This is a genomic window from Cytobacillus oceanisediminis (assembly GCF_007830235.1).
Classification (GTDB): domain Bacteria; phylum Bacillota; class Bacilli; order Bacillales; family Cytobacillaceae; genus Cytobacillus; species Cytobacillus oceanisediminis.
Genome location: NZ_VLKI01000027.1, coordinates 1 through 49,886 on the forward strand (window position 1 = coordinate 1; position 49,886 = coordinate 49,886).

Consider the following 49,886-nt stretch of genomic DNA (forward strand, 5'->3'; position numbering starts at 1 on the left):
CGATCGAGGACTTAACCAAAAACGAAAAGCGGAGGCGGCTTGATCAGCCCCGACAAGCATAAGACAAGCGCTGCAGGAAGGTGAATTTCCTTCAGGAAGTGATTGGCTTATGACCTCGAGGGGCTAGCCGCCGGAGCTGGACAACGCATTGGTGAATACTCGGCAACACTTCTTCATGCATTATCTAGTTTTGAAGGAATGAATTTTCTTCAAACCAAATAGTCTGGTGGCGATAGCGAGAAGGTCACACCCGTTCCCATACCGAACACGGAAGTTAAGCTTCTCAGCGCCGATGGTAGTTGGGGGCTGTCCCCCTGTGAGAGTAGGACGCTGCCGGGCAAATGAAAGAGCACCTGATAGGTGCTTTTTTTTGTGTTTTTATCTATTTTTCAGCTATAAATATCGCTTATTTCTCTTAAAGAAACTTTTTAAAGAGACATTTTTGGTCACTCACCTTTGTTTTAAGCAAATATCGTTCACTTTCATAAATTTAACGATCAAAATTTCAATTTATCGGTGATTTTTTCGATATATCGGTCAGTTGGCTCTATGGCGCCTTTTTATAGCTACAACCATCTATTGAATAAAAATCCGCGTCCACGCTGCCCCAGCAGAAAAATTTAAAGTTGGGTCAGATGTTAAGTGAATATAAAATATTCCTAGTTAAATAACCAAGATGCTGAAAAACATCAAAAAGCAAGTCTCTATACAGGGTGCAGAGCCCTTCACAAAACAAATCTCCATTTAATGCCTCCTATCTTCAAAAAATCCCAAAATTTGTCCCTCAATCTCCGACTCCGTGATTATACTTCTAAAAATACATCCAAATTACATCCTCCACCCAAGCACTAACATACCTATTCTAAAATATATTGTTATCGACATTAACTCCCTTTTTCAGGTTTGAGAAGTCAAAAAATGGGGGAAAATTATTAACACCCGCCGATTGCAAGAAATTACATAAATCATGTATAATTAAAGTCAAATATAGTCAAAGTCAGATAGGGGGAGGCTTGGTGAGAAATATATCCGACATAATTGAGAATTATCTAAAACAGGTTTTAGAAAAGAGTGATAGGGAAATTGTGGAAATAAAAAGAAGTGAGATTGCTGATAAATTTCAATGCGTTCCCTCTCAGATCAATTATGTTATCAACACCCGTTTTACGATTGAAAAAGGCTATGTCGTGGAGAGTAAGCGGGGCGGCGGAGGCTATATCAGGATTATGAAAGTCCAGTCCTATGACCACGCTGATTTAATCAACCAGTTGATTTCATTAGTGCAAAGCCGAATCGCCCAAAGCAGTGCTGAAAATGTAATCTATCGCCTGGTTGAAGAAGAAATTATTACACATAGGGAAGCTAAAATAATGCTCAGTGTAATTGACCGTTCTGTACTATATATCGATCTGCCATATCGGGATGAGCTGCGGGCACGGATGTTGAAGGCGATGTTAACTACTTTGAAATATAAATAAGTTTTAGCGAGCTGGAGAGGTGAAGACATGATTTGTCAGGAGTGTAATCAAAGGCCGGCCACGCTGCATTTTACGAAGGTAGTAAATGGTGAGAAAGCAGAGTTTCATCTTTGCGAGAAGTGTGCGCAGGAAAAAGGTGAAATGTTCATGCTTGGCAGCGGTTCCGGTTTTTCAATAAATAATTTGCTGGCAGGCCTGCTGAATATTGAACCTGCGTTTCAGGGATCAAAACAGGATCCTTTCCAGCAGGAAAAGGTTCTGCAATGTGAACAATGTTCTATGACCTTTCAGCAGTTTATTAAAGTAGGGCGATTTGGATGCGCTCATTGCTATGAGACCTTTAAAGACCATCTGAAGCCTATTCTTAGAAGGCTGCACAGCGGGAATTCTTCACATAACGGAAAAATTCCTGCAAGAATAGGCGGAACTATTCATTTGCGAAGGAATATTGACGAACTGAAACATAAGTTAAAAGAAATGATTGCCCAAGAAGAGTTTGAAAAAGCGGCAGAATTGAGAGACGAAATAAGGAAGCTGGAAAAACAGCTGAATGCCAATCATGAGGGAGGGGACTAAGCTTGTCGCTGGAACGTTTCATGAATCAAGCTATTAGCTCCTGGATGAGTGCAGAAGGCCCTGATTCCGATATTGTCTTAAGTTCACGAATCAGGCTCGCACGCAATATTAAACAATATAAATTTCCTACTTTATTTTCAAACGAAGAAGCAAAAGCGGTTATCCAAAAAGTGAAGGATAGGGTGGAGCATTCTTCTATTTCAAAACTTGGAGATTTGGAGCTCCTATTAATGGATGAACTTCAGCCTCTTCAAAAAAGAGTGCTAATGGAAAAGCACTTAATCAGTCCCCATCTTGCTGAGAATTCAACTCATGGTGCCTGCCTTCTTTCAGAAAATGAAGAGGTAAGCATTATGATTAATGAAGAAGACCATATACGGATTCAATGTTTGTTTCCGGGGTTTCAGCTTTTGGAAGCCTTAAGTATGGCAAATGAAATAGATGATTGGCTGGAGGAAGAGGCCGATTATGCTTTTAATGAAAATGTTGGCTTTTTAACAAGCTGCCCGACAAATGTGGGGACTGGTCTTAGAGCATCCGTTATGATGCACTTGCCAGGACTTGTGCTTACCCAGCAAATGAACCGGATTATTCCAGCGATTAATCAGCTTGGTCTAGTCGTTAGAGGAATTTACGGTGAAGGCAGCGAAGCATTAGGTAACATCTTTCAAGTTTCAAACCAGATCACACTCGGAAAATCAGAAGAGGATATCGTAGAGGATCTGAAAAGTGTTGTCAGCCAGCTAATTTCACAGGAAAGATCAGCAAGGGAAGCATTAGCAAAGACTTCTAACATACAATTAGAAGACAGAGTCTTCCGCTCTTATGGCGTTTTATCAAATTGCAGAATTATTGAATCGAAGGAAGCCGCTCAATGCTTATCCGATGTTCGCCTGGGAATAGATATGCAATATATAAAAGACATATCAAAAAATATTTTAAATGAGCTGATGATCCTGACACAGCCCGGCTTTTTGCAGCAATATGCAGGCGGGCCGCTTAGGCCTCATGAACGCGATATCCGCAGGGCTTCATTAATCAGGGAAAGACTAAAAATGGAAGATCAAGAGTTGGGAGGATGAAATTATGATGTTCGGACGATTTACGGAAAGAGCTCAGAAGGTATTGGCTTTAGCACAGGAGGAAGCAATCCGTTTAGGCCACAATAACATCGGGACAGAGCATATCCTGCTTGGACTGGTACGCGAAGGAGAAGGAATAGCCGCAAAAGCCCTCTATGCATTGGGTCTCGGTTCTGAGAAGATCCAAAAAGAGGTTGAAAATCTAATAGGCAGGGGACAGGATGCTTCCCAGACTATCCATTATACACCGCGTGCTAAAAAGGTAATTGAACTTTCCATGGATGAAGCTAGAAAGCTTGGACACTCCTATGTTGGAACCGAGCATATCCTGCTGGGGCTTATCCGTGAAGGAGAAGGTGTTGCAGCAAGGGTCCTCAATAACCTTGGAGTCAGCCTCAATAAAGCGCGCCAGCAAGTGCTGCAGCTTTTGGGCAGCAATGAGTCTGGAGGCCATCAAGGTGGTTCTGCTGCTAATGCCAATACGCCAACTCTTGATGGATTAGCCCGAGATCTAACGGCTATTGCAAGGGAAGGAAGCTTGGATCCGGTAATCGGGCGCAGCAAAGAAATCCAGCGTGTCATTGAAGTATTAAGCCGCCGTACGAAAAACAACCCGGTTCTTATTGGTGAGCCAGGGGTTGGTAAAACAGCAATTGCAGAGGGATTGGCACAGCAAATCATTAACAATGAAGTGCCGGAAACTCTTCGTGATAAAAGGGTTATGACGCTTGATATGGGTACAGTGGTAGCAGGTACAAAATATCGCGGTGAATTTGAGGACCGCCTGAAAAAGGTGATGGATGAAATTAGGCAGGCGGGTAATATTATTTTATTCATTGATGAGCTTCATACTTTAATAGGTGCGGGCGGAGCTGAAGGTGCTATTGATGCGTCAAATATCTTAAAACCTTCTCTAGCTCGCGGTGAGCTTCAGTGTATTGGGGCAACTACACTTGATGAATATAGAAAATACATCGAAAAGGATGCGGCGCTAGAAAGACGTTTCCAGCCGATTACGGTTGATGAACCTACTGCAGAAGAATCCGTACAGATTTTGCAGGGACTGCGTGACCGCTATGAAGCCCACCATCGTGTAACCATTACAGATGCGGCAATTGCGGCAGCTGTAAAGCTTTCAGACCGCTATATCTCAGACCGATTCCTTCCGGATAAAGCGATTGATTTAATAGATGAAGCAGGTTCAAAGGTAAGGCTTCGCTCCTATACAACTCCGCCTAACTTAAAAGAGCTAGAAGTTAAGCTGGAGGACGTCAGAAAAGAAAAAGATGCTGCAGTTCAAAGCCAGGAGTTTGAAAAAGCTGCATCTTTAAGGGATACAGAGCAGCGCCTGCGCGAGCAGCTTGAAGAAACAAAGAAAACGTGGAAAGAAAAACAAGGCAAGGAGAACAGTGAAGTAACGGTTGAGGATATTGCCAATGTAGTATCCAGCTGGACTGGAATTCCTGTTTCCAAATTGGCACAAACAGAAACAGAAAAGCTTCTAAACCTGGAAGAAATCCTTCATTCCCGTGTAATTGGGCAGGAGGAAGCTGTAAAAGCCATTTCTAAGGCAGTCCGCCGTGCGCGTGCAGGACTTAAAGATCCTAAGCGCCCAATCGGTTCCTTTGTATTCCTGGGTCCAACAGGGGTTGGTAAAACGGAGTTAGCCCGTGCATTGGCAGAAGCGATGTTCGGTGATGAGGATGCCATGATTCGCATCGACATGTCCGAGTACATGGAGAAGCACTCAACATCCCGTTTGGTAGGATCGCCTCCAGGATATGTAGGCTATGAAGAAGGCGGACAGTTAACGGAAAAGGTTCGGAGAAAGCCATACTCCGTTGTTCTTTTGGATGAAATCGAAAAGGCACATCCTGATGTGTTCAATATCCTATTGCAGGTATTGGAAGACGGAAGATTAACAGATTCAAAAGGAAGAACAGTTGACTTCCGTAATACAGTTCTCATTATGACTTCCAATGTTGGTGCTGAGGCGCTTAAGCGGAACAAATATGTTGGCTTCAATATCCAGGATGGAGAACAGGATTATAAAGATATGAAAGGAAAAGTAATGGAAGAGATGAAGAAATCCTTCCGTCCGGAATTCCTTAACCGTATCGATGAAATTATTGTTTTCCATGCTTTGGAGAAAAAGCACCTTCAGGAAATTGTTACGCTTATGTCTGACACATTAACAAAGCGACTAAAAGAACAAGATATCACGCTGGAATTAACAGATGCAGCCAAAGAAAAAATTTCGGTTGAAGGCTATGATCCGGAGTATGGAGCACGTCCTCTCCGCAGAGCTATTCAAAAGCATATAGAGGACCGTTTATCCGAGGAACTGTTAAAGGGAACAGTCCTAACTGGTCAAAGCGTTGTAATAGATGTGAAGGATGGGGAATTTGTTGTTAAAACTGCTGAAGCCAGCGGAACGCCAAACCTTCAAAAATAAATATTTTACATCCAAAGACTGAACACAGCAAAAAGGTACACGTCCCTATATACGTGTACCTTTTTGTACTCTTTTAGGCAATATCATTAAAATGTGATATCGCAGTGTTCAAACAGGTTTATTTGGCAGATTTATGTTAATTTTAAAGGAGATAAAAAGGATTATTTTATAATTTCATCATGAAAGCATTTTAAGACGCATGAAAAAGGGAATAGGGAAGTAAACCGCACTTCTCTCATTACTGGTTTCTCCGCAAAAGTCCGGTGGGAACGTTTAAGATTTCCTTTATGGCGGCTGAAATTGATGTTCAGAGAGGGAGAAGAAGTATGGCTAAAAGAAAAACAAAATTTATGTGCCAGGAATGCGGCTATGAATCACCCAAATGGATGGGAAAATGCCCGGGCTGCGGCCAGTGGAATACAATGGTTGAAGAGGTGGAAAAGCCGGCATCAACCAGAAGAGGAGCTTTTGCCCATTCAGAGGGGTCGGCTATAATGGCGAAAGCAACGCCAATCACATCAATTGAAACTGTCAGCGAACCGCGTATTTATACGGACTTAAATGAATTGAACCGCGTATTGGGAGGCGGAATTGTCCGTGGTTCTTTAGTGTTAATTGGCGGAGACCCTGGTATCGGAAAATCAACGCTGCTACTTCAGGTTTCATCACAGCTGGCGAACAAGAAGCATTCAGTTTTATACATATCAGGTGAAGAATCGATGCGCCAGACAAAGCTGCGTGCTGACCGCTTAGGGGTTTCTTCGGAAAATTTGATGGTATATTCGGAAACAAGCCTTGATGAAATCAGCCGAACCATTGATAGTGTGAACCCTGATTTTGTTATTATCGATTCCATTCAAACGATCTTCCATCCGGAAGTCACATCTGCACCAGGAAGTGTTTCGCAGGTACGGGAATGTACAGCCGAGCTGATGAGGATCGGCAAAACAAAAGGAATCGCTATTTTTATCGTTGGGCATGTTACAAAGGAAGGATCAATCGCAGGTCCAAGGCTTTTAGAACATATGGTTGATACCGTATTATACTTTGAAGGCGAACGCCATCATACATACCGAATTTTACGGGCTGTAAAAAACAGGTTTGGATCAACAAACGAAATGGGCATTTTTGAAATGAAGGAAGTCGGTCTAGAGGAAGTCGCAAATCCATCGGAAATCTTCCTTGAAGAACGATCTCAGGGGGCTGCTGGTTCGACTGTCGTGGCCTCAATGGAGGGTACAAGGCCTGTACTGGTTGAAATTCAGGCACTGATTTCTCCAACAAGCTTTGGAAATCCAAGACGTATGGCTACGGGAATTGATCATAATCGTGTCCCGCTCCTTATGGCCGTCTTAGAAAAAAGAGTGGGAATGCTGCTGCAAAATCAGGATGCATACCTGAAAGTAGCAGGAGGAGTAAAGCTTGATGAACCGGCCATAGATTTGGCCATTGCCGTAAGCATCGCTTCAAGTTTTCGAGATAAACCAACAAAAGCGACAGATTGCATAATTGGAGAAGTAGGGCTGACAGGAGAGGTCAGAAGAGTCTCAAGAATTGAACAGAGAGTACAAGAAGCGGCAAAGCTGGGGTTTGAGAGAGTCATTTTGCCTGCGAATAATCTTGGAGGCTGGAGTGCGCCAAAAGGGATTGATTTAATCGGAGTAGGTTCTGTCAGTGAAGCACTAAAGGCTGCGTTAGGGGGATAAATATGGAGACAAAAAAATTGGGCGAAAAAACAATGAGCGAAATCCTTCAATTTATGGCTCCGGGTACGCCTATCAGAGAAGGGATTGATAATGTCCTTCGCGCCAATACTGGCGGCTTGATTGTCTTAGGATCAAAAGAAAAAATGAATAGTATTGTGGATGGGGGCTTTTTGATTAATTGTCCATTCACACCAAGTTATTTGTATGAGCTGGCTAAAATGGATGGAGCTATTATTTTGAATGAAGAAGGAAACAAAATCTTAATTGCCAACGCCCAGCTTGCTCCTGATCCAGGTGTTCCATCTACAGAAACAGGAATGCGGCACCGGACTGCTGAAAGGGTTGCCAGGCAGACGGGCGCATTAGTGATAGCCATTTCGCAAAGGCGAAATGTCATTACATTGTATAAGGGGCATTCACGTTATGCATTAAGGGATATTGGTGTCATTTTAACGAAGGCGAATGTTGCCGTGCAGACACTTGAAAAATATAAAGTGGTTCTTGAACAGAGTATAGGGAACCTGAGCATTCTGGAATTTGAGGAACTTGTTACATATAGTGATATCCTTCATGTTTTTCATAATATTGAAATGGTCCTGCGTATTAAAAATGAGCTTCTAACTTATTTAAGCGAACTGGGAACAGAGGGAAGGCTTATTCGGCTTCAGATGAATGAATTGTTAACAGAGCTTGAGAGAGAAGCAGAGTGGATTATCAGAGATTATGCCCACTCAAAAGATATTGATTCCAGAGATACGATTATCAAGCTTCAAGAACTTTCTAAAGGGGGAATGCTTGAAGACTCCGTAATCCTTAAGCTTTTAGGCTATAACGGATATATTCACACCGAGGAATTCAAATGTCCTCGCGGCTACCGGGTGCTAAATAAAGTCCCTCGCCTTCCACCTATTATTATTGAAAATCTAATAAATCGTTTCGAAGAGTTTCCAAATATTATTGCGGCATCAGTAGAGGATCTGGATGAAGTGGAAGGAATAGGAGAAGTAAGGGCCAGAAAAATTAAAGAAGGGCTTAAGCTTATAAAAGAGCAGGTTTTTGCGGACCGGCAGCTATAAGAGACCATTGAACTATGTAAATGGTTATGCTAAAATGGTAAGTTATTTATTTGACAGTTTATTACCAATGATGCTACCCTTAGGTTGTATCAGAGTATAAAATATACAACAAATGCACCTTCATTTTCGTGTAGGGTTAGTATCCTAAAATAACTTTTAATCAGAAAGATAAAAATCTCTGTATTTGAAGGTTTCAATTTTGGGAATTTGTTTATAATGAGTAAAAGGAGGTGAAGGAATGTTAAGACGTATTGTACAGGCATGCTTCCTTATTATCGGAGTAACGCTTGGTATATTTTTGATTCCTGACTTATTGAAATTAATTAATTTAAACGACATTCCTCTTTTAAATAATCCATATGTGTCCGCCATTTTAGGTGCTATTATTTTTTATCTTATAACTTTTTGGGCGGTTGATCATGTCGTCAATTTTGTGAGATGGGCAGAAGAATCACTCGTAAAAGTACCTATAACTGATATTATATTCGGAAGTGTCGGCCTTGTTTTTGGATTAGTCATTGCTTTTTTAATCGGATATGCGCTTAATGCAATTGAAGTTCCTATACTTAATACAGTAGCCCCGATTGTATTGACATTGCTGTTTGGCTATCTTGGTTTTCAGGTTGGCTTTAAAAAGCGTGATGAACTTTTAACCTTGTTTACAAGCAAGAAAAAGAAAACTGGTGAAGAAGACCCAGAACCGGAAACAGCAGCTAAAAACTCACTTAAAATCCTTGATACTAGCGTTATTATCGACGGGCGTATTGCTGACATCTGCCAAACTGGTTTCCTGGAGGGCACGATTGTTATTCCACAGTTTGTGCTGGAAGAGCTTCAGCATATTGCTGATTCATCCGATGTATTGAAGCGCAATCGCGGGCGAAGAGGACTGGATATTTTAAACAGAATCCAAAAAGAGCTTTCCATTAAAGTTGAGATTTATGAAGGTGACTTTGAAGAAATCCAAGAAGTAGACAGCAAGCTTGTAAAACTAGCGAAAATAACAAACGGTGTCGTTGTGACCAATGACTTTAATTTAAACAAAGTTTGTGAATTGCAAAAAGTGGCTGTCCTGAACATTAATGACCTGGCCAACGCAGTGAAGCCTGTTGTGCTTCCTGGTGAAGAAATGAAGGTACAGGTAATTAAGGATGGCAAGGAACAAAACCAGGGAATTGCTTACCTTGATGATGGCACTATGATCGTCGTTGAAGAGGGCAGAAACTATATTGGCAAACATATCGATGTTCTTGTCACAAGTGTTCTCCAAACATCAGCGGGAAGAATGATCTTTGCAAAACCCAAGCTTTTAGAGAAAGCTTTATAATGTACGCTCAAAAAAGTAGGACAAATTGTGCCGGGAATGATTTTCCCCCGCCTTTTTGCCCTACCTTTTTTAGGAGATTGGAGTATATTTTATGGATTACCAAGTTATCCTTCCAGCAGCTGGCCAGGGGAAAAGAATGGGAGCAGGAAAGAATAAGCTTCTGCTGGTGATTGGTGAGATACCTGTTTTTATACATACTTTAAGAGTCTTTGAGAATGATTCGGAGTGCACCGGTATTTATTTGGCAATAAATCCACAGGATGAGGAAGAAATGCGGGTTCTCTTAAAAGAGCACAATATTACAAAAGTAATTGAAATGGTTCCTGGCGGAGAGGAAAGGCAGCATAGTGTTTATAATGCTGTAAAAGCAGTAGCAGGTGAAGGAATTGTACTGGTTCATGACGCCGCCCGACCTTTTATTAGCCAGGATTTGCTGAGGCCACTTGTAAAAATGGCGGAAGAAAAGGGGGCTGCTGTTCTGGCTGTTCCGCTTAAAGACACGGTTAAAAAAGCAGATGGAAATTTGATCACAGAAACACTTGAACGTTCCTGCCTGTGGGCTGTTCAAACTCCACAGGCTTTTCGTATTCCAGTCTTGCTTGAAGCCCATCAGAAAGCGGAAGTGGAGCGATTTTTAGGCACCGATGATGCCAGCCTTGTAGAGCGGTTAGGCAAAGAAGTGGTGATTGTCGAAGGAAGTTACGATAATATTAAGCTGACAACCCCTGAAGATCTATATTTTGCTGAAGCGATTATTAAGAAAACGAAAAATCAGCAATAGCCTTTTTGCGATATTGCTCTTATTACTACATAGAAAAAGGGGATTAGATTATGTTTCGGATTGGACAAGGTTTTGATGTTCATCAATTCGCTGAAGGGCGCCCTTTAATCCTTGGCGGAATAGAGATACCATATGAAAAAGGGCTTCTCGGCCACTCGGATGCGGATGTATTACTGCATACTGTTGCCGACGCTTGTCTTGGTGCCATTGGTGAAGGTGATATTGGGCGGCATTTTCCTGATACAGATCCTGAATTTAAGGATTCGGATTCAGCAAAACTGCTTGAACATGTATGGGGAATTGTTAAAGAAAAAGGGTATGAGCTAGTGAATGCAGATTGCACGATTATTGCCCAAAAGCCAAAGATGGCTCCTTATATTGGTAAGATGCAGGAGCGGATTGCTCAGCTTCTGGAAACCGAAAAAGAAAATATCAATGTGAAAGCAACAACTACCGAGAAGCTAGGTTTTACGGGAAGAGAAGAAGGAATTGCTTCACAGGCTGTTGTTTTGCTGAAAAAGAAAGACTACTAGTAAAATTACCTTTCAGAAGAAAATCCAGAGTGTTAAAATATAGCTTATCGCAGACTAACGGGCAGTAAGACCTTGAGGATAAGCGGGGGGAAACTGCCCGTAAAGGCCCGATTGGTTCAACTAGCAATCAGTGGGGGAAGAAAGCAGACTTAAAAGCGCGATGTCATGCAACGTCTCATTAGCACGTCCTGCGCGTCGAAAACCCCCACTAATTGAGTTTCACTTTATTGAGATTTTGAGGAGGCTGTAATTATGTCAAATGAAATCCGCGTCCGCTACGCTCCGAGCCCAACTGGGCACTTACATATCGGAAATGCGAGAACCGCGCTATTCAACTATTTATTTGCAAGAAGCAAAGGCGGGAAATTCATTATCCGCATTGAAGATACAGATAAGAAACGGAATATTGAAGGCGGAGAGGAAAGCCAGCTTCATTATTTAAAATGGCTCGGCATTGATTGGGACGAGAGCATTGATCAAGAAGGCGAATACGGTCCATACCGCCAATCTGAAAGAAATCATATCTATGAAACATACTATAAGGAATTGCTCGAGAAAGGGCATGCCTATAAGTGCTATTGCACGGAAGAAGAGCTTGAGGCTGAGCGCGAAGCCCAGTCTGCTAAGGGTGATACACCTGCTTATTCAGGTAAATGCCGTCATTTGACAGCGGAAGAAAGAGCTGCTCTGGAAGCAGAAGGCAGAAAGCCGAGCATCCGCTTCTTAGTGCCAAAAGGCAAAGTGTTAAAATTCAATGATATGGTAAAAGGTGAGGTATCATTCGAATCCGATGGCTTTGGCGATTATGTAATCGTCAAAAAGGACGGCACTCCTACTTATAACTTTGCGGTAGCAGTGGATGACCACCTAATGAAAATCTCTCATGTTCTGCGCGGCGATGACCATATCTCCAATACGCCTAAGCAGCAGATGATTTATGAAGCATTGGGCTGGGAAATTCCTAAGTTTGGCCATATGACTTTGATTGTCAATGAAAGCCGGAAAAAACTGAGCAAGCGCGACGAGACGATTATTCAGTTCATTGAACAGTATGAAGAACTGGGCTATCTGCCGGAAGCTCTATTTAACTTTATTGCTTTGCTTGGATGGTCTCCTGCAGGCGAGGAAGAAATCTTCTCCAAAGAAGAATTTATTGATATCTTCGATGAGAATCGGCTTTCAAAATCTCCTGCCCTTTTCGATAAGCAAAAGCTTGAATGGATGAATAATCAGTACATGAAAAAGCTTGATCAGGATCGGTTAGTGTCCATTTCTGCCCCTCACCTGGTGAAGGCAGGGAAGATCAGTGAAAACTGGCAGCAGGAAAATGAAGAGTGGGTTCGCAGCTTAATCGCGCTTTTTCAGGAAAAAATGAGCTTTGGCGCTGAAATCGTAGAGCTGTCAGAACTTTTCTTTACAGAAGAAATGACAGTTGATGAAGAAGCGAAGGAAATTCTTGCTGAAGAGCAGGTTCCTGAAGTGCTGTCTGCATTCCTGCAGGTAATTGAAACACTTGCAGAATTCAAAGCGGAAGAAATTAAAGCGGCCATGAAAGCTGTGCAAAAATCAACAGGCCATAAAGGCAAAAAGCTCTTCATGCCAATCCGCTCTGCAACAACCGGACAAACGCATGGCCCTGATCTGCCTCAAGCAATCGAGCTTTTAGGAAAAGAAAAAGTAAAAAGCCGTTTGATGAGCATTATTGGTTAACATCTTGGAGAAAATGTAATATAGTATAAAGTAAATTCCATAAATGAAAGTGTTGAAGAGGAAAAGTAAGAAAAGGATGCTTTTTAGAGAGAACCATCACCGGCTGAAAGTGGTTTAAGCCTCTCTTTTTCCGAAGTGCGCCTCTGAGCCCCATATCGAACGGATGAAACGTCCTTCCGCGGAATAATATTTCTCGGATAGAAAAATGATTTCATGTTTCTCAAGTAGATTTGGGCGGAACTCCTTCCGTTAACAGGTTAAAGTTGAGACTTCTGAAGTCTAAACAGAGTGGAACCGCGCGTCAAAGCGTCTCTGTCCTATTGTGGCAGGGACGCTTTTTTATTTTCTTTAGGCTATGTTAAAATTCATTGTGGATTTTGACACCCTGTTGGTTGGAGCGGAAGGGAAGGGAATCCAGCGGGAAACGCGAGTCAAAGGGAGACCCCGCAGGCGCATTTACGAGAGCTCACGGACCGCCCGCGGTTCGCTAAGTGCCTGGAGCGGAAATCAGCAGGAAAGTTTAAAAGAGACTTTCTTTAAAAAGGGAAATACAGCCTATTTCCCGGAAAATGTTATATGGGGAAAATACTTGGCCTTCTTAGGCCGTATATAAAAAAATAAAAGAGGACCATGTTAGGAGGGGGAAGAACGATGTTTGCAAGAATGAAGGAAGACATCGAAGTGGTATTTGAGCAAGACCCGGCAGCAAGAAGCTATTTGGAAGTAATATTAACGTATTCTGGGCTTCATGCGATTTGGTCGCACCGTATTGCCCATGCGCTTTTTAAGCGGAAGTTTTATTTCCTTGCAAGAGTTGTTTCCCAAATCAGCCGTTTTTTCACAGGAATTGAAATCCATCCAGGAGCAAAAATCGGCAGACGGTTTTTTATCGACCATGGCATGGGTGTAGTAATCGGGGAAACGTGTGAGATTGGCGATAACGTAACCGTTTTTCAGGGTGTTACACTAGGAGGCACCGGTAAAGAAAAAGGAAAGCGGCATCCAACTATTCAGGATAACGCGCTTATTGCTACCGGGGCGAAAGTTCTTGGTTCCATTACCATTGGGGAAAATTCAAAAGTAGGTGCAGGGTCTGTTGTCCTCCATGAGGTTCCGCCCAATTCAACTGTAGTCGGCATTCCTGGAAGGGTGAAAATTAGGGATGGCATGAAAGTGAAAAAGGATTTAAACCATACAGATCTTCCAGATCCAATCGCGGATCGTTTCAAGGAAATGGAGAATGAACTGCAAGCTTTAAAAAATGAAGTTGAGACTTTGAGGAAAGAAAGGAGCCATGTTTATGGCCATTCAGATTTATAATACACTTACACGGCAAAAAGAAGAGTTTATTCCCTTAGAAGAGGGAAAAGTGAAAATGTATGTGTGCGGACCAACTGTCTATAACTATATCCATATAGGAAATGCACGTCCGCCAATTGTGTTTGATACAGTAAGGAGATATCTTGAATTTCGTGGTTATGAAGTTCAGTATGTCTCTAATTTTACAGACGTCGATGATAAGCTGATCCGTGTAGCCAATGAGCTTGGAGAGGATGTTCCGAGCATTGCGGAACGTTTCATCAATGCTTATTTTGAGGATGTTTCAGCACTTGGCTGCAGACGGGCGGATATCCATCCGAGAGTGACTGAAAGCATGGAAATTATTATTGATTTTATCCAGACCTTGATTGACAAAGGCTATGCATATGAGTCAGAGGGGGATGTGTATTACCATACCCGTAAATTTGATGAGTACGGAAAGCTCTCGCACCAGTCCATTGACGAATTGCGTGTCGGTGCCCGCATTGCAGTCGGCGAAAAGAAACAGGATTCCCTTGATTTTGTTCTTTGGAAAGCAGCGAAGGAAGGGGAAATTTCCTGGGATAGCCCGTGGGGGAAAGGAAGGCCTGGCTGGCATATTGAATGCTCTGCAATGGCAAAGAAATACCTTGGGGAAACCATTGATATCCATGCTGGCGGACAGGATTTGGCTTTCCCGCACCATGAAAATGAAATTGCACAGTCAGAAGCTTTGACAGGCAAAACATTTGCTCGGTATTGGATGCATAATGGCTATATTAATATAGACAATGAAAAAATGTCTAAATCACTCGGGAATTTCGTATTGGTTCATGACATTATCCAAAAACATGACCCTCAGGTTCTCAGATTCTTTATGCTTTCGGTCCAATACAGACATCCAATCAATTACAGTGATGAGCTGCTTGAGAATACGCGTTCAGGGCTTGAACGAATTAAAACTTCTTATCACAATTTGAAACACCGCAAAGAAGCAAGCGTGAACCTGACGGATAACAACCAGGAGTGGATTGATAAAATAACCGCTCTTCATGAACAATTCATTAAAGATATGGATGATGATTTTAACACTGCCAATGCAGTTTCCATTTTGTTTGAGTTATCAAAATTGGCGAATTATTATTTGATGGAGAAAAACACTGCTGTTGAAGTGATTGATGCATTTACGAATGAGTTTGAAACACTATTTGAGGTATTGGGCCTTTCTCTTGAGGAAGTACATGAGGAACTTTTGGATGAGGAAATCGAACAGTTAATCGAACAGCGCCAGCAGGCCAGAAAAGAACGCAATTTTGAACTGGCTGACAAGATCCGTGATCAGCTGAAAGAGATGAATATCATCCTTGAAGATACACCGCAGGGAATTAGATGGAAAAGAGGCTAAGCGATGCTTCACTATGATCATAAAATAGATGAAAAACAATTGAATAGTCTTGCGTTGGCGTATATGGGGGATGCAGTTTTTGAAACCTATATACGCCACCATCTGATTCAAAACGGACGGGTCAAGCCACACCTCCTCCACAAGGAGGCAACCTGGTATGTTTCCGCAAAAGCACAGTCCATGATCATACATGAATTAATTGATTTCGATAGTCTGACCGAAGAGGAGCTGGCAGTTGTACGCAGGGGCAGGAATGCGAAATCCGGTTCGGTTCCAAAAAACACCGATGTACAAACGTACAGGTACAGTACGGCCTTTGAATCATTGATCGGATATTTGTTTTTATCCGAAAGAAAAGAGCGGATGGAAGAACTGATTACAATATCAATTAGATTAGTTGAGGAAAAGAAAGGAGGAACAGTAAAATGAGCCAGGATTTTATCATTGGGAAAAATCCCGTTATTGAAGCATTAAAGTCAGAGAGGGATATCAATAAAATCTTTATTGCTGAAGGTTCGCAAGGCGGCCAGATGCAGCAGGTAATCGGCTTAGCTAAATCAGCCGGTGTGCTTGTCCAGTTTGTCCCTAAGAAGAAAATAGATCAGATGGCAGAAGGAAACCATCAGGGAGTCATTGCCCAGGTTGCTGCGTATCAGTATGCAGAGATCGACGACCTTTTCGCTGCAGCCGAAAAGAAAAACGAGTCCCCATTTTTTCTATTACTTGATGAGATTGAAGACCCCCATAATCTCGGATCCATTATGAGGACGGCCGATGCTGTCGGAGCTCATGGAATTATTATTCCGAAGCGGAGGGCTGTGGGTCTTACCGCAACTGTGGCAAAGGCGTCAACTGGAGCGATTGAGTATATTCCCGTTGTGCGTGTTACCAATATGGCAAGAACTATTGACGAATTGAAAGAGAGAGGCGTCTGGATCGCGGGTACGGACGCGAAAGGGAAAGAAGATTACCGCCAATTCGATGGAACGATGCCAATAGGGCTTGTTATCGGAAGTGAAGGCAAAGGCATGGGCCGTCTTATTCGGGATAAATGTGACTTTCTTATCCAATTGCCGATGGCTGGGCATGTTACCTCGCTAAATGCATCGGTTGCAGCTGCTCTTCTAATGTATGAGGTTTATCGGAAACGGCATCCTCTTGAGGGATAAAAATGGACATCCTTATTGTTGACGGGTACAACATAATTGGTGCTTGGCCAGAACTCAGGGTGCTGAAAGATAAGGATTTGTCGTCTGCCAGAGACCGTCTGATTGAAAAAATGGCGGAGTACCAGGGATATTCCGGTTACAGAGTTATAGTCGTTTTTGATGCCCACTATGTAAAGGGTACAGAAAAAAAATACAAAAATTCAAAAGTTGAGGTAATATTTACCAGAAATAACGAAACGGCTGATGAGCGCATTGAAAAATTAGCGATCGATTTAAGCAACATCAAAACGCAAATTCATGTAGCCACTTCAGATTTTACAGAGCAATGGGTCATTTTTGGCCAAGGCGCTCTAAGGAAGTCAGCCAGGGAATTGCTTAATGAAATGAATCTGATCGAAAGCAGCATTGAAAAAAAGGTAAAAAAAATTCAGTCCAAAAAGCCTGTTTCCAAAATCCCCCTAAGTAATGAAGTGGCAGAAATTTTTGAAAAATGGCGCAGAGGAGGCCAATGAGCGGTTGACGCTTGAAAAAGCCCTGCTGTATAATATTTCTAACCATGCTTGTACGGTCGGGGGGATCCTAGTGAGTGCTGACTTCAAGACAATCGACGAAAATCTAATAGACTTTATCCAGCTTGAGGACGAAGAGTTAGTTGATCTGGTGCATAAAGGAGAAAGTGAAGCATTGGATTATCTGATTCATAAGTATCGTAATTTCGTGCGGGCAAAAGCAAGATCCTATTTTTTAATTGGCGCAGATAAAGAAGACATTGTGCAAGAGGGAATGATTGGCTTATACAAAGCGATCCGTGATTTCAAAGAGGATAAGTTGTCCTCCTTTAAAGCATTTGCCGAGTTGTGCATTACCAGGCAGATTATTACGGCTATCAAGACGGCGACACGCCAAAAACATATTCCGCTAAACTCGTATGTTTCTTTGGACAAGCCCATTTATGATGAGGAATCTGACCGGACCTTAATGGATGTGATTTCAGGGGCGAAGGTTATGGATCCTGAAGAGCTTATCATTAACCAGGAAGAGTTTGATCATATCGAAATAAAAATGTCTGAGCTTCTGAGCGACCTGGAACGAAAAGTGCTTGCCCTATATTTGGACGGGCAGTCTTATCAGGAAATATCCGAGGAACTAAATCGCCATGTCAAATCAATTGACAATGCCTTGCAGCGCGTAAAAAGGAAGCTGGAAAGGTATTTGGAAGTACGCGAATTTTCTTTATAGACAGAATTTCCTAATCTCCTACCTTTTTTGCAGTTATTGACATGTTTTAGGGAGCGTGTTAAAGTTTTAAGGGCGTAAAGTGGACATAGTAGGTGGAAAAATGACTAAAAAGGTAACTTTGGCCTGTTCTGTTTGCGGTTCGAGAAATTACTCCACGGCAAGCAAGAATGATTCTGAAAGGCTGGAATTAAAGAAGTTTTGCAGTACTTGCAGTACTCATACGATCCATAGAGAAACAAAGTAATTAAGATATAGATTACGAGAGTGTGTTCAAAAGGAAGGCTAAAAGAGCCGAGAAGATCAAGGAAGCGTAGCTTTGAGCAGCAGAGCGTATGGTATAATACGTGAGCATAAAGGAAAGCTTCTCCGATTAAGCATCACAAGCAGGAAAAGTGTTGTTCCTTTTTCAAGGAGCGGTGAAGCAAGCTGACGCAGTGATTCGACAGCTATTTTCCCCAGGCCTTTTGAATAACATCTAGAAGAATTGCCCTTTTAATAGCCAGAAAGCTGAATAATGGTTTTTTACGGACTAGAATATAGTCTGTTTTGAAGCCGTTTACGCTTTTCTGTTAAAGGATATATCTCTTGAAAGTTGGGGGTTACGAAATGCAACGCATCGTGAATTTTTTCCGTGAAGTTGGACGAGAAATGAGAAAGGTCAGCTGGCCTAAGCGCAAAGAACTGACAAACTATACTGTTACGGTTCTAGCTACAGTTACGTTCTTTGCTCTGTTTTTTGCAGTGCTTGACCTGGGTATTTCTGAATTGATTCGTTTTATTCTTGAATAACCCCTGAGTTTCCATGGTATAATGGAGAATAACACAGGAAACATTTGCAAAGCCCGGAAACGGGTTTTTTCATTTGGTCAAAAAAGTTATGTTGTGATGGTAAATAATTTGTTTAATACAGGGAGGGAAGGACGATCAAGTCCTCTTGAATGGAAAAGAATTGGTATGTTGTTCATACGTACTCTGGCTATGAAAATAAAGTAAAAGCCAACTTGGAGAAACGTGTTGAATCTATGGGTATGCAAGACAAAATCTTTCGCGTGGTGGTTCCGGAAGAAGAAGAAACAGAATTGAAAAACGGCAAAAAGAAAGTAGTAAAGCGCAAGGTTTTCCCTGGTTATGTACTAGTGGAAATTGTTATGACAGATGATTCCTGGTATGTTGTAAGGAATACCCCGGGCGTAACCGGATTCGTCGGCTCTGCAGGTTCAGGCTCAAAGCCAACTCCGTTATTGCCGGAAGAAGTGACAAACATCCTCAAGCATATGGGTGTTGAAGAAAAACGATTCGATATCAACTTTGAAATCGGTGAAACGGTTCAAGTCAAAGAAGGACCGTTTGCAAACTTTACAGGTACCATTGAAGATATTGATAAAGATAAGGCGAAGATCAAAGTGCTTGTAAACATGTTTGGCCGTGATACTCCGGTAGAACTTGATTTTTCACAGATTGAGAAACTGTAAGAAACTGCTAAAATGCTTGATGCATTGGCTGGATAATGCTTTCTCTGTGAAAGTACTTTTATATATCTTTGTAAAAAAACTTGAAATCGTCTTTGAAAAGTGATAATATTTCATAGGTCAGTATGTCTCGACAATGAGGCTGGACATTTGTCAAGTTCTTTATCTTAATATAAAGACTATAAGTTGAGTGGGAGGGAATTTCCCTATTACCACATCACGGACTTTAAGGAGGTGTGTCTCGTGGCTAAAAAAGTAATCAAACTTGTTAAGTTACAAATCCCTGCAGGTAAAGCTAACCCTGCACCACCAGTAGGACCTGCACTAGGTCAAGCGGGTGTTAACATCATGGGATTCTGTAAGGAATTTAACGCTCGTACAGCTGAACAAGCTGGCTTAATCATTCCTGTTGAAATCACGGTTTTTGAAGACCGTTCATTTACATTTATTACGAAAACTCCTCCTGCTGCAGTTCTTCTTAAGAAGGCGGCTGGAATCGAGTCTGGTTCTGGTGAACCAAACCGTAATAAGGTAGCAACAGTCAAGCGTGACAAGGTACGCGAGATTGCTGAAACAAAGATGCCTGACCTAAACGCTGCAAGTGTTGAAGCTGCAATGCGTATGGTTGAAGGTACTGCACGCAGCATGGGTATCGTTATCGAAGACTAATCCATGCATGTGAAATTATAATGTGTGCACTTTGAATGTTGGACAACTGTCCAGCTTCACAAGTGTTTACGCATTTCTGTTTATGATTGAGGTTGCGACGCTGAATTTGGTTTCACTCGCAACCTTTATTCGTGGGAGGTTATTCCGCTAAAACCACATTCAAGGAGGAAATAAAAATGGCTAAAAAAGGTAAGAAGTACGTAGAAGCTGCAAAGCTTATCGACTCTTCAAAAGCTTACCCAATCGAAGAAGCGATTGATCTTGCGAAGAAAACTAATTTTGCTAAATTTGATGCAACTGTTGAAGTAGCATTCCGTTTAGGAGTTGACCCTAAGAAAGCTGACCAGCAAATCCGTGGAGCAGTTGTGCTTCCAAACGGAACTGGTAAAACTCAGCGCGTTCTTGTTTTCGCTAAGGGTGAAAAAGCGAAAGAAGCAGAAGCTGCTGGAGCAGATTTCGTAGGCGATTCTGAATACATCAACAAAATCAACCAAGGCTGGTTCGATTTTGATGTAATCGTTGCTACACCTGACATGATGGGTGAAGTTGGTAAACTTGGCCGCGTATTAGGTCCTAAAGGTTTAATGCCTAACCCTAAAACAGGTACAGTTACTTTTGACGTAGAAAAAGCAGTGAACGAAATCAAAGCAGGTAAAGTAGAATACCGCGTTGACAAAGCTGGAAACATCCACGTGCCAATCGGTAAAGTATCATTCGAAAACGAAAAGCTTGTTGAAAACTTCAACACTATTTTCGATACAATGATGAAAGTTAAGCCTGCAGCTGCTAAGGGAACTTACATGAAGAACGTTTCTGTTACTTCTACTATGGGACCTGGCGTAAAAGTAGATCCTTCATCTGTTGCAGTAAAATAAAAAAATAATTGACAACGTAAAATTCATGTAGTAATATGTATTTTGTTGTGAAAATATAATAACATTTGTGCCGTAGACAGCAGGTGCTGCAAAGCTTAATTTCCTGCCGAGGTATTACGATAGAATGCTTGTTTAACTTGCTATTGTATACTTCCTCCATGTCTGCAAAAGGTGTGGAGGTTTTTTATTGGACGGTATGAATGTAGAAATTCTACAGGAGGTGTAAGGATGAGCAGCGTTATCGAACAAAAGAAACAAATCGTAGGAGAAATTGCTGATAAATTTAAGTCAAGTTTATCAACGGTTGTTGTCGACTACCGCGGTCTTACTGTTGCTGAAGTTACTGAACTTCGTAAACAACTTCGTGAAGCTGGCGTAGAATTCAAAGTATACAAGAATTCAATGACTCGCCGTGCTGCTGAAGCTGCTGAACTTTCCGGTTTAAACGAATCTTTAACTGGTCCTAACGCAATCGCGTTCAGCACAGAAGATGTAGTTGCTCCAGCGAAAATCTTAAATGATTTCGCGAAAAAGCATGAAGCACTTGAAATCAAAGCAGGTGTAATCGAAGGGAATATTGCTTCAGTAGAAGATATTAAAGCTCTTGCTGAACTACCATCACGCGAAGGCTTGCTATCTATGCTACTCAGCGTACTTCAGGCACCTATCCGCAATCTTGCTCTTGCTGCAAAAGCTGTTGCAGACCAAAAAGAAGAACAAGGCGCGTAAGTTAATTTTAGCGTTAAACTAATAGATTCAAACCAAATATAAGGAGGAAACATTATCATGACTAAAGAACAAATCATTGAAGCAGTTAAATCTATGACTGTTTTAGAATTAAACGACTTAGTAAAAGCAATCGAAGAAGAATTTGGTGTAACTGCTGCTGCTCCTGTAGCAATGGCTGGTGGAGCTGCTGCTGGCGGTGCTGCTGAAGAACAAACTGAATTTGACGTAATTCTTACTTCTGCAGGCGACCAAAAAATCAAGGTTATCAAAGTTGTTCGTGAAATCACAGGTCTTGGACTTAAAGAAGCAAAAGAACTTGTTGATAACACTCCTAAAGCTATTAAAGAAGGCGTTTCTAAAGAAGATGCTGAAGAAGTTAAAGCTAAGCTTGAAGAAGTTGGAGCTGGCGTTGAAGTTAAGTAATATAATGGATGAAAAGCCCGCTGCTTAGTCGGGCTTTTTATTTTGAATAAATATGAATTTTTGCTTTTTAAAAAGCAATCCTTTATAATTCGTTCGAAAACACTTATTGTGGTTCTCCAAAATTCTTCAATTGATATTCTCCTGTGGAGGTGATTTCATGTCCGAACACTACTATTCCCAAACACAAAAAGTCGAAAGCAGCCCTAAAACCTGGAGTTATACCCTGAAGGAACAATCATTCCGCTTTAAAACAGATAATGGCGTTTTTTCAAAAAATGAAGTTGATTTTGGTTCAAGACTATTAATAGAAGCCTTTGAACAGCCGGGTGTCGAGGGAAACATTTTGGATGTTGGCTGCGGATACGGCCCAATCGGGCTGACAGCAGCGAAACTTATGCCGGAACGGACTGTACATATGGTCGATGTAAATGAGAGGGCGCTTGGATTGGCAAAAGAGAATGCTGACTTAAACGGCATCAAAAATGTATCAATCTATGAAAGTGACCGCCTTGAAAATACAAAAGGAAATAAGTTCGCTGCAATCCTGACAAATCCGCCGATCAGAGCAGGCAAAAAAGTTGTTCATGATATATTTGAGCAAAGCTTTGAAGCGCTGCTATCCGGAGGGGACCTATGGGTAGTCATCCAGAAAAAGCAGGGAGCACCTTCTGCCATTGATAAAATGACAGAGTTATTTGGCGAAGTTGAGACTGTGGAAAAGAAAAAAGGGTATTTTATTTTAAAAGCAAAAAAAGATTGACTTGACTTTTTTGCTATGTTAGTATTGTAAAATGCCAACATATTATATTTCTATTTATAACTAAATTTGACTAATGGTTGTATAAATTTGGTTTTAATGGGAAAGCTAACAAAATAATAGTCGTATTGTGAAAATGTGGTTTTTGAAGTGAAAACCCTTTTTCTTTTTGTCTTATAAGAATAGGGGTTAGATGAATGTCTCGCTTGCGTTTCCGCTTTTGCGGAATAAGATAGTCTGACTTTCTGAAGTTGGATTACTGTCTAGCTCCGAGCGCCATCGGCTCGAGGTCTTAAGCCGATAGGCGGGCGCTCTCCGCTTTTCTTATAAGATAGTAATAAATTGCTATTAGCACAATAACGCTTGATTTGAGGGGTGAATCAGTTGACAGGTCAACTAGTTCAGTATGGACGACACCGCCAACGTAGAAGTTACGCACGAATCAGTGAAGTTTTAGAATTACCAAATCTAATCGAAATCCAAACCTCTTCTTATCAATGGTTTCTTGATGAGGGTTTACGAGAAATGTTCCATGATATTTCTCCGATTGAAGACTTTACTGGTAATTTGTCGCTTGAATTTATTGATTACAGCCTTGGCGAACCAAAATATTCCGTTGAGGAATCGAAAGAACGAGATGTTACATATTCTGCACCTTTACGTGTGAAAGTGCGTCTTGTAAACAAAGAAACAGGCGAAGTTAAAGACCAGGATGTCTTTATGGGTGACTTCCCGCTTATGACAGAGACAGGTACGTTCGTTATTAATGGAGCGGAACGTGTCATTGTATCCCAGCTTGTACGTTCACCGAGCGTATATTTCAGTGGGAAGCTTGATAAAAACGGGAAAAAAGGGTATACCGCAACCGTAATCCCGAACCGCGGCGCTTGGCTTGAGTATGAAACAGATGCCAAAGACGTCGTATACGTCAGAATAGATCGTACTCGGAAACTGCCCGTTACGGTTCTTTTGCGTGCACTTGGGTTCGGCTCTGATCAAGAGATCATCGATTTGATTGGAGACAACGAGTACATTCGCAACACGCTTGAAAAAGATAATACCGAAAGCACGGATAAGGCTTTACTTGAAATTTATGAACGCCTTCGTCCGGGTGAGCCGCCAACAGTCGAAAATGCGAAGAGCTTGCTTGTTTCAAGATTTTTTGACCCAAAACGCTATGACCTGGCGAATGTCGGCCGATATAAAATCAATAAAAAGCTTCATATTAAAAACCGTTTATTCGGGCAAAGACTGGCTGAAACACTTGTGGATCCAGAAACAGGCGAAATTATTGCGGAAAAAGGTGTTACACTTGACCGCCGTACATTGGACCGCATTATTCCTAATTTAGAGAAAGATATCGGTTTCAAAACAGTTAGCCTTTTAGGCGGAGTAGTAGATGATGATGTTTTGCTTCAATCCATCAAGATTTACGCGCCAAACGAAGATGGTGAAAAGGTCATCAATGTGATTGGGAATGCTTATGTTGAAGAAGCAGTGAAGAACATTTCACCTTCAGACATTATTGCTTCAATCAGTTATTTCTTTAATCTTCTTCACTCTGTGGGAGATACAGATGATATTGACCATCTTGGAAACAGACGCCTTCGTTCTGTCGGCGAACTATTGCAAAACCAGTTCCGTATTGGTTTATCCCGTATGGAACGTGTTGTCCGCGAGAGAATGTCTATTCAAGATACAAATACAATTACACCTCAGCAGCTGATTAACATTCGTCCTGTAATTGCTTCAATTAAAGAGTTCTTCGGAAGCTCTCAGTTGTCCCAGTTCATGGACCAAACAAATCCGCTTGCTGAATTAACACATAAACGCCGTCTTTCAGCGTTAGGGCCTGGCGGTTTGACTCGTGAACGTGCCGGTTTTGAAGTGCGTGACGTTCACTACTCCCACTATGGCCGTATGTGTCCGATTGAAACGCCTGAGGGACCAAACATCGGATTGATTAACTCCTTATCTTCATTCGCGAAGGTGAACCGTTTTGGATTCATTGAAACACCTTATCGCCGCATCGATCCTGAGACAGGAAAAGTTACTTCCCGCATCGACTATCTGACAGCTGATGAAGAGGATAACTATGTAGTTGCCCAGGCGAATGCACTTCTTGGCGATGATGGTTCATTCCTTGATGAAGAAGTAGTTGCCCGTTTCAAGGGTGAAAACACGGTTGTAAAACGCGATCGCGTCGATTACATGGATGTATCACCTAAGCAAGTAGTTTCTGCAGCGACAGCTTGTATTCCTTTCTTGGAAAACGATGACTCCAACCGTGCCTTAATGGGAGCGAACATGCAGCGTCAGGCTGTGCCTTTGATGCAGCCGGAAGCTCCAAGAGTTGGTACTGGTATGGAATATGTATCAGGTAAAGACTCCGGTGCTGCAGTCATTTGTAAACATGAAGGAATTGTTGAGCATGTTGAAGCACGCGAAGTTTGGGTTCGCCGCATACAAAATGTAGACGGACAGGAAGTAAAAGGCGATCTTGATAAATACAGAATGCTTAAGTTTATCCGTTCCAACCAGGGAACATGCTACAACCAGCGTCCAATTGTTGCAGTCGGAAACCGTGTAACAAAAGGAGAAATCCTTGCTGACGGACCTTCTATGGAGCTTGGGGAATTAGCGCTTGGACGCAACGTCCTTGTAGCCTTTATGACATGGGATGGATATAACTACGAGGATGCGATCATTATGAGTGAGCGCCTCGTAAAGGATGATGTTTATACATCTATCCATATTGAAGAATACGAATCTGAATCCCGGGATACAAAGCTTGGGCCTGAAGAAATCACCCGTGATATCCCTAACGTTGGGGAAGATGCACTCCGCAACCTTGATGAGCGCGGAATTATCCGTACGGGTGCGGAAGTAAAAGACGGTGACCTTCTAGTTGGTAAAGTAACTCCTAAAGGGGTAACGGAACTAACTGCTGAAGAAAGGCTTTTACATGCAATCTTTGGCGAAAAAGCACGTGAAGTCCGCGATACATCCCTCCGTGTGCCACATGGCGGCGGCGGTATAGTGCTGGATGTTAAAGTGTTTAACAGGGAAGACGGTGACGAGCTTCCTCCAGGTGTGAACCAGCTTGTACGTGTATACATCGTTCAAAAGCGTAAAATCTCTGAAGGGGACAAGATGGCCGGACGCCATGGTAACAAGGGTGTTATCTCCCGTATTTTGCCGGAAGAAGATATGCCATATTTACCGGACGGCACTCCAGTAGACATCATGTTAAACCCATTAGGGGTTCCATCACGTATGAACATCGGACAGGTGCTTGAGCTTCACCTTGGTATGGCTGCCAGAGCTCTTGGCATTCATGTAGCTTCCCCTGTATTTGATGGTGCCCGTGAGGAAGACGTTTGGTCAACGATTCAAGAAGCAGGCATGGCCCGTGATGCAAAGACTGTCCTTTATGATGGACGCTCCGGCGAGCCGTTTGACAATCGTGTATCAGTAGGCGTCATGTACATGATCAAACTGGCACACATGGTTGATGACAAGCTGCATGCCCGTTCAACAGGGCCATACTCACTTGTTACGCAGCAGCCGCTGGGCGGTAAAGCGCAGTTTGGCGGACAGCGTTTCGGTGAGATGGAAGTATGGGCACTTGAAGCATATGGTGCAGCATATACACTTCAGGAAATCTTGACTGTCAAATCCGATGATGTTGTAGGCCGTGTTAAAACTTACGAATCAATCGTGAAAGGCGAAAATGTTCCTGAGCCGGGCGTACCAGAGTCATTCAAGGTACTAATCAAGGAGCTTCAAAGTTTGGGTATGGACGTTAAGATCCTTTCAGGCGATGAAGAAGAAATTGAAATGCGCGACCTGGAGGATGACGAAGAGGTTCAGCAGGCTGAATCACTAACAATTGCCCCGGAAACGCAAAATGAAGAGCAAGTAGTTACTAAAGAATAACTTTCATATAAAACTGGAATCCAAAGTTCCTAAATTTCTTTGCGCTTCGCCTTCCAGGCGAAGCTGCAGAGGAAAATGTACTGGCAATCATGCTGCTATTGAGCAATAAGGGTAAAACCCGGAGATCAAAAGGGAGGTAGGCCCCTTGCTAGATGTAAACAATTTCGAGTATATGAAGATAGGTCTTGCTTCACCGGATAAGATTCGTTCATGGTCACACGGTGAGGTCAAAAAACCTGAAACGATTAACTATCGTACATTAAAACCTGAAAAAGACGGTTTGTTCTGCGAACGCATCTTCGGACCAACAAAGGACTGGGAATGTCATTGCGGAAAGTACAAGCGCGTCAGATACAAAGGTGTTGTCTGTGATCGATGCGGTGTTGAAGTAACCCGTGCAAAAGTGCGCCGTGAAAGAATGGGCCACATTGAACTTGCAGCTCCTGTATCCCACATTTGGTACTTTAAAGGTATCCCAAGCCGCATGGGGCTTGTGCTTGACATGTCACCGCGTGCGCTTGAAGAAGTAATCTATTTCGCTTCTTATGTTGTAACTGATCCAGGCGATACAGCTCTAGAGAAGAAGCAGCTGCTTTCTGAAAAAGAATACCGTGCATATCGTGAAAAATACGGAAATAAGTTCCAGGCATCCATGGGTGCTGAATCCATTAAGAAACTTCTTTCTGATATTGATCTCAACAAAGAAGTAGACGCTCTTAAAGAGGAACTAAAAACTGCACAGGGGCAGCGCCGTACGCGGGCAATTAAGCGCCTTGAAGTTCTTGAGGCTTTCCGTGGTTCTGGAAACGAACCTTCCTGGATGATTCTAGACGTTCTTCCGGTTATTCCTCCGGAGCTGCGTCCGATGGTACAGCTTGATGGCGGACGTTTTGCCACCTCTGACTTAAATGACTTATACCGCCGTGTAATCAACCGGAACAATCGCTTAAAGCGTTTATTGGATCTTGGTGCACCAAGCATTATCGTTCAAAACGAAAAACGTATGCTTCAGGAAGCTGTTGATGCGCTAATCGATAATGGCCGACGCGGCAGACCGGTTACAGGACCAGGAAACCGTCCGTTAAAGTCCTTGTCACACATGCTAAAGGGTAAGCAAGGCCGTTTCCGCCAAAACTTGCTTGGTAAGCGTGTTGACTACTCTGGCCGTTCTGTTATCGTCGTTGGACCAAACTTAAAAATGTATCAATGCGGACTTCCGAAAGAAATGGCATTGGAATTATTTAAGCCATTTGTTATGAAGGAATTGGTGGAAAAAGGTTTAGCCCATAACATCAAGTCTGCAAAACGCAAAATCGAAAGAGTTCAGCCTGAAGTTTGGGACGTTCTTGAAAGTGTTATTAAAGAACACCCTGTACTGCTTAACCGCGCGCCGACTCTTCACAGACTCGGTATTCAGGCGTTCGAACCTACATTGGTAGAAGGACGCGCCATTCGTCTTCACCCGCTTGTATGTACTGCTTATAACGCAGACTTCGATGGTGACCAAATGGCTGTTCACGTACCTTTATCCGCAGAAGCACAGGCTGAAGCACGTTTATTAATGCTTGCAGCACAAAACATTCTAAACCCGAAAGATGGTAAACCAGTTGTTACTCCTTCACAGGACATGGTATTAGGTAACTATTACCTTACTCTTGAAAGAGCTGGCGCTGTTGGCGAAGGCATGATTTTCAATGATACTAGTGAAGCATTGCTGGCCTACCAAAATGGCTATGTTCATTTGCATACTAGAGTAGCTGTCCATGCCGGATCCTTAAATAACCAGACGTTTACTGAAGAACAAAATAAAAAGCTATTATTAACTACGGTTGGTAAGCTTGTTTTCAACGAGATTTTGCCAGAGACATTCCCGTATATCAATGAACCTACAAAGGAAAATCTTGAGATAGAAACTCCTGAAAAGTACTTTGTAGAACCTGCCACAGATGTGGCTGCTGTCATCAAGGAAATGCCTCTTGTTGATCCGTTTAAGAAAAAGATTCTTGGTAATATCATTGCGGAAGTATTTAAACGTTTTAAAATTACTGAAACATCCAAAATGCTTGACCGCATGAAAAACCTTGGTTTCAGATACTCCACAAAAGCCGGCATCACTGTCGGTGTGGCCGATATCGTGGTATTAGGGGAGAAGCAGGAAATTATCCAGGAAGCACAGGGCAAGGTTGATAATGTAATGAAGCAGTTCAGACGCGGTCTTATTACAGAAGATGAGCGTTATGATCGTGTTATTTCAATCTGGAGTGCAGCAAAGGATAATATTCAGTCCAAGCTGATGAAGTCTTTGGATAAATCCAATCCGATTTTTATGATGAGTGACTCGGGTGCCCGTGGTAACGCATCTAACTTCACTCAGTTAGCTGGTATGCGCGGACTGATGGCCAACCCGGCTGGACGTATCATTGAATTACCGATTAAATCAAGTTTCCGAGAAGGTTTAACGGTTCTCGAGTACTTTATTTCTACTCACGGTGCCCGTAAAGGTCTTGCAGATACGGCTCTTAAAACTGCTGACTCGGGTTACCTGACTCGCCGTCTTGTAGACGTTGCGCAGGATGTTATCGTACGTGATGACGATTGCGGAACAGATCGCGGCTTGTTGATCGCTTCCCTTAAAGATGGAACAGAAGTAATCGAAGCACTTGAAGAACGTTTAATCGGCCGTTATGCAAGAAGAAATATCAAACATCCTGAAACCAGCGAAGTGATTGTTGCTGAAAACGGTTTGATCACTGAGGACATTGCCAATGAGATTGTTACAGCTGGCATTGAGAAGGTTTGGATCCGTTCTGCATTTACTTGTAACACTCGTCATGGTGTATGTAAGAAGTGCTACGGCCGCAACCTTGCTACTGGACAAGAGGTTGAAGTTGGTGAGGCTGTAGGTATCATTGCTGCCCAATCCATCGGAGAACCTGGTACACAGTTAACAATGCGTACCTTCCATACCGGCGGTGTTGCGGGAGATGACATCACTCAAGGTTTACCTCGTATCCAGGAAATATTTGAAGCTCGTAACCCTAAGGGTCAAGCTGTTATTTCCGAAATTGATGGTGTTGTGGTCGGCATCAATGAAGGCCGCGACCGTCAGCATGAAATCGTGGTACAAGGTGAAGTGGAATCTAAAACTTATACAGCACCTTATACAGCGCGCCTAAAAGCCTCTATTAACGATGCGGTAGTACGCGGTCAGGAATTGACTGAAGGTTCTATTGACCCTAAAGAGTTAATAAAAGTTAGAGATGTTACGGCTGTTCAAGAATACTTGCTGCGTGAAGTTCAAAAAGTATACCGCATGCAGGGGGTTGAAATTGGCGATAAGCATATCGAAGTTATGGTACGCCAGATGCTTCGCAAAGTGCGTGTAATAGATGCGGCAGAAACAGATGTACTCCCTGGTACACTGCTTGATATCCATCAGTTTACAGATGCCAACGAAAAAGCCCTTCTGGCTGGAAAAATGCCTGCAACAGGGCGTCCGGTGCTTCTTGGTATCACAAAAGCATCTCTTGAAACAGACTCCTTCTTATCTGCAGCATCCTTCCAGGAGACGACAAGAGTTCTTACTGATGCAGCAATCAAAGGCAAGCGCGATGAGCTCCTTGGCCTTAAAGAGAATGTAATTATTGGTAAGCTTGTCCCTGCCGGAACAGGTATGCAGCGTTACAGAAGAGCAGAGCCTTATACAAATGAAGAGGCAACTGAAGATACTGTAACAGTTGAGTGAATTATTCATTGCGGTGTTTGCTGATTTACAGCAGGCACCGCATTTTAAAGTGAATAAATTAAAGAAAAATCATTTTGCTTGTTGACATCAAAAAATGAAGATGTTACTATAGCAAAGGTGCTCCTATTCACCGGATACTTTGGAGGATACAGCAAATGTCTTATGATAAAGTATTGCAGGCAAAAAGTTTTATTGTAGGAACAAAGCAAACAGTTAAAGCTCTCAAAACTGGAACAATCAAAGAAGTAGTAGTTGCCAGAGACGCTGATGCGAGAGTGACAGCGAAAGTGGTAAGTACAGCGAATGATATGAATGTTCCGATCTTGTATGTGGATTCGATGAAAAAACTCGGAAAAGCATGCGGGATTGAAGTGGGTGCGGCAGCTGTTGCCATAACTCTTTAAAAACTGTTTTTGTAGATTGAGATCTGCAAGAACTTTGTTTTTGCATCAAAATGAACCACCTGGATGTGTGGGCTTAAACAAATTCGAAGGGAGGAAAAATCAAATGCCTACTATTAATCAATTAGTGCGCAAACCGCGTCAAACTAAATCTGAGAAGTCTAATTCACCAGCGCTTAACAAAGGTTACAACAGCTTTAAGAAAGCACAAACTAATGTAGCTTCACCTCAAAAGCGTGGTGTATGTACTCGTGTTGGTACAATGACTCCTAAGAAGCCGAACTCGGCATTACGTAAGTATGCACGTGTTCGTTTAACAAATGGTATCGAGGTTAATGCTTACATTCCTGGTATCGGACACAACTTGCAAGAGCACAGTGTAGTGTTAATCCGTGGAGGTCGTGTAAAAGACTTACCGGGTGTACGTTACCACATCGTGCGCGGCGCTTTAGATACTGCTGGTGTTAACAACCGTATGCAAGGCCGTTCTAAATACGGTGCTAAGCGTCCGAAAGCAGCTAAAAAATAATTCTATTAAATAGTAAAGAATTTTGAAAGGAGGAAAAATCCATGCCACGTAAAGGTCCTGTAGCAAAAAGAGACGTATTGCCTGATCCGATTTACAACTCTAAGCTTGTTAGCCGCCTTATCAATAAAATGATGGTTGACGGTAAAAGAGGAAAATCTCAAGCAATTCTTTACTCTGCATTTGATATCATTAGCGAACGTACTGGCAAAGAGCCAATGGAAGTATTCGATCAAGCACTTAAGAACATCATGCCTGTACTTGAAGTAAAAGCACGCCGTGTAGGTGGAGCAAACTACCAAGTACCAGTTGAGGTGCGCCCAGATCGCCGTACAACTCTTGGTCTTCGCTGGTTAGTAAACTATTCTCGTCTTCGCGGTGAGAAAACAATGGAAGAGCGTTTAGCTAATGAAATTCTAGATGCAGCTAACAACACTGGCGCATCTGTTAAGAAGCGTGAAGATACACACAAAATGGCAGAAGCAAACAAAGCGTTTGCTCACTACCGCTGGTAAGATTAATAGCTTTATTAAAATAACACTCATACTAGGAAGGAGAAAGACCCAATGGCTAGAGAGTTCTCCTTAGAAAATACTCGTAATATCGGTATCATGGCTCACATCGATGCCGGTAAAACAACAACAACCGAGCGTGTACTTTACTACACTGGCCGTATCCACAAAATCGGTGAAACGCACGAAGGTGCTTCACAGATGGACTGGATGGAGCAAGAGCAGGAGCGCGGAATCACAATCACTTCTGCTGCTACAACTGCACAGTGGAAAGGCCATCGCGTAAACATCATCGACACTCCAGGTCACGTAGACTTCACGGTTGAAGTTGAACGTTCCCTGCGTGTACTTGATGGTGCGGTAGCTGTACTTGATGCGCAATCAGGTGTTGAGCCTCAAACTGAAACAGTTTGGCGCCAGGCAACTACTTACGGAGTACCACGTGTGGTATTCGTAAATAAAATGGATAAGCTAGGTGCTGACTTCTTGTATTCATTGAAGACACTTCATGACCGTTTACAAGCAAATGCAGCAGCTATCCAATTGCCGATTGGTGCTGAAGATCAGTTCGAAGGCATCATTGACTTAATTGAAATGAAAGCAACTTTCTACGGTAACGACTTAGGTACGGATATCGAAGATCGTGAAATTCCAGAAGAATACATGGAACAAGCTGAAGAATACCGTGAAAAGTTAATTGAAGCGGTAGCTGAGCTTGATGAAGAATTAATGGAGAAATACCTTGGTGGTGAAGAAATCACTAACGATGAGCTTAAAGCAGCTATTCGTAAAGGTACTGTTAATGTTGAATTTTATCCTGTAATCTGTGGCTCGGCTTTCAAAAACAAAGGTGTTCAAAAAATGCTTGATGCAGTAATTGACTACCTTCCTTCTCCGCTTGATGTACCAGCTATCAAAGGTACACTTCCGGATACAGATGAAGAGGTTACGCGTCCTTCAAGCGATGACGCACCATTCTCTGCATTAGCATTTAAAGTTATGACCGACCCTTATGTTGGTAAACTTACATTCTTCCGTGTATACTCTGGTACTTTGAACTCAGGTTCATATGTGCAAAACTCTACTAAAGGAAAGCGCGAACGTGTAGGACGTATCCTGCAAATGCACGCTAATTCCCGCGAAGAGATTTCAGAAGTACATGCTGGAGATATTGCTGCAGCTGTAGGCCTAAAAGATACTACAACTGGTGATACTCTATGTGATGAGAAGAATCTTGTTATTCTTGAATCTATGGAATTCCCAGAGCCGGTTATCCAACTATCTATCGAGCCTAAGTCAAAAGCTGACCAAGATAAAATGACAACTGCTCTACAAAAATTACAAGAAGAAGATCCAACATTCCGCGCGCATACTGACCAGGAAACTGGACAGGTTATCATTGCCGGTATGGGTGAACTTCACCTTGATATCCTTGTTGACCGTATGAGACGTGAATTTAAAGTGGAAGCTAACGTTGGTGCACCTCAGGTTGCATACCGTGAAACTTTCCGTGCTTCAGCACAAGTTGAAGGTAAATTTGCACGCCAATCAGGTGGACGCGGACAATTCGGCCATGTTTGGATAGAATTCTCTCCAAACGAAGAAGGTAAAGGCTTCGAATTTGAAAACGGCATTGTTGGTGGTGTGGTTCCGCGCGAATACATCCCTGCTGTACAAGCTGGACTTGAAGATTCACTTGATAGAGGAGTACTTGCTGGATACCCATTAGTCGATATTAAAGCAAGATTGTTTGATGGATCTTACCATGATGTTGACTCATCTGAAATGGCATTTAAAATCGCTGCATCAATGGCACTTAAAAACGCTGCATCAAAATGTAACCCGGTTATCCTTGAACCAGTTATGAGAATAGAAGTAATTATTCCTGAAGAATACCTGGGAGATATCATGGGTAATGTTACTTCCCGTCGTGGTCGAGTAGAAGGTATGGAAGCGCGCGGTAACGCTCAAGTTGTTCGTGCTATGGTACCACTTTCTGAAATGTTTGGTTATGCAACATCCCTGCGTTCAAGCACACAGGGTCGTGGAGTGTTCTCTATGCATTTCGATCACTACGAAGAAGTACCAAAATCAATTTCTGAGGAAATCATTAAAAAAAATAAAGGTGAATAATTGATTTTACCTTTTTAATCAAGTATAACTACTATTGTAGGCAACAAAGAGCTGTGGAAGATTATCTCTCCACAGCATCCTAAAATACTTAACTTTTACAATTTAAAGGAGGATTTTTAAAATGGCAAAAGCTAAATTCGACCGTTCTAAACCCCATGTTAACATCGGTACTATCGGACACGTTGACCATGGTAAAACTACTTTAACTGCAGCTATCACAACTGTTCTTTCTAAAAAGGGCGGCGGTGAAGCACGCGGATATGATCAAATCGACGCGGCTCCTGAAGAGCGCGAGCGTGGAATTACAATCTCAACTGCTCACGTTGAGTACGAAACTGAAAACCGTCACTATGCACACGTTGACTGCCCAGGTCACGCTGACTATGTTAAAAACATGATCACTGGTGCTGCACAAATGGACGGCGGAATTCTAGTTGTTTCTGCTGCTGACGGCCCAATGCCACAAACTCGTGAGCACATCCTTCTATCTCGTCAGGTTGGTGTACCTTTCCTTGTTGTATTCATGAACAAGTGCGACATGGTTGACGATGAAGAACTTCTTGAGTTAGTAGAAATGGAAGTACGTGATCTTCTTTCTGAATACGACTTCCCAGGCGATGACATCCCTGTAATCAAAGGTTCTGCTCTTAAAGCTCTTGAAGGAGAAGCTGAGTGGGAAGCTAAAATTGAAGAACTTATGGCTGCTGTTGATGAGTACATCCCAACACCAACTCGTGACACTGATAAACCATTCATGATGCCAGTTGAGGACGTATTCTCAATCACTGGTCGTGGAACTGTTGCTACTGGACGTGTAGAGCGTGGGCAAGTTAAAGTCGGTGACGTAATCGAAATCATCGGTTTAGCTGAAGAACCAAAATCTACTACTGTAACTGGTGTTGAAATGTTCCGTAAGCTTCTTGATTATGCTGAAGCTGGAGACAACATTGGTGCCCTTCTTCGTGGGGTTGCTCGTGAAGATATCCAACGTGGACAGGTGCTTGCTAAGCCAGGTACAATCACACCACACACAAAGTTCAAAGCAGAAGTTTATGTTTTATCAAAAGAAGAAGGTGGACGTCATACTCCATTCTTCACAAACTACCGTCCTCAGTTCTACTTCCGTACAACTGACGTAACTGGTATTTGTAATCTTCCTGAAGGCGTAGAAATGGTTATGCCTGGAGATAACATTGAAATGACTGTAGAACTAATTGCTCCAATCGCTATTGAAGAAGGTACTAAATTCTCTATCCGTGAGGGTGGACGTACTGTTGGCGCTGGCGTAGTTGCTACAATCCAAGAATAATTATAAGAACAGATGGGTGACGACCCATCTGTTTTTTTTTTTTTGTTTTTTTTGACAGGTTAATTGGAGTTACGAAAATACTTTCGTGAAATTAGTCTCTATTATATGTACACGGTGATGATGTTATATATATATTAAACAAAAATTTGTGGATCAAATTGAATTTCAAATAAATTAGAGCAAGGATGTAACTTAGACGTCTATATATAGAAGGTATACTATGTAAAGGAAATTATTCCTCTAGAAAATGACCAGAGATCAGTACAGAATGGATCTGATTGTGGAGAATAGTGCTTTTTAGAGGAGAAAACCTTCAGCAAGTGGAATTAATCATAGCGAATAGTGCCTGTTAGATGAGGAAACCAGCAGCAAATGGAACTAACCGTGGTGAATAGTGCCTTTCGATAGAGAATGCCAGCAGCCATTGGGACTAATCGGAAAGAATAGGTCCATTCTGAAGACAAATCAGTAAGCAGAGGATCCGATTAGGCTGAAGAGAACCTGCCGACTAAACCTGAAATTATTGAAAAAATATTAGCAGAACAAGAGTGACAATGAACTGAATTAGTTAAAGATTTAAATTCAACAAATAAGCTCCTGACTACAAAAACCAAACCCAAATATCGAAAAGCTTTGTACATCGCAACATTCACTTTAAAAATTAAAATTCTTAAACGAGTTTCTTCTATATAATAGCTTCTTCAATAATTCCACGTGAACCTTACACCAATGCCTAAATGAAATATTTAGACTTCTTTCATTCCTATTGAAAACTCACGAGATTGTCGTTATAATAGTAAAAGTGTGCGAAACATAAAGAAATAACATATACATGTTGCATTTCATTTATTGTTTCTGTATAATAGACAATGTTGGTCTTTGACTGCGATGATGTGAAAGGTTGCTGACACACCCGGCCGCTTTGCCATGGCGAGTGTGTGGGAAATTTTCACGGAGAATGTCTATATTAAAATAGGCGAAAAGGAGGGAAAATAATGGCAAAACAAAAAATTCGTATTCGTTTAAAAGCGTATGATCACAGAATCCTTGATCAATCTGCTGAAAAGATTGTTGAGACTGCAAAACGTTCTGGTGCGGCTGTATCTGGTCCGATTCCATTACCAACTGAGAAGTCAATTTACACAATCCTTCGTGCGGTTCATAAGTATAAAGATTCTCGTGAGCAGTTCGAAATGCGTACGCATAAACGTCTTATCGACATCGTTAACCCAACACCACAAACGGTTGATTCATTAATGCGTTTAGACTTGCCGTCTGGTGTAGATATCGAAATCAAACTTTAATAATAAATAACAACAACAAACTTAGGAGGTGTGACTGAAATGACCAAAGGAATCTTAGGAAGAAAGATTGGTATGACTCAAGTATTTGCTGAAAACGGAGATCTTATCCCGGTAACAGTTGTTGAGGCTGCTGCGAACGTTGTTCTTCAAAAGAAATCAGTTGAAACTGATGGATACGAAGCAATCCAAGTCGGATTTGAAGACAAACGCGACAAGCTATCCAACAAGCCTGAAAAAGGACATGTTGCTAAAGCAAACACTGCTCCTAAGCGCTTCGTTCGTGAATTCCGCGGAGCTGATTTAGGGCAATATGAAGTTGGTCAAGAAGTCAAAGTTGATATATTCGCTGAAGGCGAAACTGTTGATGTAACAGGAATCTCAAAGGGTAAAGGTTTCCAAGGTGCAATCAAGCGCCACGGACAATCTCGCGGACCAATGGCTCACGGTTCTCGTTACCACCGTCGCCCAGGTTCAATGGGTCCTGTAGCTCCAAACCGTGTATTCAAAGGTAAGTTATTGCCTGGACGTATGGGTGGAGAGCAAATCACTGTGCAAAACCTTGAAATCGTTAAAGTTGACGTTGAACGCAACTTGTTATTGATCAAAGGAAACGTACCTGGTGCTAGAAAAGCATTGCTAAAAATCAGAAGTGCGGTAAAAGCATAATAATTAAACCGGAAAGGAGGAAAACAGAATGCCGAAAGTAGCATTGTTTAACCAAAGCGGATCTAAAGTTGGTGATATCGAACTTAATGATGCGATCTTTGGTGTTGAGCCTAACCAGCACGTATTATTCGAAGCGGTTGTTATGCAAAGAGCTTCATTACGTCAAGGGACTCATAAAACTAAAATTCGTTCTGAAGTAGCGGGCGGAGGACGCAAGCCATGGCGCCAAAAAGGCACAGGCCGTGCTCGTCAAGGTTCCATCCGTTCACCACAATGGCGCGGAGGCGGTACTGTATTTGGTCCTGTACCACGCAGCTACAGCTACAAACTACCTAAAAAGGTTCGCCGTTTGGCAATCAAATCTGCATTATCTTCTAAAGTATTAGAAGAAAACATCCTAGTATTAGAAGGCCTTGCTTTCGAAACTCCTAAAACAAAAGACTTCAAAGGTGTTTTAAATGGTCTTTCTGTTGATTCAAAAGCACTTATCGTTACTGCTGACCTAGAGGAAAACGTGGCATTATCTGCTCGTAACATCCCTGGTGTAACAGTTGTATCTGCTTCTGGAATCACTGTTTTAGATGTTTTAAACCATGATAAGCTAATCATGACAAAAGCAGCGGTTGAAAAAGTAGAGGAGGTGCTTGCATAATGGATGCACGCGAAATCATTAAGCGCCCCGTTATCACTGAACGTACTACTGATATTATGGCTGATAAAAAATACACGTTTGAAGTTGACGTTAGAGCTAACAAAACTCAAGTTAAAGATGCTGTAGAACAAATCTTCGGCGTGAAAGTTGAGAAAGTTAACATCATGAACTACAAAGGCAAGTTCAAGCGTATGGGCAAATTTGGCGGTTACACAAACAAACGCCGTAAAGCGATTGTAAAATTAACAGCTGAAAGCCAAGAAATCGAATTATTTGAAGCTTAATACTTTAACTAGAAGAGGAGGGAAACGAAATGGCGATTAAAAAGTATAAACCTACCTCTAATGGTCGTCGCGGCATGACGGTTTCTGATTTCGCAGAAATCACGACTAATCAACCGGAAAAGTCTTTACTTGCTCCTTTAAAGAGAAAAGGCGGCCGTAACAACCAAGGTAAGTTGACAGTTCGTCATCAAGGCGGCGGTCATAAACGTCAATATCGTTTAATCGATTTTAAACGTAACAAAGATGGCATTCCAGGACGCGTTGCCACAATCGAATATGATCCAAACCGCTCTGCAAATATTGCATTAGTAAACTATGTGGATGGAGAAAAGCGTTACATCCTTGCACCTAAGAATTTAGAGGTGGGCATGGAAATAATGTCTGGTCCAGAAGCTGACATCAAAGTGGGTAATGCACTTCCACTTATCAACATTCCAGTGGGTACTGTAATCCACAACATCGAATTGAAGCCTGGTAAAGGCGGACAATTAGTACGTTCTGCAGGTACTTCTGCACAGGTTCTTGGTAAAGAGGGCAAATACGTACTAGTTCGTTTGAACTCTGGTGAGGTTCGCATGATTCTTGCTGAGTGCCGCGCTACTGTTGGCCAGGTCGGCAACGAGCAGCACGAGCTTATTAACATTGGTAAAGCAGGACGTTCACGCTGGTTAGGCAAGCGCCCAACTGTACGTGGTTCTGTAATGAACCCTAACGATCACCCACACGGTGGTGGTGAAGGACGTGCACCAATCGGACGTAAGTCTCCAATGACTCCTTGGGGCAAGCCAACACTTGGTTACAAGACACGCAAGAAGAACAACAAATCGGATAAATTTATCGTACGTCGTCGTAAAAAATAACGGGATTGTACTACGGTTCCAAATAAGAACCGTAGAGCAATCACGAAGGGAGGTTCAATCATGGGTCGCAGCTTAAAAAAAGGACCTTTTGTTGATGAACATTTAATGACAAAGATCGAAAAGCTAAACGAAACTGAAAGCAAGCAAGTTACTAAAACTTGGTCTCGCCGTTCTACGATCTTCCCACAATTCATCGGACACACAATCGCAGTTTATGATGGTCGTAAACATGTGCCTGTATACATCACTGAAGACATGGTAGGCCACAAGCTTGGAGAATTTGCTCCAACTCGTGCGTACAAAGGCCATGGCAATGATGATAAGAAAACAAGACGTTAATGAGAGGAGGGCATTCTAATGCAAGCTAAAGCTGTTGCAAGAACAGTTCGTATTGCTCCTCGTAAAGCTCGTTTAGTCGTAGATTTAATTCGAGGAAAGCAAGTAGGCGAAGCAGTGGCGATTTTAAATCTTACACCTAAAGCTGCTTCTCCAATCGTAGAGAAAGTATTAAAATCTGCACTGGCTAACGCTGAGCATAACTACGAAATGGACGTAAACAATTTAGTAGTTGCTCAAGCATTCGTAGATGAAGGACCGACTTTAAAACGTTTCCGTCCTCGCGCTATGGGCCGTGCAAGCCAAATTAACAAACGTACTAGTCATATTACTATCGTTTTATCAGAAAAGAAGGAGGGATAATCAGTGGGTCAAAAAGTAAATCCAGTCGGTTTGCGTGTCGGAGTCATCCGTGATTGGGAGTCAAAATGGTACGCAGGCAAAGACTATGCTGATCTTTTACACGAAGACCTTAAGGTTCGTGAGTACATCACAAAGCGTCTAAGCGATGCTTCTGTTTCTAAAGTAGAAATCGAACGTGCTGCTAACCGCCTGAACATCACAATCCACACTGCGAAGCCAGGGATGGTTATCGGTAAAGGTGGTACTGAGGTTGAAGCACTTCGTAAATCTCTTAACTCATTAACTGGCAAGCGTGTTCATATCAACATTCTTGAAATTAAAAGAGCAGATATCGATGCGAAATTGGTAGCGGAAAACATTGCTCGTCAACTAGAAAACCGCGTATCTTTCCGTCGTGCTCAAAAACAAACTATTCAACGTGCAATGCGCGCTGGCGCTAAGGGTATCAAAACAATGGTATCTGGTCGTTTAGGCGGTGCTGATATCGCTCGTTCAGAATCATACAGCGAAGGAACAGTTCCACTTCATACTCTTCGTGCTGATATCGATTATGCTACAGCTGAAGCTGATACAACTTACGGTAAATTAGGCGTAAAAGTATGGATCTATCGTGGAGAGGTCCTTCCTACGAAGAAGAAAACTGGGGAAGGAGGCAAATAATATGTTATTGCCAAAACGCGTAAAATATCGTCGTGTACACCGCGGAAAAATGCGTGGTCAATCAAAAGGCGGCACTGAAGTTAATTTCGGTGAATATGGTCTGCAAGCACTTGAAGCTTCATGGATCACTAACCGTCAGATTGAATCTGCACGTATCGCAATGACTCGTTACATGAAACGTGGCGGTAAAGTTTGGATTCAAATATTCCCGCATAAGCCTTACACTGCAAAGCCTCTAGAAGTCCGCATGGGTTCTGGTAAAGGTGCTCCAGAAGGCTGGGTAGCAGTAGTTAAGCCTGGTAAAGTAATGTTTGAAATTGCTGGTGTATCTGAAGAGATCGCTCGTGAAGCATTACGCCTTGCATCACACAAACTTCCTGTTAAGTGCAAGTTTGTAAAACGAGAAGAAATTGGTGGTGAATCAAATGAAAGCTAATGAAATTCGTGACCTTACCACTGCCGAAATAGAACAAAAAGTAAAATCATTAAAAGAAGAGCTTTTCAACCTTCGCTTTCAATTGGCGACTGGACAACTTGAAAATACAGCTCGCATTCGTGAAGTACGCAAAGCGATTGCCCGCATGAAAACTGTTATTCGTGAAAGAGAAATCGGCTTTAGCAAGTGATATTGAGAGGAGGTTCGCACAATGAGTGAACGCAACCAACGCAAAGTTTACACTGGACGCGTAGTTTCTGACAAAATGGATAAGACAGTTACAGTCCTTGTAGAAACTTACAAAAAGCATCCATTATACGGTAAACGCGTTAAGTACTCTAAAAAGTTTAAGGCTCATGATGAGCAAAACGAGGCAAAAATTGGCGATATCGTTCGTATTATGGAAACTCGTCCACTATCTGCGACTAAACGCTTCCGTCTTGTAGAAGTAGTTGAGAAAGCAGTAATTATCTAATTGTACGGAATAAGCTTTATCCCGAAGGGAGGTTACACACATGATTCAACAAGAATCACGTTTGAAAGTTGCTGACAACTCTGGTGCTCGTGAGGTACTTACAATTAAAGTTCTTGGTGGCTCTGGCCGCAAAACTGCTAATATTGGCGATGTTATCGTTTGTACAGTGAAACAAGCAACACCAGGTGGCGTTGTTAAAAAAGGTGATGTTGTTAAAGCGGTAGTAGTTCGAACAAAGAGCGGTGTACGCCGTAATGACGGTACTTACATTCGTTTCGATGAAAACGCATGTGTAATTATTCGTGATGACAAAGGCCCCCGCGGAACTCGTATCTTCGGACCTGTTGCTCGTGAACTACGCGACAATAACTTCATGAAAATTGTATCTTTAGCTCCAGAAGTATTATAAAAACAAATCAAATTGCCTTTAAGGAGGTGCGCACAGATGCATGTGAAAAAAGGTGACAAAGTTATGGTCATCTCTGGTAAGGATAAAGGCAAAACGGGCGTTATTCTTGCAGCGTTCCCTAAACAAAGTCGAGTACTTGTTGAAGGTGTGAACATTGTTAAGAAACACTCAAAGCCTTCACAGATGAATCCGCAAGGCGGAATTATCAGCCAAGAGGCACCTGTTCATGTATCAAACGTTATGCCTGTCGATCCTAAGTCTGGTGAACCAACTCGTGTAGGCTATAAAACGGTTGATGGCAAAAAAATACGTGTAGCAACAAAATCCGGTGAAGTTCTAGATAAATAGTTTAAAGAAGAAGGGAGGTACAATGAATGAACCGCCTAAAAGAAAAACAAGTAAAAGAAATTACTCCTGCTCTAATGAGCAAGTTTAACTATAAATCAGTTATGCAAGTACCTAAGCTTGATAAAATCGTTATCAACATGGGTGTTGGTGACGCTGTTCAAAACGCAAAAGCACTTGATAAAGCAGTTGAGGAATTAACGTTGATTACTGGTCAAAAGCCTGTTATCACCCGCGCTAAGAAATCAATCGCTGGATTCCGCCTTCGTGAAGGTATGCCAATCGGTGCAAAAGTTACTCTTCGTGGAGAGCGCATGTATGAATTCTTTGATAAGTTAGTATCTGTATCTCTTCCACGTGTACGTGACTTCCGCGGTATTTCCAAGAAGTCTTTCGACGGCCGTGGTAACTATACTCTAGGTGTCAAAGAACAGTTGATCTTCCCTGAGATTGATTACGATAAAGTAAGCAAAGTTCGTGGTATGGATATCGTTATCGTAACTACAGCTAACACTGATGAAGAAGCTCGTGAACTTTTAACTCAATTTGGAATGCCATTCCAAAAGTAATCGCTAAATAGAGGGAGGCGAAAACGTGGCTAAAAAGTCAATGATTGCGAAGCAAAAACGCACGCCTAAACATAAGGTACAAGAATACACACGCTGCGAACGTTGCGGACGTCCACATTCTGTATACCGTAAATTTAAGCTTTGTCGTATTTGTTTCCGTGAATTAGCATATAAAGGACAAATTCCTGGCGTGAAAAAAGCTAGCTGGTAAACCCCAAGTATGGGAAGGAGGTAAAAACAATGGTCATGACAGATCCAATTGCAGACTTGCTAACTCGCATCCGTAATGCGAATATGGTTCGTCACGAAAAATTAGAAGTTCCTGCTTCTAATATCAAAAAGGAAATTGCTGATATCTTAAAGCGTGAAGGTTTTGTGCGTGATGTTGAGCTTATCGAAGACAACAAGCAAGGTATCATCCGCATTTTCTTAAAATACGGTTCAAACAACGAACGCGTTATCACTGGTCTTAAGCGTATCAGTAAGCCTGGTCTTCGCGTATACGCAAAGGCTGATGAAGTACCTCGCGTACTTAACGGTCTTGGAATCGCACTAGTTTCTACTTCTCAAGGAGTTCTTACTGATAAAGAGGCTCGCGCTAAACAAGTCGGCGGAGAAGTTTTAGGATACGTTTGGTAATAGAGTTTTTCATGAATGGAGGTGCAATTAAATGTCTCGTATAGGTAAAAAACCAATCGAAATTCCATCTGGTGTTACTGTTACTCTTGACAAGAACACTGTTACTGTAAAGGGTCCTAAAGGTGAACTTTCACGTTCATTCAACCCTGATATCGAAATCAAGGTGGAAGAAAACGTAATTAACGTTTCCCGTCCATCTGAAGCAAAAGAACACCGCGCATTGCACGGAACAACTCGCGCACTTCTTGCTAACATGGTTGAGGGTGTATCCAAAGGATTTGAAAGAGGACTTGAGCTTATCGGTGTCGGTTACCGTGCTCAAAAACAAGGCAAAAAGCTTGTTTTAAACGTTGGTTACTCTCATCCTGTTGAAATCGAGCCTGAAGAAGGTCTTGAAGTTGAAGTACCATCTAACACAAAGATCATTGTTAAAGGTACTAACAAAGAGCGTGTTGGTGCATTAGCTGCCAACATCCGTGAAGTTCGTCCTCCAGAGCCTTACAAAGGTAAAGGTATCCGTTATGAAGGCGAATATGTTCGTCGTAAAGAAGGTAAAACAGGTAAGTAATGCCGCATAGGTAAACGAAAGGAGTGACCGAAATGATTACGAAGGCTGATAAAAATGCAGTTCGTAAGAAAAGACATGCTCGTGTGCGTGCGAAGCTTTCTGGAACTGCGGCTCGTCCTCGTTTAAATGTGTATCGTTCAAACAAACACATTTATGCTCAACTTATTGATGATGTAAACGGAGTTACTGTAGCAAGTGCTTCTACATTAGATAAAGAGGTAAACCTTGATGCTACTGGCAACGTTGATGCAGCAGTTAAGGTTGGAGAATTAGTTGCAAAACGTGCAGTCGAAAAAGGCGTTAAAGCTATCGTTTTCGATCGTGGTGGCTATCTATATCATGGACGTGTTCAGGCATTAGCAGATGCAGCACGTGAAAATGGTTTAGAATTTTAATAGACAAAGGAGGGACACAAAAAGATGCGTCGTATTGATCCAAACAAACTTGAACTTGAAGAGCGCGTAGTTACGGTTAATCGTGTAGCAAAGGTTGTTAAAGGTGGACGTCGTTTTCGTTTCTCTGCTCTTGTAGTAGTAGGTGACAAAAACGGTCACGTTGGCTTTGGTACAGGTAAAGCACAGGAAGTTCCTGAAGCGATCCGCAAAGCAATTGAAGATGCTAAGAAAAACTTAATCGAAGTGCCTATGGTTGGAACTACAATTCCTCACCAGGTAATCGGACATTTCGGTGCTGGAGAAATCCTTCTTAAGCCTGCTTCTGAAGGTACTGGAGTAATCGCCGGCGGTCCAGTTCGTGCGGTTCTAGAATTAGCTGGTGTTGGTGATATCCTATCTAAATCTCTAGGTACAAACACACCAATCAACATGGTTCGCGCCACTTTGAACGGTTTAACACAATTAAAACGTGCTGAGGACGTAGCGAAATTACGTGGTAAATCAGTAGAAGAACTGTTAGGATAAGGAGGGATATCAAATGGCGAATAAACTAGAAGTTACCCTCACTCGCAGCGTGATTGGTCGCCCGCAAGACCAGCGCGAAACAGTTAAGGCTCTTGGCTTACGTAAAATGCACCAAACAGTTGAGCATCAAGATAATCCTGCTATCCGCGGAATGATCAACAAAGTTGCTCACCTTGTTGTGGTAAAAGAAAAATAATTCTATTCTTCTACAAATAAGGAGGTGCCAACATGAAACTTCATGAATTAAAGCCTGCAGAAGGTTCTCGTCAAGAACGCAAACGCAAAGGCCGTGGAATCGGTTCCGGTAACGGTAAAACTGCTGGTAAGGGTCATAAAGGTCAAAACGCTCGTTCTGGCGGCGGTGTCCGTCCTGGATTCGAGGGTGGTCAAACACCTTTATTCCAACGCTTGCCTAAGCGCGGTTTCACTAACATCAACCGTAAAGAATACGCGGTTGTGAACCTTGATGCTCTAAACCGTTTCGAAGATGGAGCAGAAGTAACTCCTGAGCTTCTTATCGAAACTGGTGTAGTAAGCAATGAAAAAGCAGGAATCAAGATTCTTGCTAAAGGCAAAGTTGAGAAAAAGCTTACAATTAAAGCTCATAAATTCTCCTCTGCTGCAAAGGAAGCTATTGAAGCTGCCGGCGGTCAAACTGAGGTGATTTAATGTTTCAGACAATCTCCAATTTTATGCGCGTGGGTGATATAAGACGAAAGATTATTTTCACCCTTTTAATGCTGATTGTATTTCGCATCGGTACATTTATCCCTGTACCGGGCGTAAATGCTGATCTTTTAAAAGCCCAGGATGAACTTAATGTATTCGGTGTCCTGAATACATTCGGCGGCGGGGCGCTCCTTAACTTCTCGATCCTTGCTATGGGGATCATGCCGTATATTACTGCTTCCATTATCGTACAGCTATTGCAGATGGATGTAGTTCCTAAGTTTACGGAATGGTCTAAGCAAGGTGAGGTTGGACGCCGAAAGTTAGCTCAGTTTACCCGTTATTTTACTATCGTGCTTGGTTTTATCCAGGCTCTCGGTATGTCTTATGGGTTTAATAACCTTGCAGGCGGAATGCTGATTGAGAATCCGGGAATAGGATCATATTTGTTAATTGCTGTAGTATTGACTGCCGGAACTGCATTTTTAATGTGGCTTGGTGAGCAAATTACATCAAAAGGCGTAGGAAATGGAATCTCCATCATTATCTTTGCTGGTATCGTAGCTGGTATACCTTCAACGGTTAACCAGATCTATGCACAGCAGTTTGAAAATGCAGGTGAACAGCTATTCCTTCGCATTGTGACGGTAGTGCTTATCTTAATCGCAGTAGTTGCTATTGTTGTGGGTACAATCTTTATCCAACAAGCATTGAGAAAAATTCCTATTCAATATGCTAAGCGTGTGACAGCAGGAAAAAATTCTGCTGGCGGACAATCAACACATCTTCCGTTAAAAGTTAATGCAGCTGGTGTAATTCCAGTAATCTTTGCCATTTCATTTATCATAACTCCAAGAACCATCGCTGGTTTCTTTGAGCAAAATGATGTTACGTTATGGATCCAAAGAATATTTGACTATACGACTCCAATCGGAATGGTCATTTATAGTGCATTAATTATTGCTTTTACTTATTTCTATGCTTTCATTCAAGTAAATCCGGAGCAAGTTGCTGAGAACTTGAAGAAGCAGGGCGGTTATATCCCGGGCATTCGACCAGGAAATAACACGCAGGAATATTTGACTCGTGTCTTATACCGTTTAACATTTGTTGGTGCGCTGTTCCTAACAGTTATTTCAATTCTGCCGGTATTCTTCATTAATATTGCCGGATTGCCTGAATCTGCACAAATCGGGGGCACAAGCCTGCTAATCGTTGTCGGTGTTGCACTTGAAACAATGAAGCAGCTTGAAGCACAGCTGGTTAAGCGTCATTATAAAGGTTTCATAAAATAATTTGGTTGAAGGGGACAGCGTGTTCCCTAAAACCATTTAGAGACTAGGGGGAAATTGACGTGAATTTAGTATTAATGGGGCTCCCTGGTGCCGGTAAAGGTACACAAGCTGAGAAGATCGTCCAAAAATACGGCATCCCTCATATCTCTACTGGAGATATGTTCCGTGCGGCTATTAAAGGCGAAACGGAACTAGGCCTTAAAGCTAAATCATTCATGGATAAAGGCGAACTTGTACCTGATGAAGTTACAATCGGCATTGTCCGTGAACGTTTAAGCAAGGATGATTGCGAAAAAGGCTTTTTGCTTGATGGCTTTCCAAGAACTGTAGCCCAAGCTGATGCCCTTGAAGACATCCTTTCTGATTTGAATAAAAAAATTGATTATGTTATTAATATTGATGTTGATCAGAGCATTCTAATGGAACGTCTTACAGGACGCCGCATCTGTAAAGATTGCGGAGCTACTTATCATCTAGTATTCAATCCTCCAGCGAAAGACGGAGTGTGCGATCGCTGCGGCGGAGAGCTGTACCAGCGTGTTGATGATAACGAAGCTACTGTTCAGAATAGACTTGACGTTAATATTAAACAAACAAAACCGTTGCTTGATTTCTACGAAACGAAAGGATATCTGCGCAATATTGATGGTCAGCAAGATATTAATAAGGTGTTTTCTGATCTTGATGTTTTGCTCGGGGGCTTACAATGATCATTTGCAAAACCCCGCGTGAAATTGAGATAATGCGTGAGGCCGGCAGGATCGTAGCACTTACACACCAGGAACTGAAAAAACACATTGAACCTGGAATCACAACCTTAGAATTAGATGAAATTGCTGACAAGTTTATTCGTAAACACGATGCAATCCCATCTTTCAAAGGGTATAATGGTTTCCGCGGCAGCATATGTGCCTCAGTTAACGATGAACTTGTTCATGGTATTCCTGGTGAAAGAGTTTTAAATAACGGTGATGTAATCAGCATTGATATTGGTGCTAAATATAACGGTTATCATGGTGACTCAGCCTGGACTTATGCGGTAGGCAAAATTGATGATGATACCCAGCGTCTTATGGATGTGACGGAGGAATCATTATATAAGGGCCTGGCAGAAGCAAAACCGGGTGAGCGCTTGTCGAACATCTCCCATGCTATCCAAACGTATGCGGAATCTAATGGCTTTTCCATTGTGCGCGAGTATGTCGGCCATGGTGTAGGGCAAGACTTACATGAGGACCCCCAAATTCCTCATTATGGACCGCCGAACAGAGGGCCGCGTTTAAAGCCGGGTATGGTACTTGCTATTGAACCGATGGTGAATGCAGGAAGTCGTTATGTGAAAACGTTAGCCGATAACTGGACTGTTGTGACGGTTGACGGTAAAATGTGTGCACACTTTGAGCATACAATAGCGATCACTGAATCCGGTTATGAAATATTAACAAAAGCCTAAGGTGCAGGTGATTCCATTGGTTGATTCTGATTCGAATCCGCAGCCTGGTCAAATTGTATTGATCAAACGCGGGCGCGATGCTGGTCAATATGCTATAATTATAAGGTTGATGGATGAAAGGTTTGTTTTGCTTGCTGACGGTGACAAGAAGAAATTCGATCGCCCAAAGAAAAAGAACATTCAGCATCTGCAATTGCTTAATTATATCTCTCCAGAAGTTCAGAGCAGTCTCAAAGAGACCGGCCGTGTAACAAACGGAAAGTTGCGCTTTGCTCTTGCAAAGTATGTAAATGAATTCGTATATGATATGAAGAAGGGAGAATCGTTCAATGGCGAAAGACGATGTAATTGAAATAGAAGGCACAGTTATTGATACTTTGCCAAATGCAATGTTTAAGGTAGAATTAGAAAATGGTCATACAGTGCTGGCTCATGTTTCCGGTAAAATCCGTATGCACTTCATCCGTATCTTACCTGGAGATAAAGTAACAGTTGAGCTATCTCCATATGATTTAACACGTGGTAGAATCACATATCGTTTTAAATAATCATTGCACTCCGTACTATTAAGGAGGTTAGGATAATGAAAGTAAGACCATCAGTTAAACCAATCTGCGAAAAGTGTAAAGTTATCCGCAGACGTGGAAAAGTAATGGTTATCTGTGAAAACCCTAAACATAAACAAAAACAAGGCTAAAAAGAAGGAGGTGCGCTAACGAATGGCACGTATTGCTGGTGTAGATATTCCACGTGAAAAGCGTGTAGTAATCTCATTAACTTATATCTTTGGTATTGGTAAATCTACAGCTCAGAAGATTCTAGCTGAAGCTGGTGTTTCTGAAGACACTCGTGTTCGTGATTTAACGGAAGATGAATTAAACAAAATCCGTGACATCATTGACAAATTAAAAGTTGAAGGTGACCTTCGCCGTGAGGTTTCACTTAACATCAAGCGTTTAATGGAGATCGGAAGCTATCGCGGTCTACGTCATCGCCGTGGTTTACCGGTTCGCGGACAAAACACTAAAAACAACGCACGTACACGCAAAGGTCCTCGTAAGACTGTAGCGAACAAGAAGAAATAATCGGTAAAGGAGGTACTATAAATGGCTCGTAAAACTAATACACGTAAACGTCGTGTGAAAAAGAATATTGAACAAGGTATTGCACATATCCGTTCTACTTTCAATAACACAATCGTAACTATTACTGATGTTCATGGAAATGCTATTTCCTGGTCAAGTGCCGGAGCTCTTGGATTCAGAGGTTCTCGTAAATCTACTCCATTCGCAGCTCAAATGGCAGCAGAAACTGCAGCTAAAACTTCTCAGGAACATGGTATGAAAACCCTCGAAGTAACTGTTAAAGGACCTGGTGCTGGACGTGAAGCTGCTATCCGTGCACTTCAAGCTGCCGGCCTTGAGGTTACTGCAATCAGAGACGTAACTCCTGTTCCACATAACGGATGTCGTCCACCAAAACGCCGCCGTGTATAATTTTTCTGTATAGATTTTGTATCCTTGTCTATAATGGGATATGATACTAATTTTTTAGCTCATACAGAACAATTATTCCAGTTGTTGTGCACAAAACGGGAACGTATACATGGGGGAATTTCGGTTAGAGATTGCTAGCCGGGGTTTCGACGTTTTGAAGGAGG

Annotated in this window: 60 protein-coding genes, 1 rRNA gene and 2 other annotated features; all 61 genes read left to right on the top strand. The window is 42.2% G+C overall.

The window, feature by feature from the left end; all coding sequences use genetic code 11:
- Nucleotides 1-222: 222 nt before the first annotated feature.
- The 61 genes from rrf (at nucleotide 223) to rpsK (ending at nucleotide 49,722) form a co-directional block, all read left to right on the top strand.
- A 5S ribosomal RNA gene (rrf, locus tag IQ19_RS25020) occupies nucleotides 223-339 on the top strand.
- A gap of 677 nt (nucleotides 340-1,016) precedes the next feature.
- Nucleotides 1,017-1,478, top strand: coding sequence for a CtsR family transcriptional regulator (locus IQ19_RS25025; protein ID WP_144546193.1), 462 nt, complete (start codon nucleotides 1,017-1,019; stop codon nucleotides 1,476-1,478).
- Between the two features lie 27 nt (nucleotides 1,479-1,505).
- Entirely contained in the window at nucleotides 1,506-2,054 is a 549-nt protein-coding gene (locus IQ19_RS25030; protein WP_144546195.1) for a protein-arginine kinase activator protein McsA, read from the top strand.
- 2 nt (nucleotides 2,055-2,056) lie between these two features.
- A complete protein-coding gene (locus tag IQ19_RS25035; protein WP_144546197.1) occupies nucleotides 2,057-3,136 on the top strand; it encodes a protein-arginine kinase McsB in 1,080 nt (359 codons plus the stop codon).
- A 4-nt stretch (nucleotides 3,137-3,140) separates the two neighbouring features.
- Nucleotides 3,141-5,591: an ATP-dependent protease ATP-binding subunit ClpC gene (clpC, locus tag IQ19_RS25040; RefSeq protein ID WP_144546199.1), complete on the top strand. Its 2,451-nt coding sequence runs from the start codon at nucleotides 3,141-3,143 to the stop codon at nucleotides 5,589-5,591.
- A gap of 326 nt (nucleotides 5,592-5,917) precedes the next feature.
- Complete coding sequence (gene radA, locus IQ19_RS25045; protein WP_144546201.1) at nucleotides 5,918-7,297, top strand: DNA repair protein RadA; 1,380 nt, start codon at nucleotides 5,918-5,920, stop codon at nucleotides 7,295-7,297.
- Between the two features lie 2 nt (nucleotides 7,298-7,299).
- A complete protein-coding gene (disA, locus tag IQ19_RS25050) occupies nucleotides 7,300-8,373 on the top strand; it encodes a DNA integrity scanning diadenylate cyclase DisA (RefSeq protein WP_144546203.1) in 1,074 nt (357 codons plus the stop codon).
- A 238-nt stretch (nucleotides 8,374-8,611) separates the two neighbouring features.
- Nucleotides 8,612-9,700, top strand: coding sequence for a PIN/TRAM domain-containing protein (locus IQ19_RS25055; RefSeq protein WP_144546205.1), 1,089 nt, complete (start codon nucleotides 8,612-8,614; stop codon nucleotides 9,698-9,700).
- Nucleotides 9,701-9,791: 91 nt separating this feature from the next.
- Entirely contained in the window at nucleotides 9,792-10,481 is a 690-nt protein-coding gene (gene ispD, locus IQ19_RS25060) for a 2-C-methyl-D-erythritol 4-phosphate cytidylyltransferase (RefSeq protein ID WP_144546207.1), read from the top strand.
- Nucleotides 10,482-10,531: 50 nt separating this feature from the next.
- Nucleotides 10,532-11,014 (top strand): 2-C-methyl-D-erythritol 2,4-cyclodiphosphate synthase, encoded by a 483-nt coding sequence (gene ispF / locus IQ19_RS25065; RefSeq protein ID WP_144546209.1) that lies wholly within the window; start codon nucleotides 10,532-10,534, stop codon nucleotides 11,012-11,014.
- 252 nt (nucleotides 11,015-11,266) lie between these two features.
- Nucleotides 11,267-12,724, top strand: coding sequence for a glutamate--tRNA ligase (gene gltX, locus IQ19_RS25070; protein WP_144546211.1), 1,458 nt, complete (start codon nucleotides 11,267-11,269; stop codon nucleotides 12,722-12,724).
- A 43-nt stretch (nucleotides 12,725-12,767) separates the two neighbouring features.
- Nucleotides 12,768-13,041, top strand: a binding site (T-box leader).
- A gap of 334 nt (nucleotides 13,042-13,375) precedes the next feature.
- Nucleotides 13,376-14,044, top strand: a complete 669-nt coding sequence (gene cysE / locus IQ19_RS25075) for a serine O-acetyltransferase (RefSeq protein WP_110067530.1) — start codon at nucleotides 13,376-13,378, stop codon at nucleotides 14,042-14,044.
- A complete protein-coding gene (gene cysS, locus IQ19_RS25080) occupies nucleotides 14,025-15,428 on the top strand; it encodes a cysteine--tRNA ligase (RefSeq protein ID WP_144546213.1) in 1,404 nt (467 codons plus the stop codon). The genes cysE and cysS overlap by 20 nt, the downstream gene beginning before the upstream one ends.
- A 3-nt stretch (nucleotides 15,429-15,431) precedes the next feature.
- Nucleotides 15,432-15,857, top strand: coding sequence for a Mini-ribonuclease 3 (locus tag IQ19_RS25085; RefSeq protein ID WP_144546215.1), 426 nt, complete (start codon nucleotides 15,432-15,434; stop codon nucleotides 15,855-15,857).
- The gene (rlmB, locus tag IQ19_RS25090; RefSeq protein ID WP_144546217.1) at nucleotides 15,854-16,597 is read left to right on the top strand and encodes a 23S rRNA (guanosine(2251)-2'-O)-methyltransferase RlmB; all 744 of its coding nucleotides are present in this window, start codon (nucleotides 15,854-15,856) and stop codon (nucleotides 16,595-16,597) included. The genes IQ19_RS25085 and rlmB overlap by 4 nt, the downstream gene beginning before the upstream one ends.
- 2 nt (nucleotides 16,598-16,599) lie before the next feature.
- Nucleotides 16,600-17,109 carry an NYN domain-containing protein gene (locus IQ19_RS25095; RefSeq protein ID WP_144546219.1) on the top strand — a complete coding sequence of 170 codons (510 nt, stop codon included), beginning with the start codon at nucleotides 16,600-16,602 and terminating at the stop codon, nucleotides 17,107-17,109.
- A gap of 4 nt (nucleotides 17,110-17,113) precedes the next feature.
- Complete coding sequence (gene sigH / locus IQ19_RS25100) at nucleotides 17,114-17,836, top strand: RNA polymerase sporulation sigma factor SigH (protein WP_181396140.1); 723 nt, start codon at nucleotides 17,114-17,116, stop codon at nucleotides 17,834-17,836.
- A 100-nt stretch (nucleotides 17,837-17,936) separates the two neighbouring features.
- Nucleotides 17,937-18,080: a 50S ribosomal protein L33 gene (rpmG, locus tag IQ19_RS25105; RefSeq protein ID WP_144546221.1), complete on the top strand. Its 144-nt coding sequence runs from the start codon at nucleotides 17,937-17,939 to the stop codon at nucleotides 18,078-18,080.
- Nucleotides 18,081-18,442: 362 nt separating this feature from the next.
- A complete protein-coding gene (gene secE / locus IQ19_RS25110) occupies nucleotides 18,443-18,625 on the top strand; it encodes a preprotein translocase subunit SecE (RefSeq protein WP_110067536.1) in 183 nt (60 codons plus the stop codon).
- Between the two features lie 149 nt (nucleotides 18,626-18,774).
- Nucleotides 18,775-19,308 carry a transcription termination/antitermination protein NusG gene (gene nusG / locus IQ19_RS25115; protein WP_110067537.1) on the top strand — a complete coding sequence of 178 codons (534 nt, stop codon included), beginning with the start codon at nucleotides 18,775-18,777 and terminating at the stop codon, nucleotides 19,306-19,308.
- Nucleotides 19,309-19,548: 240 nt separating this feature from the next.
- A complete protein-coding gene (rplK, locus tag IQ19_RS25120; protein ID WP_009336545.1) occupies nucleotides 19,549-19,974 on the top strand; it encodes a 50S ribosomal protein L11 in 426 nt (141 codons plus the stop codon).
- A 131-nt stretch (nucleotides 19,975-20,105) separates the two neighbouring features.
- Nucleotides 20,106-20,849, top strand: coding sequence for a 50S ribosomal protein L1 (gene rplA / locus IQ19_RS25125; RefSeq protein ID WP_338422707.1), 744 nt, complete (start codon nucleotides 20,106-20,108; stop codon nucleotides 20,847-20,849).
- A 52-nt stretch (nucleotides 20,850-20,901) separates the two neighbouring features.
- Nucleotides 20,902-21,044, top strand: a sequence feature (ribosomal protein L10 leader region).
- Between the two features lie 33 nt (nucleotides 21,045-21,077).
- Entirely contained in the window at nucleotides 21,078-21,578 is a 501-nt protein-coding gene (rplJ, locus tag IQ19_RS25130; protein WP_144546223.1) for a 50S ribosomal protein L10, read from the top strand.
- Between the two features lie 57 nt (nucleotides 21,579-21,635).
- On the top strand, nucleotides 21,636-22,001 hold the full coding sequence (gene rplL / locus IQ19_RS25135) for a 50S ribosomal protein L7/L12 (RefSeq protein WP_144546225.1): 366 nt from the start codon (nucleotides 21,636-21,638) through the stop codon (nucleotides 21,999-22,001).
- A gap of 157 nt (nucleotides 22,002-22,158) precedes the next feature.
- Complete coding sequence (locus IQ19_RS25140) at nucleotides 22,159-22,761, top strand: class I SAM-dependent methyltransferase (protein WP_144546227.1); 603 nt, start codon at nucleotides 22,159-22,161, stop codon at nucleotides 22,759-22,761.
- 381 nt (nucleotides 22,762-23,142) lie between these two features.
- Nucleotides 23,143-26,697 carry a DNA-directed RNA polymerase subunit beta gene (gene rpoB, locus IQ19_RS25145; RefSeq protein ID WP_110067542.1) on the top strand — a complete coding sequence of 1,185 codons (3,555 nt, stop codon included), beginning with the start codon at nucleotides 23,143-23,145 and terminating at the stop codon, nucleotides 26,695-26,697.
- A 145-nt stretch (nucleotides 26,698-26,842) separates the two neighbouring features.
- On the top strand, nucleotides 26,843-30,442 hold the full coding sequence (gene rpoC, locus IQ19_RS25150; protein ID WP_144546229.1) for a DNA-directed RNA polymerase subunit beta': 3,600 nt from the start codon (nucleotides 26,843-26,845) through the stop codon (nucleotides 30,440-30,442).
- A 155-nt stretch (nucleotides 30,443-30,597) separates the two neighbouring features.
- Complete coding sequence (locus tag IQ19_RS25155; protein ID WP_144546232.1) at nucleotides 30,598-30,846, top strand: 50S ribosomal protein L7ae-like protein; 249 nt, start codon at nucleotides 30,598-30,600, stop codon at nucleotides 30,844-30,846.
- Nucleotides 30,847-30,949: 103 nt separating this feature from the next.
- The gene (rpsL, locus tag IQ19_RS25160; protein WP_009336562.1) at nucleotides 30,950-31,372 is read left to right on the top strand and encodes a 30S ribosomal protein S12; all 423 of its coding nucleotides are present in this window, start codon (nucleotides 30,950-30,952) and stop codon (nucleotides 31,370-31,372) included.
- Nucleotides 31,373-31,413: 41 nt separating this feature from the next.
- A complete protein-coding gene (rpsG, locus tag IQ19_RS25165) occupies nucleotides 31,414-31,884 on the top strand; it encodes a 30S ribosomal protein S7 (RefSeq protein ID WP_113885244.1) in 471 nt (156 codons plus the stop codon).
- Between the two features lie 51 nt (nucleotides 31,885-31,935).
- On the top strand, nucleotides 31,936-34,014 hold the full coding sequence (gene fusA / locus IQ19_RS25170; protein ID WP_144546234.1) for an elongation factor G: 2,079 nt from the start codon (nucleotides 31,936-31,938) through the stop codon (nucleotides 34,012-34,014).
- A 121-nt stretch (nucleotides 34,015-34,135) separates the two neighbouring features.
- The gene (gene tuf, locus IQ19_RS25175; protein ID WP_144546235.1) at nucleotides 34,136-35,323 is read left to right on the top strand and encodes an elongation factor Tu; all 1,188 of its coding nucleotides are present in this window, start codon (nucleotides 34,136-34,138) and stop codon (nucleotides 35,321-35,323) included.
- Between the two features lie 995 nt (nucleotides 35,324-36,318).
- Nucleotides 36,319-36,627 carry a 30S ribosomal protein S10 gene (rpsJ, locus tag IQ19_RS25180; RefSeq protein ID WP_009336571.1) on the top strand — a complete coding sequence of 103 codons (309 nt, stop codon included), beginning with the start codon at nucleotides 36,319-36,321 and terminating at the stop codon, nucleotides 36,625-36,627.
- Between the two features lie 39 nt (nucleotides 36,628-36,666).
- Nucleotides 36,667-37,293: a 50S ribosomal protein L3 gene (gene rplC / locus IQ19_RS25185; protein WP_144546238.1), complete on the top strand. Its 627-nt coding sequence runs from the start codon at nucleotides 36,667-36,669 to the stop codon at nucleotides 37,291-37,293.
- 28 nt (nucleotides 37,294-37,321) lie between these two features.
- On the top strand, nucleotides 37,322-37,945 hold the full coding sequence (rplD, locus tag IQ19_RS25190) for a 50S ribosomal protein L4 (protein ID WP_110067549.1): 624 nt from the start codon (nucleotides 37,322-37,324) through the stop codon (nucleotides 37,943-37,945).
- Nucleotides 37,945-38,229, top strand: a complete 285-nt coding sequence (rplW, locus tag IQ19_RS25195) for a 50S ribosomal protein L23 (protein ID WP_144546241.1) — start codon at nucleotides 37,945-37,947, stop codon at nucleotides 38,227-38,229. The genes rplD and rplW overlap by 1 nt, the downstream gene beginning before the upstream one ends.
- Nucleotides 38,230-38,258: 29 nt before the next feature.
- Nucleotides 38,259-39,089 carry a 50S ribosomal protein L2 gene (gene rplB, locus IQ19_RS25200; protein ID WP_110067550.1) on the top strand — a complete coding sequence of 277 codons (831 nt, stop codon included), beginning with the start codon at nucleotides 38,259-38,261 and terminating at the stop codon, nucleotides 39,087-39,089.
- A 60-nt stretch (nucleotides 39,090-39,149) separates the two neighbouring features.
- Nucleotides 39,150-39,428, top strand: coding sequence for a 30S ribosomal protein S19 (gene rpsS / locus IQ19_RS25205; protein WP_009336580.1), 279 nt, complete (start codon nucleotides 39,150-39,152; stop codon nucleotides 39,426-39,428).
- Between the two features lie 18 nt (nucleotides 39,429-39,446).
- Entirely contained in the window at nucleotides 39,447-39,788 is a 342-nt protein-coding gene (rplV, locus tag IQ19_RS25210) for a 50S ribosomal protein L22 (protein ID WP_009336582.1), read from the top strand.
- 3 nt (nucleotides 39,789-39,791) lie between these two features.
- Entirely contained in the window at nucleotides 39,792-40,448 is a 657-nt protein-coding gene (gene rpsC / locus IQ19_RS25215) for a 30S ribosomal protein S3 (RefSeq protein WP_009336585.1), read from the top strand.
- 1 nt (nucleotide 40,449) lies between these two features.
- Nucleotides 40,450-40,884, top strand: coding sequence for a 50S ribosomal protein L16 (gene rplP / locus IQ19_RS25220; protein WP_009336587.1), 435 nt, complete (start codon nucleotides 40,450-40,452; stop codon nucleotides 40,882-40,884).
- A complete protein-coding gene (gene rpmC / locus IQ19_RS25225; protein ID WP_009336588.1) occupies nucleotides 40,874-41,074 on the top strand; it encodes a 50S ribosomal protein L29 in 201 nt (66 codons plus the stop codon). The genes rplP and rpmC overlap by 11 nt, the downstream gene beginning before the upstream one ends.
- A gap of 21 nt (nucleotides 41,075-41,095) precedes the next feature.
- Nucleotides 41,096-41,359, top strand: coding sequence for a 30S ribosomal protein S17 (gene rpsQ / locus IQ19_RS25230; protein ID WP_110067551.1), 264 nt, complete (start codon nucleotides 41,096-41,098; stop codon nucleotides 41,357-41,359).
- Between the two features lie 40 nt (nucleotides 41,360-41,399).
- Nucleotides 41,400-41,768, top strand: coding sequence for a 50S ribosomal protein L14 (gene rplN / locus IQ19_RS25235; RefSeq protein ID WP_066441555.1), 369 nt, complete (start codon nucleotides 41,400-41,402; stop codon nucleotides 41,766-41,768).
- A 36-nt stretch (nucleotides 41,769-41,804) separates the two neighbouring features.
- Nucleotides 41,805-42,116 (top strand): 50S ribosomal protein L24, encoded by a 312-nt coding sequence (rplX, locus tag IQ19_RS25240; RefSeq protein WP_110067552.1) that lies wholly within the window; start codon nucleotides 41,805-41,807, stop codon nucleotides 42,114-42,116.
- A gap of 26 nt (nucleotides 42,117-42,142) precedes the next feature.
- Nucleotides 42,143-42,682 carry a 50S ribosomal protein L5 gene (rplE, locus tag IQ19_RS25245; RefSeq protein WP_144546243.1) on the top strand — a complete coding sequence of 180 codons (540 nt, stop codon included), beginning with the start codon at nucleotides 42,143-42,145 and terminating at the stop codon, nucleotides 42,680-42,682.
- A 25-nt stretch (nucleotides 42,683-42,707) separates the two neighbouring features.
- Nucleotides 42,708-42,893: a 30S ribosomal protein S14 gene (rpsN, locus tag IQ19_RS25250; protein WP_009336593.1), complete on the top strand. Its 186-nt coding sequence runs from the start codon at nucleotides 42,708-42,710 to the stop codon at nucleotides 42,891-42,893.
- Between the two features lie 29 nt (nucleotides 42,894-42,922).
- Nucleotides 42,923-43,321, top strand: coding sequence for a 30S ribosomal protein S8 (gene rpsH / locus IQ19_RS25255; protein WP_110067554.1), 399 nt, complete (start codon nucleotides 42,923-42,925; stop codon nucleotides 43,319-43,321).
- A gap of 31 nt (nucleotides 43,322-43,352) precedes the next feature.
- Complete coding sequence (gene rplF / locus IQ19_RS25260) at nucleotides 43,353-43,889, top strand: 50S ribosomal protein L6 (protein ID WP_144546245.1); 537 nt, start codon at nucleotides 43,353-43,355, stop codon at nucleotides 43,887-43,889.
- A 32-nt stretch (nucleotides 43,890-43,921) separates the two neighbouring features.
- The gene (gene rplR, locus IQ19_RS25265; protein ID WP_110067556.1) at nucleotides 43,922-44,284 is read left to right on the top strand and encodes a 50S ribosomal protein L18; all 363 of its coding nucleotides are present in this window, start codon (nucleotides 43,922-43,924) and stop codon (nucleotides 44,282-44,284) included.
- Between the two features lie 24 nt (nucleotides 44,285-44,308).
- Nucleotides 44,309-44,809, top strand: coding sequence for a 30S ribosomal protein S5 (gene rpsE / locus IQ19_RS25270; RefSeq protein WP_026583677.1), 501 nt, complete (start codon nucleotides 44,309-44,311; stop codon nucleotides 44,807-44,809).
- Nucleotides 44,810-44,822: 13 nt separating this feature from the next.
- The gene (rpmD, locus tag IQ19_RS25275) at nucleotides 44,823-45,005 is read left to right on the top strand and encodes a 50S ribosomal protein L30 (RefSeq protein WP_009336598.1); all 183 of its coding nucleotides are present in this window, start codon (nucleotides 44,823-44,825) and stop codon (nucleotides 45,003-45,005) included.
- 32 nt (nucleotides 45,006-45,037) lie between these two features.
- Nucleotides 45,038-45,478 (top strand): 50S ribosomal protein L15, encoded by a 441-nt coding sequence (gene rplO / locus IQ19_RS25280; protein WP_144546247.1) that lies wholly within the window; start codon nucleotides 45,038-45,040, stop codon nucleotides 45,476-45,478.
- Nucleotides 45,478-46,773, top strand: coding sequence for a preprotein translocase subunit SecY (secY, locus tag IQ19_RS25285; RefSeq protein WP_110067557.1), 1,296 nt, complete (start codon nucleotides 45,478-45,480; stop codon nucleotides 46,771-46,773). The genes rplO and secY overlap by 1 nt, the downstream gene beginning before the upstream one ends.
- A gap of 59 nt (nucleotides 46,774-46,832) precedes the next feature.
- Nucleotides 46,833-47,483, top strand: a complete 651-nt coding sequence (locus IQ19_RS25290) for an adenylate kinase (RefSeq protein WP_144546249.1) — start codon at nucleotides 46,833-46,835, stop codon at nucleotides 47,481-47,483.
- Entirely contained in the window at nucleotides 47,480-48,226 is a 747-nt protein-coding gene (map, locus tag IQ19_RS25295; protein WP_144546250.1) for a type I methionyl aminopeptidase, read from the top strand. Before IQ19_RS25290 ends, map begins: the two co-directional genes overlap by 4 nt.
- Nucleotides 48,227-48,242: 16 nt before the next feature.
- Nucleotides 48,243-48,578 carry a KOW domain-containing RNA-binding protein gene (locus IQ19_RS25300; RefSeq protein WP_144546252.1) on the top strand — a complete coding sequence of 112 codons (336 nt, stop codon included), beginning with the start codon at nucleotides 48,243-48,245 and terminating at the stop codon, nucleotides 48,576-48,578.
- Entirely contained in the window at nucleotides 48,556-48,774 is a 219-nt protein-coding gene (infA, locus tag IQ19_RS25305; RefSeq protein WP_066192222.1) for a translation initiation factor IF-1, read from the top strand. The genes IQ19_RS25300 and infA overlap by 23 nt, the downstream gene beginning before the upstream one ends.
- 35 nt (nucleotides 48,775-48,809) lie before the next feature.
- Entirely contained in the window at nucleotides 48,810-48,923 is a 114-nt protein-coding gene (rpmJ, locus tag IQ19_RS25310) for a 50S ribosomal protein L36 (RefSeq protein ID WP_000868344.1), read from the top strand.
- A gap of 22 nt (nucleotides 48,924-48,945) precedes the next feature.
- Entirely contained in the window at nucleotides 48,946-49,311 is a 366-nt protein-coding gene (rpsM, locus tag IQ19_RS25315) for a 30S ribosomal protein S13 (RefSeq protein WP_110067561.1), read from the top strand.
- A gap of 21 nt (nucleotides 49,312-49,332) precedes the next feature.
- The gene (gene rpsK, locus IQ19_RS25320) at nucleotides 49,333-49,722 is read left to right on the top strand and encodes a 30S ribosomal protein S11 (protein ID WP_095245986.1); all 390 of its coding nucleotides are present in this window, start codon (nucleotides 49,333-49,335) and stop codon (nucleotides 49,720-49,722) included.
- Nucleotides 49,723-49,886 lie beyond the last annotated feature (164 nt).

Bases quoted from the DNA above. Each gene is read 5' to 3' on its own strand.
- IQ19_RS25030 (WP_144546195.1), top strand. From the start codon at position 1,506: ATGATTTGTCAGGAGTGTAATCAAAGGCCGGCCACGCTGCATTTTACG.
- clpC (WP_144546199.1), top strand. From the start codon at position 3,141: ATGATGTTCGGACGATTTACGGAAAGAGCTCAGAAGGTATTGGCTTTA.
- radA (WP_144546201.1), top strand. From the start codon at position 5,918: ATGGCTAAAAGAAAAACAAAATTTATGTGCCAGGAATGCGGCTATGAA.
- disA (WP_144546203.1), top strand. From the start codon at position 7,300: ATGGAGACAAAAAAATTGGGCGAAAAAACAATGAGCGAAATCCTTCAA.
- IQ19_RS25055 (WP_144546205.1), top strand. From the start codon at position 8,612: ATGTTAAGACGTATTGTACAGGCATGCTTCCTTATTATCGGAGTAACG.
- ispD (WP_144546207.1), top strand. From the start codon at position 9,792: ATGGATTACCAAGTTATCCTTCCAGCAGCTGGCCAGGGGAAAAGAATG.
- ispF (WP_144546209.1), top strand. From the start codon at position 10,532: ATGTTTCGGATTGGACAAGGTTTTGATGTTCATCAATTCGCTGAAGGG.
- gltX (WP_144546211.1), top strand. From the start codon at position 11,267: ATGTCAAATGAAATCCGCGTCCGCTACGCTCCGAGCCCAACTGGGCAC.
- cysE (WP_110067530.1), top strand. From the start codon at position 13,376: ATGTTTGCAAGAATGAAGGAAGACATCGAAGTGGTATTTGAGCAAGAC.
- cysS (WP_144546213.1), top strand. From the start codon at position 14,025: ATGGCCATTCAGATTTATAATACACTTACACGGCAAAAAGAAGAGTTT.
- IQ19_RS25085 (WP_144546215.1), top strand. From the start codon at position 15,432: ATGCTTCACTATGATCATAAAATAGATGAAAAACAATTGAATAGTCTT.
- rlmB (WP_144546217.1), top strand. From the start codon at position 15,854: ATGAGCCAGGATTTTATCATTGGGAAAAATCCCGTTATTGAAGCATTA.
- IQ19_RS25095 (WP_144546219.1), top strand. From the start codon at position 16,600: ATGGACATCCTTATTGTTGACGGGTACAACATAATTGGTGCTTGGCCA.
- rpmG (WP_144546221.1), top strand. From the start codon at position 17,937: ATGACTAAAAAGGTAACTTTGGCCTGTTCTGTTTGCGGTTCGAGAAAT.
- secE (WP_110067536.1), top strand. From the start codon at position 18,443: ATGCAACGCATCGTGAATTTTTTCCGTGAAGTTGGACGAGAAATGAGA.
- nusG (WP_110067537.1), top strand. From the start codon at position 18,775: ATGGAAAAGAATTGGTATGTTGTTCATACGTACTCTGGCTATGAAAAT.
- rplJ (WP_144546223.1), top strand. From the start codon at position 21,078: ATGAGCAGCGTTATCGAACAAAAGAAACAAATCGTAGGAGAAATTGCT.
- rplL (WP_144546225.1), top strand. From the start codon at position 21,636: ATGACTAAAGAACAAATCATTGAAGCAGTTAAATCTATGACTGTTTTA.
- IQ19_RS25140 (WP_144546227.1), top strand. From the start codon at position 22,159: ATGTCCGAACACTACTATTCCCAAACACAAAAAGTCGAAAGCAGCCCT.
- IQ19_RS25155 (WP_144546232.1), top strand. From the start codon at position 30,598: ATGTCTTATGATAAAGTATTGCAGGCAAAAAGTTTTATTGTAGGAACA.
- rpsL (WP_009336562.1), top strand. From the start codon at position 30,950: ATGCCTACTATTAATCAATTAGTGCGCAAACCGCGTCAAACTAAATCT.
- rpsG (WP_113885244.1), top strand. From the start codon at position 31,414: ATGCCACGTAAAGGTCCTGTAGCAAAAAGAGACGTATTGCCTGATCCG.
- fusA (WP_144546234.1), top strand. From the start codon at position 31,936: ATGGCTAGAGAGTTCTCCTTAGAAAATACTCGTAATATCGGTATCATG.
- tuf (WP_144546235.1), top strand. From the start codon at position 34,136: ATGGCAAAAGCTAAATTCGACCGTTCTAAACCCCATGTTAACATCGGT.
- rpsJ (WP_009336571.1), top strand. From the start codon at position 36,319: ATGGCAAAACAAAAAATTCGTATTCGTTTAAAAGCGTATGATCACAGA.
- rplC (WP_144546238.1), top strand. From the start codon at position 36,667: ATGACCAAAGGAATCTTAGGAAGAAAGATTGGTATGACTCAAGTATTT.
- rplD (WP_110067549.1), top strand. From the start codon at position 37,322: ATGCCGAAAGTAGCATTGTTTAACCAAAGCGGATCTAAAGTTGGTGAT.
- rplW (WP_144546241.1), top strand. From the start codon at position 37,945: ATGGATGCACGCGAAATCATTAAGCGCCCCGTTATCACTGAACGTACT.
- rplB (WP_110067550.1), top strand. From the start codon at position 38,259: ATGGCGATTAAAAAGTATAAACCTACCTCTAATGGTCGTCGCGGCATG.
- rpsS (WP_009336580.1), top strand. From the start codon at position 39,150: ATGGGTCGCAGCTTAAAAAAAGGACCTTTTGTTGATGAACATTTAATG.
- rplV (WP_009336582.1), top strand. From the start codon at position 39,447: ATGCAAGCTAAAGCTGTTGCAAGAACAGTTCGTATTGCTCCTCGTAAA.
- rplP (WP_009336587.1), top strand. From the start codon at position 40,450: ATGTTATTGCCAAAACGCGTAAAATATCGTCGTGTACACCGCGGAAAA.
- rpmC (WP_009336588.1), top strand. From the start codon at position 40,874: ATGAAAGCTAATGAAATTCGTGACCTTACCACTGCCGAAATAGAACAA.
- rpsQ (WP_110067551.1), top strand. From the start codon at position 41,096: ATGAGTGAACGCAACCAACGCAAAGTTTACACTGGACGCGTAGTTTCT.
- rplN (WP_066441555.1), top strand. From the start codon at position 41,400: ATGATTCAACAAGAATCACGTTTGAAAGTTGCTGACAACTCTGGTGCT.
- rplX (WP_110067552.1), top strand. From the start codon at position 41,805: ATGCATGTGAAAAAAGGTGACAAAGTTATGGTCATCTCTGGTAAGGAT.
- rplE (WP_144546243.1), top strand. From the start codon at position 42,143: ATGAACCGCCTAAAAGAAAAACAAGTAAAAGAAATTACTCCTGCTCTA.
- rpsH (WP_110067554.1), top strand. From the start codon at position 42,923: ATGGTCATGACAGATCCAATTGCAGACTTGCTAACTCGCATCCGTAAT.
- rplF (WP_144546245.1), top strand. From the start codon at position 43,353: ATGTCTCGTATAGGTAAAAAACCAATCGAAATTCCATCTGGTGTTACT.
- rplR (WP_110067556.1), top strand. From the start codon at position 43,922: ATGATTACGAAGGCTGATAAAAATGCAGTTCGTAAGAAAAGACATGCT.
- rpsE (WP_026583677.1), top strand. From the start codon at position 44,309: ATGCGTCGTATTGATCCAAACAAACTTGAACTTGAAGAGCGCGTAGTT.
- rpmD (WP_009336598.1), top strand. From the start codon at position 44,823: ATGGCGAATAAACTAGAAGTTACCCTCACTCGCAGCGTGATTGGTCGC.
- rplO (WP_144546247.1), top strand. From the start codon at position 45,038: ATGAAACTTCATGAATTAAAGCCTGCAGAAGGTTCTCGTCAAGAACGC.
- secY (WP_110067557.1), top strand. From the start codon at position 45,478: ATGTTTCAGACAATCTCCAATTTTATGCGCGTGGGTGATATAAGACGA.
- map (WP_144546250.1), top strand. From the start codon at position 47,480: ATGATCATTTGCAAAACCCCGCGTGAAATTGAGATAATGCGTGAGGCC.
- infA (WP_066192222.1), top strand. From the start codon at position 48,556: ATGGCGAAAGACGATGTAATTGAAATAGAAGGCACAGTTATTGATACT.
- rpmJ (WP_000868344.1), top strand. From the start codon at position 48,810: ATGAAAGTAAGACCATCAGTTAAACCAATCTGCGAAAAGTGTAAAGTT.
- rpsM (WP_110067561.1), top strand. From the start codon at position 48,946: ATGGCACGTATTGCTGGTGTAGATATTCCACGTGAAAAGCGTGTAGTA.
- rpsK (WP_095245986.1), top strand. From the start codon at position 49,333: ATGGCTCGTAAAACTAATACACGTAAACGTCGTGTGAAAAAGAATATT.